The organism is Kribbella sp. NPDC051952 (assembly GCF_040680855.1).
Classification (GTDB): domain Bacteria; phylum Actinomycetota; class Actinomycetes; order Propionibacteriales; family Kribbellaceae; genus Kribbella.
The window spans coordinates 55,582-113,252 of the sequence record NZ_JBFAXQ010000011.1 but is presented as its reverse complement, the minus strand read 5'-3'; the positions used below and the strand labels follow the sequence as shown (position 1 = coordinate 113,252).

50 protein-coding genes and 1 tRNA gene (2 of these 51 only partly in view) are annotated in these 57,671 nt (G+C 68.0%); 11 read left to right on the top strand and 40 right to left on the bottom strand.

What is annotated here, in order from left to right; genetic code table 11:
- From uvrB to coaE, 6 genes are all read right to left on the bottom strand, one after another.
- On the bottom strand, window positions 1–943 hold the 5' portion of the coding sequence (gene uvrB, locus AB0L70_RS21395) for an excinuclease ABC subunit UvrB (RefSeq protein WP_363686638.1). Its footprint begins 1,163 nt before the window's first position; the window shows 943 of its 2,106 coding nt (coding positions 1–943); it begins with the start codon at window positions 941–943; its stop codon lies off the left edge, out of view.
- A 46-nt stretch (window positions 944–989) separates the two neighbouring features.
- Window positions 990–1,793, bottom strand: a complete 804-nt coding sequence (locus AB0L70_RS21390) for a hypothetical protein (RefSeq protein ID WP_363686636.1) — start codon at window positions 1,791–1,793, stop codon at window positions 990–992.
- 34 nt (window positions 1,794–1,827) lie between these two features.
- Entirely contained in the window at window positions 1,828–2,754 is a 927-nt protein-coding gene (locus AB0L70_RS21385) for a hypothetical protein (protein WP_363686634.1), read from the bottom strand.
- Window positions 2,751–3,842, bottom strand: a complete 1,092-nt coding sequence (locus AB0L70_RS21380) for a hypothetical protein (protein ID WP_363686632.1) — start codon at window positions 3,840–3,842, stop codon at window positions 2,751–2,753. Before AB0L70_RS21380 ends, AB0L70_RS21385 begins: the two co-directional genes overlap by 4 nt.
- Window positions 3,839–4,975, bottom strand: coding sequence for a PrsW family glutamic-type intramembrane protease (locus tag AB0L70_RS21375; RefSeq protein ID WP_363686630.1), 1,137 nt, complete (start codon window positions 4,973–4,975; stop codon window positions 3,839–3,841). Before AB0L70_RS21375 ends, AB0L70_RS21380 begins: the two co-directional genes overlap by 4 nt.
- A gap of 202 nt (window positions 4,976–5,177) precedes the next feature.
- Window positions 5,178–5,786 (bottom strand): dephospho-CoA kinase, encoded by a 609-nt coding sequence (gene coaE, locus AB0L70_RS21370; RefSeq protein WP_363686627.1) that lies wholly within the window; start codon window positions 5,784–5,786, stop codon window positions 5,178–5,180.
- A gap of 70 nt (window positions 5,787–5,856) precedes the next feature.
- Between coaE and AB0L70_RS21365 the strand changes: the two genes are divergently transcribed.
- Complete coding sequence (locus AB0L70_RS21365) at window positions 5,857–6,453, top strand: hypothetical protein (protein WP_363686625.1); 597 nt, start codon at window positions 5,857–5,859, stop codon at window positions 6,451–6,453.
- A 63-nt stretch (window positions 6,454–6,516) separates the two neighbouring features.
- On the opposite strand, the gene rpsA is transcribed toward AB0L70_RS21365, so the two are convergent.
- Complete coding sequence (rpsA, locus tag AB0L70_RS21360) at window positions 6,517–7,995, bottom strand: 30S ribosomal protein S1 (RefSeq protein WP_363686623.1); 1,479 nt, start codon at window positions 7,993–7,995, stop codon at window positions 6,517–6,519.
- A 250-nt stretch (window positions 7,996–8,245) separates the two neighbouring features.
- The gene (locus AB0L70_RS21355; RefSeq protein ID WP_363686621.1) at window positions 8,246–9,136 is read right to left on the bottom strand and encodes a phosphotransferase; all 891 of its coding nucleotides are present in this window, start codon (window positions 9,134–9,136) and stop codon (window positions 8,246–8,248) included.
- Between the two features lie 24 nt (window positions 9,137–9,160).
- Here AB0L70_RS21355 and AB0L70_RS21350 point away from each other — a divergent pair, with 24 nt between their 5' ends.
- Window positions 9,161–9,967 (top strand): class I SAM-dependent methyltransferase, encoded by an 807-nt coding sequence (locus AB0L70_RS21350; protein WP_363686619.1) that lies wholly within the window; start codon window positions 9,161–9,163, stop codon window positions 9,965–9,967.
- Window positions 9,964–11,007, top strand: a complete 1,044-nt coding sequence (locus AB0L70_RS21345) for an acyltransferase (RefSeq protein ID WP_363686617.1) — start codon at window positions 9,964–9,966, stop codon at window positions 11,005–11,007. The genes AB0L70_RS21350 and AB0L70_RS21345 overlap by 4 nt, the downstream gene beginning before the upstream one ends.
- Here the strand turns inward: AB0L70_RS21345 and AB0L70_RS21340 are convergent.
- A complete protein-coding gene (locus AB0L70_RS21340) occupies window positions 10,908–13,634 on the bottom strand; it encodes an alpha-(1->3)-arabinofuranosyltransferase family protein (protein ID WP_363686615.1) in 2,727 nt (908 codons plus the stop codon). The genes AB0L70_RS21345 and AB0L70_RS21340 overlap by 100 nt on opposite strands.
- A gap of 160 nt (window positions 13,635–13,794) precedes the next feature.
- Between AB0L70_RS21340 and AB0L70_RS21335 the strand changes: the two genes are divergently transcribed.
- The gene (locus AB0L70_RS21335) at window positions 13,795–15,027 is read left to right on the top strand and encodes a polysaccharide biosynthesis protein (RefSeq protein WP_363686613.1); all 1,233 of its coding nucleotides are present in this window, start codon (window positions 13,795–13,797) and stop codon (window positions 15,025–15,027) included.
- 19 nt (window positions 15,028–15,046) lie between these two features.
- Here the strand turns inward: AB0L70_RS21335 and AB0L70_RS21330 are convergent, their stop codons facing one another.
- The 3 genes from AB0L70_RS21330 to AB0L70_RS21320 are packed head-to-tail and all read right to left on the bottom strand — an operon-like array spanning window position 15,047 to window position 18,710.
- A complete protein-coding gene (locus tag AB0L70_RS21330) occupies window positions 15,047–16,021 on the bottom strand; it encodes an ABC transporter permease subunit (protein WP_363686611.1) in 975 nt (324 codons plus the stop codon).
- A gap of 5 nt (window positions 16,022–16,026) precedes the next feature.
- Window positions 16,027–16,950, bottom strand: coding sequence for a carbohydrate ABC transporter permease (locus AB0L70_RS21325; RefSeq protein ID WP_363686609.1), 924 nt, complete (start codon window positions 16,948–16,950; stop codon window positions 16,027–16,029).
- A gap of 5 nt (window positions 16,951–16,955) precedes the next feature.
- Window positions 16,956–18,710, bottom strand: a complete 1,755-nt coding sequence (locus AB0L70_RS21320; protein WP_363686607.1) for an extracellular solute-binding protein — start codon at window positions 18,708–18,710, stop codon at window positions 16,956–16,958.
- 155 nt (window positions 18,711–18,865) lie between these two features.
- On the opposite strand from AB0L70_RS21320, the gene AB0L70_RS21315 reads away from it, so the two are divergent.
- Entirely contained in the window at window positions 18,866–19,345 is a 480-nt protein-coding gene (locus AB0L70_RS21315) for an NUDIX domain-containing protein (RefSeq protein ID WP_363686605.1), read from the top strand.
- Window positions 19,346–19,354: 9 nt separating this feature from the next.
- Here the strand turns inward: AB0L70_RS21315 and polA are convergent, their stop codons facing one another.
- Window positions 19,355–22,057, bottom strand: a complete 2,703-nt coding sequence (gene polA, locus AB0L70_RS21310; RefSeq protein ID WP_363686908.1) for a DNA polymerase I — start codon at window positions 22,055–22,057, stop codon at window positions 19,355–19,357.
- Window positions 22,058–22,147: 90 nt separating this feature from the next.
- Between polA and AB0L70_RS21305 the strand changes: the two genes are divergently transcribed.
- The gene (locus tag AB0L70_RS21305) at window positions 22,148–22,570 is read left to right on the top strand and encodes a hotdog fold thioesterase (RefSeq protein WP_363686603.1); all 423 of its coding nucleotides are present in this window, start codon (window positions 22,148–22,150) and stop codon (window positions 22,568–22,570) included.
- Here the strand turns inward: AB0L70_RS21305 and AB0L70_RS21300 are convergent.
- Window positions 22,533–23,210: a GNAT family N-acetyltransferase gene (locus AB0L70_RS21300; RefSeq protein WP_363686601.1), complete on the bottom strand. Its 678-nt coding sequence runs from the start codon at window positions 23,208–23,210 to the stop codon at window positions 22,533–22,535. The two genes, AB0L70_RS21305 and AB0L70_RS21300, sit on opposite strands and share 38 nt — an antisense overlap.
- A 127-nt stretch (window positions 23,211–23,337) precedes the next feature.
- Between AB0L70_RS21300 and AB0L70_RS21295 the strand changes: the two genes are divergently transcribed.
- Entirely contained in the window at window positions 23,338–24,078 is a 741-nt protein-coding gene (locus tag AB0L70_RS21295) for a DUF554 domain-containing protein (protein ID WP_363686599.1), read from the top strand.
- A 15-nt stretch (window positions 24,079–24,093) separates the two neighbouring features.
- Here AB0L70_RS21295 and AB0L70_RS21290 read toward each other — a convergent pair whose 3' ends face one another.
- The 12 genes from AB0L70_RS21290 to gltB all read right to left on the bottom strand — a co-directional run bounded on the left by AB0L70_RS21290 (window position 24,094) and on the right by gltB (window position 41,413).
- Window positions 24,094–24,810, bottom strand: coding sequence for an ABC transporter ATP-binding protein (locus tag AB0L70_RS21290; protein ID WP_363686597.1), 717 nt, complete (start codon window positions 24,808–24,810; stop codon window positions 24,094–24,096).
- Window positions 24,807–25,823 carry an ABC transporter ATP-binding protein gene (locus tag AB0L70_RS21285; RefSeq protein WP_363686595.1) on the bottom strand — a complete coding sequence of 339 codons (1,017 nt, stop codon included), beginning with the start codon at window positions 25,821–25,823 and terminating at the stop codon, window positions 24,807–24,809. The genes AB0L70_RS21290 and AB0L70_RS21285 overlap by 4 nt, the downstream gene beginning before the upstream one ends.
- Window positions 25,820–27,532, bottom strand: a complete 1,713-nt coding sequence (locus AB0L70_RS21280) for a branched-chain amino acid ABC transporter permease (protein WP_363686593.1) — start codon at window positions 27,530–27,532, stop codon at window positions 25,820–25,822. Before AB0L70_RS21280 ends, AB0L70_RS21285 begins: the two co-directional genes overlap by 4 nt.
- Window positions 27,529–28,866, bottom strand: a complete 1,338-nt coding sequence (locus AB0L70_RS21275) for a branched-chain amino acid ABC transporter permease (protein ID WP_363686592.1) — start codon at window positions 28,864–28,866, stop codon at window positions 27,529–27,531. The genes AB0L70_RS21280 and AB0L70_RS21275 overlap by 4 nt, the downstream gene beginning before the upstream one ends.
- Window positions 28,867–28,950: 84 nt before the next feature.
- Window positions 28,951–30,192 (bottom strand): branched-chain amino acid ABC transporter substrate-binding protein, encoded by a 1,242-nt coding sequence (locus tag AB0L70_RS21270; protein ID WP_363686590.1) that lies wholly within the window; start codon window positions 30,190–30,192, stop codon window positions 28,951–28,953.
- 179 nt (window positions 30,193–30,371) lie between these two features.
- Window positions 30,372–30,953 (bottom strand): response regulator, encoded by a 582-nt coding sequence (locus AB0L70_RS21265; RefSeq protein ID WP_363686588.1) that lies wholly within the window; start codon window positions 30,951–30,953, stop codon window positions 30,372–30,374.
- Window positions 30,954–30,977: 24 nt separating this feature from the next.
- The gene (locus tag AB0L70_RS21260) at window positions 30,978–31,748 is read right to left on the bottom strand and encodes a helix-turn-helix domain-containing protein (protein ID WP_363686586.1); all 771 of its coding nucleotides are present in this window, start codon (window positions 31,746–31,748) and stop codon (window positions 30,978–30,980) included.
- Window positions 31,749–31,781: 33 nt separating this feature from the next.
- Window positions 31,782–31,864: transfer RNA gene (locus AB0L70_RS21255), tRNA-Leu, on the bottom strand.
- A 363-nt stretch (window positions 31,865–32,227) separates the two neighbouring features.
- Window positions 32,228–33,679: a pyruvate kinase gene (pyk, locus tag AB0L70_RS21250; RefSeq protein WP_363686584.1), complete on the bottom strand. Its 1,452-nt coding sequence runs from the start codon at window positions 33,677–33,679 to the stop codon at window positions 32,228–32,230.
- Between the two features lie 99 nt (window positions 33,680–33,778).
- The gene (locus AB0L70_RS21245; RefSeq protein WP_363686582.1) at window positions 33,779–35,329 is read right to left on the bottom strand and encodes a metallophosphoesterase family protein; all 1,551 of its coding nucleotides are present in this window, start codon (window positions 35,327–35,329) and stop codon (window positions 33,779–33,781) included.
- A 94-nt stretch (window positions 35,330–35,423) separates the two neighbouring features.
- The gene (locus AB0L70_RS21240) at window positions 35,424–36,890 is read right to left on the bottom strand and encodes a glutamate synthase subunit beta (protein ID WP_363686580.1); all 1,467 of its coding nucleotides are present in this window, start codon (window positions 36,888–36,890) and stop codon (window positions 35,424–35,426) included.
- Window positions 36,890–41,413, bottom strand: coding sequence for a glutamate synthase large subunit (gene gltB, locus AB0L70_RS21235; RefSeq protein WP_363686578.1), 4,524 nt, complete (start codon window positions 41,411–41,413; stop codon window positions 36,890–36,892). Before gltB ends, AB0L70_RS21240 begins: the two co-directional genes overlap by 1 nt.
- 238 nt (window positions 41,414–41,651) lie before the next feature.
- Here gltB and AB0L70_RS21230 point away from each other — a divergent pair, with 238 nt between their 5' ends.
- Entirely contained in the window at window positions 41,652–44,657 is a 3,006-nt protein-coding gene (locus tag AB0L70_RS21230) for a tetratricopeptide repeat protein (protein WP_363686576.1), read from the top strand.
- Between the two features lie 48 nt (window positions 44,658–44,705).
- On the top strand, window positions 44,706–45,557 hold the full coding sequence (locus AB0L70_RS21225) for an aminoglycoside phosphotransferase family protein (RefSeq protein ID WP_363686574.1): 852 nt from the start codon (window positions 44,706–44,708) through the stop codon (window positions 45,555–45,557).
- Here the strand turns inward: AB0L70_RS21225 and AB0L70_RS21220 are convergent.
- The 12 genes from AB0L70_RS21220 to hisI form a co-directional block, all read right to left on the bottom strand.
- On the bottom strand, window positions 45,554–46,276 hold the full coding sequence (locus tag AB0L70_RS21220) for a VIT1/CCC1 transporter family protein (protein ID WP_363686571.1): 723 nt from the start codon (window positions 46,274–46,276) through the stop codon (window positions 45,554–45,556). The genes AB0L70_RS21225 and AB0L70_RS21220 overlap by 4 nt on opposite strands.
- Complete coding sequence (gene lgt, locus AB0L70_RS21215; protein WP_363686569.1) at window positions 46,269–47,294, bottom strand: prolipoprotein diacylglyceryl transferase; 1,026 nt, start codon at window positions 47,292–47,294, stop codon at window positions 46,269–46,271. The genes AB0L70_RS21220 and lgt overlap by 8 nt, the downstream gene beginning before the upstream one ends.
- Window positions 47,295–47,378: 84 nt before the next feature.
- Window positions 47,379–48,083 (bottom strand): thioredoxin domain-containing protein, encoded by a 705-nt coding sequence (locus AB0L70_RS21210; protein ID WP_363686567.1) that lies wholly within the window; start codon window positions 48,081–48,083, stop codon window positions 47,379–47,381.
- Complete coding sequence (locus AB0L70_RS21205; RefSeq protein WP_363686565.1) at window positions 48,080–48,556, bottom strand: MauE/DoxX family redox-associated membrane protein; 477 nt, start codon at window positions 48,554–48,556, stop codon at window positions 48,080–48,082. The genes AB0L70_RS21210 and AB0L70_RS21205 overlap by 4 nt, the downstream gene beginning before the upstream one ends.
- Window positions 48,553–49,212, bottom strand: a complete 660-nt coding sequence (locus tag AB0L70_RS21200; protein WP_363686563.1) for an SCO family protein — start codon at window positions 49,210–49,212, stop codon at window positions 48,553–48,555. The genes AB0L70_RS21205 and AB0L70_RS21200 overlap by 4 nt, the downstream gene beginning before the upstream one ends.
- Window positions 49,213–49,219: 7 nt before the next feature.
- Window positions 49,220–50,044 (bottom strand): tryptophan synthase subunit alpha, encoded by an 825-nt coding sequence (gene trpA, locus AB0L70_RS21195; protein WP_363686561.1) that lies wholly within the window; start codon window positions 50,042–50,044, stop codon window positions 49,220–49,222.
- Window positions 50,037–51,248, bottom strand: a complete 1,212-nt coding sequence (trpB, locus tag AB0L70_RS21190; protein ID WP_363686559.1) for a tryptophan synthase subunit beta — start codon at window positions 51,246–51,248, stop codon at window positions 50,037–50,039. The genes trpA and trpB overlap by 8 nt, the downstream gene beginning before the upstream one ends.
- A gap of 75 nt (window positions 51,249–51,323) precedes the next feature.
- Window positions 51,324–52,130, bottom strand: a complete 807-nt coding sequence (gene trpC, locus AB0L70_RS21185; RefSeq protein WP_363686557.1) for an indole-3-glycerol phosphate synthase TrpC — start codon at window positions 52,128–52,130, stop codon at window positions 51,324–51,326.
- A gap of 13 nt (window positions 52,131–52,143) precedes the next feature.
- Complete coding sequence (locus AB0L70_RS21180) at window positions 52,144–52,404, bottom strand: HGxxPAAW family protein (protein WP_363686555.1); 261 nt, start codon at window positions 52,402–52,404, stop codon at window positions 52,144–52,146.
- Between the two features lie 56 nt (window positions 52,405–52,460).
- Window positions 52,461–52,991, bottom strand: a complete 531-nt coding sequence (locus AB0L70_RS21175; RefSeq protein ID WP_363686553.1) for a Trp biosynthesis-associated membrane protein — start codon at window positions 52,989–52,991, stop codon at window positions 52,461–52,463.
- Complete coding sequence (locus AB0L70_RS21170) at window positions 52,991–54,481, bottom strand: anthranilate synthase component I (RefSeq protein WP_363686551.1); 1,491 nt, start codon at window positions 54,479–54,481, stop codon at window positions 52,991–52,993. Before AB0L70_RS21170 ends, AB0L70_RS21175 begins: the two co-directional genes overlap by 1 nt.
- The gene (gene hisI / locus AB0L70_RS21165; RefSeq protein ID WP_363686549.1) at window positions 54,478–54,807 is read right to left on the bottom strand and encodes a phosphoribosyl-AMP cyclohydrolase; all 330 of its coding nucleotides are present in this window, start codon (window positions 54,805–54,807) and stop codon (window positions 54,478–54,480) included. Before hisI ends, AB0L70_RS21170 begins: the two co-directional genes overlap by 4 nt.
- A gap of 77 nt (window positions 54,808–54,884) precedes the next feature.
- Here hisI and AB0L70_RS21160 point away from each other — a divergent pair, with 77 nt between their 5' ends.
- Window positions 54,885–55,985 carry a dipeptidase gene (locus AB0L70_RS21160; protein WP_363686547.1) on the top strand — a complete coding sequence of 367 codons (1,101 nt, stop codon included), beginning with the start codon at window positions 54,885–54,887 and terminating at the stop codon, window positions 55,983–55,985.
- Here the strand turns inward: AB0L70_RS21160 and AB0L70_RS21155 are convergent.
- Window positions 55,982–56,836: a GNAT family N-acetyltransferase gene (locus AB0L70_RS21155; protein ID WP_363686545.1), complete on the bottom strand. Its 855-nt coding sequence runs from the start codon at window positions 56,834–56,836 to the stop codon at window positions 55,982–55,984. The genes AB0L70_RS21160 and AB0L70_RS21155 overlap by 4 nt on opposite strands.
- A 129-nt stretch (window positions 56,837–56,965) precedes the next feature.
- Here AB0L70_RS21155 and AB0L70_RS21150 point away from each other — a divergent pair, with 129 nt between their 5' ends.
- Window positions 56,966–57,274, top strand: coding sequence for a Fe-S cluster assembly protein HesB (locus AB0L70_RS21150; RefSeq protein WP_363686543.1), 309 nt, complete (start codon window positions 56,966–56,968; stop codon window positions 57,272–57,274).
- Between the two features lie 136 nt (window positions 57,275–57,410).
- On the opposite strand, the gene AB0L70_RS21145 is transcribed toward AB0L70_RS21150, so the two are convergent.
- A protein-coding gene (locus AB0L70_RS21145) for an ABC transporter ATP-binding protein (RefSeq protein ID WP_363686541.1) crosses the window boundary here: on the bottom strand, window positions 57,411–57,671 show its end. The gene runs 1,539 nt beyond the window's last position; the window shows 261 of its 1,800 coding nt (coding positions 1,540–1,800); the start codon falls outside the window, past its right edge; its stop codon occupies window positions 57,411–57,413.

Below are 57,671 nucleotides of genomic sequence, written 5' to 3'. Positions count from 1 at the left end.
CGATACCTGAGCAGGTCCCGATCTGCCGCATCATCTCGATGTCGTACGTCGTCCGCATCCGGAGCCGCTGTGCTTCCAGCAACTGGCCACCGCGCTCGAGCTCGGCCAGCCGCTCCTCCAGCTCGGCCTCGATCGAGGTGATCGCGCGCTCCATCCGCTCCGGCGCGGTCACGTAGTGCGTCGCGGCACCGATGTAGACCTCGTCCTCTTCGCTGATCACCTCACCGGTGAGCGGGTGCAGCGTCATCACCCGCTCGATCTCGTCACCGAAGAACTCCACCCGGACGGCGAGCTCCTGGTAGACCGGGAACACCTCGAGCGTGTCGCCGCGGACCCGGAAGGTGCCGCGGGTGCCGGCCAGGTCGTTCCGCGCGTACTGCACCCCGACGAGCTTGCGGAGCAGGCCGTCGCGGTCCATCTCGGTGCCGACCTTCACGTGGATCATGCGGTTCAGATACTCGTCCGCGGAGCCCAGGCCGTAGATGCAGGAGACGGTCGCGACCACGACGACGTCGCGGCGGGTCAGCAGCGACCAGGTCGCCGAGTGCCGCAGCCGCTCGACCTCCTCGTTGATCGAGGAGTCCTTCTCGATGTAGGTGTCCGTCTGCGGGACATACGCCTCGGGCTGGTAGTAGTCGTAGTACGAGACGAAGTACTCGACGGCGTTCTCCGGGAAGAAGTGCCGGAGCTCGGTCGCGAACTGGGCGGCCAGCGTCTTGTTCGGCTGGAGGATCAGCATCGGGCGCTGGATCTTCTCGGCCAGCCAGGCGATGGTCGCGGTCTTACCGGTACCCGTCGCACCGAGTAGCACGACGTCCTGCTCGCCGGCGTTGATCCGCCGCTCGAGATCCGCGATCGCGGCCGGCTGGTCACCCGCCGGATCGAAATCGGACACCACCTTCAGCGGCGCGACCATACGCTGGAGATCCGAGACCTGTCTCATGCCCTCCACCGTACGGCCCGCTGCCGACAGTTTCTAAAACCCCAGGTCAGAAGCTCTTGACGACCGAATTGTTCATGAACACGAGTTCGTTCACCCGGCGCTTGTAGACGCGGCGCTCGAGGGCCGCGTCGGTGGCGGTGACGCGGTCGAACTGGTCCTGGTAGGCGGTGACGAAGCCCTGCATGGCGACCTTCTTGCCGGTCGGTCCGACCCAGACGCCGGTGTAGGACAGCGCGTAGCAGGATTTGATCTTCGGGCTGGGCGACTTGCACGCGACGCCCTTGCCGATCTTCACGCCCTGCATGCCGTTCGACTCGATGTCGACCAGGTGCTCGGCGAAGCCCTTCGCGTCGTACAGCTCGGTCTGGCGGACCCAGTAGTACCCGTCGATCAGGCCGCGGGCGTTGAACTGCTGCAGGATCCAGTTCTGCCCACCCTTGGACTTGTCCGGGTCCCGCAGCCAGCCCTTCGCCGGGGTGAACCAGATACCCCATCCGACCTCCACGCCGGTGTCGTTCGGGCCCTTGGAGTCGTCCGGCTTCGGCGTGGGCGACGGCGTGTACATCGAACCGACCGGATCCGGAGTCTGCTGAGCGGCCGGCTTGTCCTCGTCGCCGCCACCCGTCACCAGCAGTACGACGCCGATCGCGACCAGCGCGACCGCGACGATCGCACCGGCCATGATGATCCACTGCGTCTTGTTCGACTTGCCCGGCCGCTGCTGCGGCCGGCCCGGACCGGGTCCCCAGCCACCAGGTCCCGAAGGACCGCCGGGACCCGACGCGGATCCCCAGCCGCCAGGAGCGGGGGCGGGAGGCGGTCCCGGGGGCGTCCCGTACTGCTGACTCATAGCTCTTCCTCGCGATAGTTCAGGGGGTTCGTCGTCACAAGCTGTCGAGCACGGACTTCTTCATCGTCGTGGCGTCCGCCTCGGCCTTCTGGGCGAAGTCGACGCGGGTCCGGAAATCCAGCGCGGTGACCACCTTGTCCTTGCGCCGGTACGCCTCGACGTAGCCCTGCACCTTCACATCGGCGCCGGTCTTGTCCTTGGCGGTGGAGGTGTAGCTGATCGCGACGCACTCCTCCAAGACGTCCTTCGGGCACGGCAGGTTCCGTACGCTGCCGAGCTGGGCGATCTCGTTCTCGGTCTCGCCCTCGACGATGCCCAGCACGTACGCGTTCGCGGTCACGTTCTCCTTCTGCCGGACCCAGAAGAACGACCGCGGCTCACCGTTCGGCGCGTACGTGACCAGCTCCTTGCCGGCCTTCTCCGTCGCCAGCACACTCCAGCCCTCCACCGGTACGACGGAGACGCCGAAGCCGACCGGAATCGCATTCACGGGTGGCTGGTACGACGTTGTCGGCGTACTCGCGGTCGGCGCCGGGGTCTGGCTCGTGGTGGGATCCGCCTTGTCGTCGTCGCCCCCGGACAGGAAGACCAGCGCGGCCGCGACCAGCGCGACCACGATCAGGCCGGCCCCGATCGGCAGCAGCAGCGGCGGGAACGGCAGGCCCTTCTTCTCCGGCGGCGGCCGCCGCAGCGACGGCGGCCCGACCTTCTCACCCCAGGCAGTGCTCGTCTCGGTGGCCGGACCAGGTCCGGACTGCGGACCAGGCCCGGCGCCCGGCCCGGGTCCCGGACCTGCGTCCGGCGAGGTCCCCCACGGCGACGGGGGCGGTGGCACTTCCAGGTTCCAGGGCGACGGCGGCAGGGCCGGCTCGTCCGGCACTGCCGCGTCGTCGGAGGCTGGGCCAGGTTCGTTGACCCAGGGATTGCCTCCTCCGGAACCCTTGTCGCGCTTCCCGCTCACTGGCTCTTGACCACCGACTGCAGCATCGCCGTGGTGTCCGGCTGGATCGTCGAGATCTTGTCCTTGCGCCCGTACACCCGAATGATCGTGATCACGCCGTCGTTGCGCTCGATCACGCCGACGAACCCGATCACCGGCAGGCTGCCGTTCTGGCTGGTCGAGATCGCGTCGAAGCTCTGGGTGGTCATGGTCTTGACGTTGCTCTTGTCACCCTCGCCCGGGTGACTCTCCTTCGGCTCGCCCTTCTTGACCGAGGTCAGGTCCTTGGTCTCGGCGTCCATGAGCTGCGGGAGCACCGTCGCGGTGTTCTCGTTCGTCTCGGCCTTCCAGGCGTTCACCATGAAGTACGCCTCGCCCTGCTTGAGCAGGTAGACGCCGGTGAACTTGTCCAGGCTCTTGCGGATGTAGCCCGGCTGCGGCTTCACGAAGACGCCCTCGGCGATCTCGATGCCCTCGTCGACGTTCTCGGCCGGCTCGTTGCTCTGGGTGGTCGTCGGCTGCGGGTCCGGGTCGGCCTTCTTGTCGTCGCCCTGGTTGAAGACCACGGCCAGGAGCACACCGATCACCGCGACGACGGCGAACGCGCCACCGGCGATGAACAGGATCTTGTTGCCGCCCTTGCCGCGCGGCGTCTGACCGCCGTACTGACCCCACTGCTGCTGGCCGCCGCCGTACTGCTGTTGCTGGCCGGGGTAGCCCTGCTGCTGCGGGTACTGCTGCTGACCGGGGTACTGCTGCTGCCCCGGGTACTGCGGCTGTCCCGGCTGCTGGCCCTGGTACGGCGGTTGCCCGGGCTGCTGGCCCTGGTACGGCGGCTGGCCCGGCTGCTGACCGTAGCCCGGGGGTGCCTGCTGCGGACGCCCGTATCCGGGCTGACCCTGCGGCTGCTGACCGTACCCAGGCTGCTGCCCATAACCCGGCTGCCCCTGGGGCTGGCCCTGCGGCGGCCGGCCCGGCTGCTGACCGTAACCCGGCTGGCCCTGCGGCTGACCGGGCTGCTGACCTGGCTGTTGACCTGGCTGCTGTCCCGGCTGACCGCCGTACGGCGGCTGGCCACCGGGGCCGTAGGGCGGTTGCTGGTTGCTCATGCCTGCGTCTCCCCAGTCGTCGCTTCGTATCCACTCGCACCCGCGGGTGCCGCCACGCCACGGGCCGACTTCGGCACGGACCGCACCGAGTTGCCGCAGGCGGAGCAGAAGTCGGACTGCGGGAGCAGCGGCATCTCACAGCGCGAGCAGAAGGCCAGATCGCCCGACGCGTGGTTGGAACCACCGCGCGCGGCCGACTCCAGCGCCGCCTCGAGCAGCCCCTTGTGCAGCACGGTCCGGACCCGGATGATCAGCGCGCCGAGCAGCAGCAGGCCCCAGACCACACCGAGGATCGCACCGACGGTCGAGCCGTGGCCGCCGACGAAGCCGAGCAGGTAGACCCCGCCCTGGAACAGCGCGTTGATCACGATCGCCTGGATCACACCGGCCACCCAGCGCGGGGTGAAGCCGTCGTACCCCTCGCCCAGGCCGGAGAACTCCGCACCCGCGAGGCCGGTCGCCGAACCGTAGATCAGCGGCTTGATGAAACCGTGCAGCAGCACGATGGAGATCCACGTCCCGGCACTGCTGCCCGGACCGGCGAAGCCGCCGCTGATCCAGCCCCAGTGCAGTACGAGCGTCTCGAAGCAGGCGTACCCGACACCGGCCACCACGCCGAACGTGAAGCCGTCCATCAGGTCGTCGTACCGCGGCCGGGAGGCCAGGTAGAGCGGGCCGATCTGGCGGATCAGCTCGGAGACCACGGGCACCAGCAGGAGCAGGATCAGCAGGTCCCGCCCGGCCGGGCCGGCGTCATTGCCGCCGATCGTGTCCAGCGAGAGCACGAGCTTGTCCGACCACAGCCAGGTGAACACCGCCGCCAGTACGCCGGTCAGCACGAACGCCGCCGCGACGACCGGGATCGGCTCGTCCTCCCAGAGGTTCACGTCGTACAGGTAGAGGATGTAGACGATCGGAATCGCGAACGCGGCGATCATGATCGCCACCGGCAGGGCGCCGAGCGCGGCCGTCACGACGGTCAGCAGCAGCCCGATCCCGAGCGCGACCTTGTACGTGTAGGGCTGCTTGCCGGAGCCCTGCGGCATGATCGTCGACACCAGCTTGAACGACGCCACCGGCTCATCGGGCCTGGCGGCGTACGCCTTCTTCCGCTCGGCGTCCCCGGATCGCACATCGTTGCCACAGTGGTGGCAGAAATGCGACACCTCGGGGACGTCTGAGTTGCAGCGCGGGCAGACCACGCCAACCTCCCAACCTCGGACGTCCGGACCGGCGCGGGGCGCGCCGTCGGTGGTCACAGCCCGGTCGAGCCGGGCCGAACCGGGACAGATTCTCGTACAGCCGGTCCCGCAGTCATCATTTCCCGCGCAAGGGTCACCTTTTCGTGTCCGGACCGTGCTGTTGGAGTGTGGTCCACACCTCGTCGATCCGCCGGTCCAGATCCGCGAGCGTCCCGGAGTTGTCGACGACGACGTCCGCGGCCGCGAGCCGCTGCTCCCGCGAGGCCTGGCTGGCGATCCGCCGCTTTGCTTCCTCGTCAGACATTCCCCGCTGCGAGGTCAGCCGCTCGACCTGGACCTCGACCGGTACGTCGACCACGAGCAGCAGGTCGAAGTGGTCCGCCTGACCGGTCTCCACCAGCAGCGGGATGTCGTGGACCACGATCGCGTCCGCGGCGGCTTGCGACTCGATCTCGGCTGCCCGGGCCCGAACCCGTGGATGGACGATCGCCTCCAGCCTCCGACGGGCCGGCTCGTCCCCGAACACGATCCGCCCGAGCGCCGGCCGGTCCAGCTCACCCGCGGCCGTCAGTACGCCGTCGCCGAACTCCGCGACCACCTCGGCCAGCCCGTCGGTGCCCTTCGCGACCACCTCGCGCGCGAGCACATCGGAGTCGATCAGCACGGCACCACGGGCCGCCAGCCGCGACGACACCGCACTCTTCCCGGACCCGATCCCGCCCGTCAGTCCCACTCTCAGCACGCCAGCACCCTACTCACGCACCGAACCGCGCCTAACATGACCTATGGGGTGGTTCCGAAGACGGCGGACCGTGGACGATCTCCGCGAGGTCCGGGTGTTGGCCGAGGAAGACGTGATCCAGTTCGGTGAGGAGCTGGCACGGTTCAGCGCGGGTCCTGATCCGGACACCGCGTTGCGGCGCGACTACGAAACGGCGCTGGACGCCTACGAGTACGCCCGGCGGATCGTCGACCGGCGGGTGGTGGTGCGTGAGCTGGTCGACACCCTCAACGAGGGCAGGTATGCGCTCGCCTGCGCCAGGGCTCGCACCACGGGCAGTCCGCTGCCCAGACGTCGTACGCCGTGCTTCTTCAACCCGCAGCACGGGCCGTCGAGCACGGACGTGATCTGGACACCGGCCAGCGGGCCGACCCGCAAGGTGTCCGCCTGCGCGCAGGACGCGGCCCGGGTCCAGGCCGGCGAGGATCCACCGGTCCGGTACGGCGAGGTCCAGGTGCCGACGTGGGAAGCCGGAGCGCCGAACGAGCCGTACAAGATCGGCTTCTTCTCCGCCAGCCCGGCTCGCGCCCAGGTGATCGAGCTCAAGAGCCAACTGAAAGGCGAGGGCCGCGGCCGCTGGGGTATCGACTTCGGCCGCCGGAAGAAGCCCCGCCTCCCCTACGACTGAACGCACGAGACCCCCGCATCCGGTGTGGATGCGGGGGTCTCGTGAACTGCTACCGAGTCAGGATCAGCCCTGGCCGGTCAGCTTCTCGCGAAGCGCCTGCAGTGCCTCGTCGGAAGCGAGCGCACCCTCGACGGGAGCGTCTTCCTTCGGGGCGGCCGCGGAGGAGTACGTCGACGCCTCGCCGGCCTCGACGTCCGCCGTCTTGGCGTCCTCGATCTGCTTCTTGTGGGCCTCCCAGCGCGTGTGGGCCTCGGCGTACTGCCGCTCCCACTCCTCGCGCTGAGCGTCGAAGCCCTCGAGCCATTCGCCCGTCTCCGGGTCGAAGCCGTCGGGGTAGACGTAGTTGCCCTGGTCGTCGTACGTCGCCGCCATGCCGTACAGCGTGGGGTCGAAGTCGTCGGAGACCGGGTCGACACCCTCGTTGGCCTGCTTCAGCGACAGCGAGATCCGGCGACGCTCGAGGTCGATGTCGATGATCTTGACCATCACATCGTCGTTCACCTGAACGACCTGCTCCGGGATCTCGACGTGACGCTCGGCCAGCTCGGAGATGTGCACCAGACCCTCGATGCCCTCCTCCACGCGGACGAACGCACCGAACGGAACCAGCTTGGTGACCTTGCCGGGCACGATCTGGCCCATCTGGTGGGTCCGGGCGAACTGCTGCCACGGGTCTTCCTGGGTCGCCTTCAGCGACAGCGAGACGCGCTCGCGGTCCATGTCGACGTCCAGCACCTCGACGGTGACCTCCTGGCCGACCTCGACCACCTCGGTCGGGTGGTCGATGTGCTTCCAGGACAGCTCCGAGACGTGCACCAGACCGTCGACGCCGCCGAGGTCCACGAACGCACCGAAGTTGACGATCGAGGAGACGACACCCTTGCGGATCTGGCCCTTCTGCAGCTGGGTGAGGAAGTTCATCCGCACCTCGGACTGCGTCTGCTCCAGCCACGCCCGGCGGGACAGGACCACGTTGTTGCGGTTCTTGTCCAGCTCGATGATCTTGGCCTCGATCTCCTGGCCGACGTACGGCTGGAGGTCGCGGACCCGGCGCATCTCGACCAGCGAGGCCGGCAGGAAGCCACGAAGGCCGATGTCCAGGATGAGTCCACCCTTGACGACCTCGATGACGGTGCCGGTGACGACGCCGTCCTCTTCCTTGATCTTCTCGATCGTGCCCCAGGCCTTCTCGTACTGGGCGCGCTTCTTCGAGAGGATCAGGCGGCCTTCTTTGTCCTCCTTCTGGAGAACCAGGGCCTCGACGTGGTCGCCGACGTTGACGACCTCGTTCGGGTCGACGTCGTGCTTGATCGACAGCTCACGGGAGGGGATGACGCCTTCGGTCTTGTAACCGATGTCGAGGAGAACCTCGTCCCGGTCGACCTTGACGATGGTCCCTTCAACGATGTCGCCGTCGTTGAAGTACTTGATGGTCTGATCGATCGCCGCGAGGAAGTCTTCCTCCGACCCGATGTCATTGACCGCTACCTGCGGGGTGGTGCGTACTGCGGGGTCGAGAGGTGCCTCGATGCTGGCCGTCATGTGGTGGGTTGCTCCGTGGACTGGTGGTGTTGTGCGGTCGCGTCATGAACCGTTGGATCGCATCAAACCGCTGGATTGCCTGAAGAGCACAGATTCACCACCGACTGCTGCGAGCACGAGCCTGCTCCGTCCGAGGTCGCGCGGGCCCATAGCGCATCTCACAGAATACCGGTCTTGACGAAGGCAGCACAACCTGGGGCACCCGGTGCCTACCGGCCGCCCGCCGAGGTTTCCCGACGTGCCACTCAACTCAATGTACGACGTCCAGGGCGGGTCGTCCTCCGGAGAGGGTGCGCGTGTCCGCCATTCGGCCTACCAGGTCGTGGGCGGCGGCTGCGACTTCGTGCTCGGTGGAGCGTGCGGCCAGGTCCAGGAGCGCCCAGAGGTCTGCGGCCCGACCCAGGTCCACCAGCGGCTCGCCCAGGTCGAGGCCGCTCCCCCGGATCACGCTCAGGACCGCGCCGGCGAGCACCGGATCGGTGCAGAACCGGAAAAGGTTTCCCAGATCCGTGTACGGCGACCCGGCATGAGCGAACTCCCAGTCGATCAGCCCGGTGATCCGCGCGGTCTCCGGATCCACCAGCAGGTTCTTCGGGTTGAAGTCGCTGTGCACCAGGCACACCCGGTCGACCCCGTCAGCCAGGACGTCCTCAGCCTCAGCGAGTACGTCGGCAAACCGCTCGGACTGCTCCGCGCTCAAGCCGAGATCCAGGCCGGCGACGTACTGCTCCAGATCGCCCATCCCGAACGGCTCGATCACCAGCTCACCGTCACGGAACATCCCGAAGGTGAGGAACGGCATCCCGCTCAGCCGGACGAGGAGCTCACCCAACTGCTCTCCGACGGTCCGCCGCTCGTCCTCCCCCGCCGTATCCAGATAGACCTGCAGGTTCACCCCAGGCAGCCGCTCGGTCAGCAGGTACGGCGGATCCTCCGGCGACCCCTCGCGCTTCGCGTCCAGTATCCGCGGCACCGGCAGCAGCCCGTGGACGAGCCGCAGCAGCGCGGCGTCCACCGTCGCCCGCCCGGGGTCCTTCACATACAACTTCAGTACGGCGTCCTCGCCGCCGGCGCTGACCGCATACGTCTGACCGCCGTACCCACCCGCCAGCGGAACGGCGCTCGCCGCGAAATCACTCATACCTCTGACACTAGAGTTCGCTCCGTGAGTGAGCCGGTGCGGGTGGAGTTGACGGAGGCGGAGACTTCGCGGGCCAGTCGCGCGTACTGGAATTCGGCGGCCGGTGAGTACCTGGCCGAGCACGGCGACTTCCTCGGCGACGACCGCTTCATCTGGTGTCCCGAGGGTGTCGACGAAGAGCAGGCCCAACTGCTCGGTCCGGTCCGTGGCAAGCGGATCCTGGAGGTCGGGTGTGGTGCCGCACAGTGCTCGCGCTGGCTGGCGGCACAGGGTGCGAATGTCGTTGCCTTCGACATCTCCGTCGAACAGCTCCGGCTGGCCCGCCAACTCGACGTACGCACTGGCACGGCAGTCCGCACGGTGGCCGCGGATGCGGTGGCTCTGCCTTACCGGAGCAGCACGTTCGACATCGTCTGCTCGGCCTTCGGTGCGCTCCCGTTCGTCGCGGACGCCGAGACCGCCCTTCGCGAGATCGCCCGTGTGCTGAAGCCGGGCAGCCTGCTCGTGTTCTCGGTGACGCACCCGTTCCGCTGGGCGATGCCGGACGATCCCAGCCCGGCCGGTCTGCGGATCAACCACTCCTACTTCGACCGCACGCCGTACGTCGAGGTCGATCAAGCCGGTACGCCGATCTACGCCGAGCACCACCGCACGACCGGCGACTGGATCCGTGCGCTCACCGGCGCCGGCTTCGTCGTCGACGATCTGCTCGAGCCGGAATGGCCGGCCGGTCATGACCTCATCTGGGGTGGTTGGGGCCCGGAGCGCGGCCGACTCGTCCCCGGTACTGCCATCTGGTCGGCCCACCGTGCGGTAGAACTGCCCAGATGAGATCCAGGTTCCCGGCACTGGACGGACTGCGGGCCCTCGCCGCCCTCGCGATTCTGGCGTCCAACGTCGGGTTGTCGCTGAACAGTCCGCTGCTGGCCCGACTGGACGCCGGTGTAGCGGTCTTCTTCGCGATCTCCGGGTTCCTGCTCTACCGTCCGCACGCGGTCGCGTGGTTCGAGGGCACGCTGCCCCCTCTCACCCTGCCGTACCTGAGGAACCGCGCTCTGCGGATCCTGCCCGTCCTGTGCGTCGCCGTACTGCTGACCCTCGTGCTGGTCCCGGACTGGCGCTCACCCGTCTGGTCGAGGCAGTTGTGGATCGCCGCGACCGCAGGCACGTTCTACATCCTGCTACCGGCGTTGGCGAAGCTGCTGACCGCGTACGAGCGTCCCACTCGACGCAGTGTGCGCTGGCGCCTCGCCGTACTCGGTGTGTTCACTCTGCTCGGGCCGGCGTGGATGGCCGTCACCGCGACGAACCACCCGCAGGCGGGACTCTGGCTGCCCGGGTACGTCGGATGGTTCGCAGTCGGCATGGGATTCGCACTGTGGCAGGTGGCTCGGGCCAGCGGCCGGCTCGCGCCGTCTGCCCTCGACACCCTCGCCAAGATTCCCGGGACCTTGTGGGGAATCGCTGCGGCGTTGCTGTTGATCGCAGCGACTCCGTTGGCCGGGCCATACGACCTGTCCGCCTCCACACCGGGCCAGGCGTTCGTGAAGAGCCTCCTGTACACCGGAATCGCCGCCTGTGTGCTGTTCCCGGCTGTGCAGACAGGTGGCGTCCTAGGCGGCACGGTCGCTCGTGTCGGCGGGAAGCTCGCGTACGGCGTCTTCGCGTATCACCTGATCGTGTTGAGCGTGATCGAGCGGCTGACCGGTCAGTTCGCCGTACGCCTCGTCGGCACGCTGGTGGTCTCGGTGGCGCTCGCCGGGGCCAGCTACTACTGGATGGAGCGGCCCATCCTGCGGCGCGGAGCGAAGACGGCCAGCCCGAGCACTGCCAGCAAGGCGAGTAGCCCGAGTAGCAACCCGGCTCGGTAGAGCCGGTCCGGCATGAAGCTGGCGGTGACGACCTGCTCCGGTCCTGCCGGTAGCACCCAGCCCTGCTGCCAGCCGGCCACGCGGATCGGCGTGAGCTTGTGGCCGCTGCCGTCGTACGCCTCCCAGCCCGCGTTGTAGTTCTGCGCGACGGTCAGCACGGACTGCTCGTCCGCCTCCGGAACCTCGGCGGTCAGCTCGGCCGGGTTGGGACGCCAGATGTCGACGCTCTGCTGCGACGTCACCGACACGTTGCCGAAGCCTGCCCTGGTCAGCGTCGTCTCGACCGGTACGAAGCCACCGCCGGCCGACACGTCCACGTTGTGGCGTCCTGCCTGCAGCGGGACCATCGCACACGCGCTGAAACTGACCGGCCGCCGCTGCACCAGATCCCGCGTGGTCGCCTTGACCTGCGTGGGCGTGGGTACGCCGTTCACTCGCACCGCCGGCCCCTTCCCGCAGGGCACACCGACCTTGGCGTTCGGCGCAAGCGCCTTGCGCAACTCATCCGCGCCCAGCACCTGCACCTCGGCGACTGCGACCGGCGCCGACCCGATCTTGGTGAAGTTCACCTGGACCGTCCGCGCCATCCGCTGGGTGAACCGGACGTATCCGGCTGCATCGACCGTGCCCCGAACCGCTGGTCCACCGTCGAACCGCAGCATCACCTCAGCCGGCAGCTCCCCCTCGGTCCGGAACTGCAGCCCGGTCAAACCCCTTGCCTCCGGCAACTTCAGCGTCAGGCTCGGGTCCGGGTCACTCGGGTTCGCGACCCAGCTGGTCGCGAGATCGCGGTCGACGGCCGCACCCGGCCGACCCTCCGGAGCCGTGACCGCCCGGGACGAGGCCGAGGCGGTGATAGCCCCCGGCACCACCAGCATTGCTTCCAGCGCGGCACCGTCCTTGGGCAGCGCGGTCCCCTGCACCTGGTACGACGCTCCTTGCGGCAGTTCCACACTCCGGAACAGCCCGTCCGGCTCCTCCGAACCCTTGGCCTGGCCCTGCTGACAGATCGGCCGGGTACCGAAGTGCAGACAGGCGGACCGCCCGATCTGCTGGTTCCTGAATACGAGTGCGCTCGGCTGCCGCTCATTCGGCGGCACCTTGAGCCGACTGACCGACTGCGCTCCGACGTCGACCAGACCGCCGCTCCGCGGCCGCGCCGTACTGGCGGCCGTGGCGTCCGTCTGGATCAGCGGGGGCTCGTCGAGCCGGCCGACCGCGTCGGAACTGGTGATCGCGCCGCGATCGCCACCGATTGCCGTCAACGCGGCCGGTACGTCCTGCGCGTCACCACGGACCTCTACGAGCCGCGACTGCGGGATCAGCCGACCCGTATTGGTGTCGCCGGTGTCGAAGATCTCCACACTCGGGTACCGCAGGCTCGCAGCGGGACCGAAGTATGCCACCCGCCTGATCCCTGCTTCCGCGAGGCTCTCGTGGACCACAAGGGCGTCCGAGGTGTCGTTGCGCAGTACGACGTACTTGATGCCGGCACGTGTGAGCGACTGGCGCAGAGTCTGGTCGCCAACCCCGGAAGCGAGCCGTCGATCCACCTCCTCCAGCCAGGGCGTCGTACCGCCAATCGCAAGGGGTCGCTTGACCAACGCCTCCAACGGCGCGGACTGCGTGAGCAACACACTCCCCGGCGCAGGCTGGTTGTCGAGCCACGACGCGGCTTGACGCCACTGCGCCGGGATCGCGTCGTACCCGTCGTCCCGGGGCAACTGACCCAACGCGGCAGACACAGCGAGCCCCGCGACCAGCGCCGGTACGACGCGGCGATGGATGCCTCGCGCAGTCGACCACTCCAACAGCCGACTCAGGAAATGCGCGGCGGCGAGAGCCAGTGGCACGAGTACGACGACAGCGAAGTCCTGCGGCTCCGTGGGCAGCGAGAACGGCGGACTGTAGTGGTTGACCAGCAGCAGCGGCGCGAGCCACCAGATCGATACGGCGACCACACAGCCGAGCCAGCCGATCGCCAGCTTCAGCGTGGTCCGGTCGAGCCGCCGCGTGGCCAGCCAGAGCACCGGCAGTACGAGCGTTACCGCTGTGCCGACCGCGTCGACTCCCCCGACCAGTGCGAACGCCACAGCCGACCATCCGACTCGCGACCACCCGGACCGGAAGCGCGGGCTGACCAGCGGCAGCAGGATCCACGGAGCCATCGCGATCGGCCACGCCTCGACCGAGAGCTCACCGATCAGGCGCGGGCTCAACGCGTAGAGCAGAGCGACCGCGAACCGGGTCCAAGGCACGCCGTACCGCAGGCTGCCGCACAACTTCCAGACCCCGAGGAACGCAACGCAGAGGACCACAGACCACCACAGGCGTTGAGTGATCCAGTCCGACACCGACAGCGCATCCAACAACCAATAGAACGGGCCTAGTGGCAGCAGATAGCCGTAGACCTGGTCCTGCACCGAACCAAGCGCGACCTGCGGATCCCACAGGTGCAGCGCGCGGGCCAGGAACGCACCGGGGCCCGCGGTGAGACCGAGCCGACTGTCCGGGACGATCTTGCCGGGTGCCTGCTGAAAGCACAGCGCGATCAGGACCAGGCAGCCCAGCACGAGCCGCGCCCGCCAGACCACCTGCTCCGAACTGCCTGCCTTCAGTCTCCGCATCAGGCGGGAACAGTAGCGGATCGGCGGGACCGCTTTGTCGCCCCGGCGAACCGGCTCCTATTCTTTAACCCGTCTCGTACGTCGTACGAGACTCCGAACGAGCAGCCGGGACAGTGATCAGCAGAGGATGAGTTCGGACACCACGCCGGAACAGGAGCCCATGGCACCGCGACTGGCGTTCCTGCGCAGTGCCACGATCGTTGCCGTCGGCATGGCGATCATGAACGTGGCCGCCTACGGCTTCACGCTGATCGGCACTCACCGGCTCGCGCGCGAGCAGTTCGGCGCGATCACCGCACTGCTCGGCCTGCTGCTGATCGGCAACGTCGCCTCACTCGGTCTGCAGGCGACCGGAGCTCGGCGGCTCGCCACGCATTCCGGCGACGGCGACAGTGCCGCGGATCTCGCGGACGCGATGCTCAAGGCCGGGCGACGTGCGGCACTCGGGCTCACGGTTGTCTGCCTGATCGCCACGCCGCTGCTCATGTGGCTGCTGCACATCGACTCGGTAGTGTCGATCCTGCTGCTCGCCCCCACGCTCGGTTTCCTCACGCTGATGGGCTCCCAGCTCGGTGTCCTGCAAGGCAGCCAGCGCTGGACCGAACTCGCCGCGGTGTACACCGCGGTCGGGGTCGGTCGCCTGGTGTTCGGTGGTGGCGCGCTCTTCCTGCACCCGTCGCTCGACTGGGCGATGATCGGTCTCGCGCTCGGCGCCGCCGTACCCGCTCTGCTGGGTGGGTTCCTGCTGCGTGGGTCTGCCGGCGCATCCGCGGCGCAGGTCAAAGAGGTACTGCGGGAGACGGTGCACGGCACGCACACCCTGCTCGCGTTCTTCGCGATCGCCAATGCGGACGTGCTGTTCGCGCGTGCACTGCTCGACGGCACGGACAGCGGGTACTACGCGGCCGGTGTGATCGTGGCGAAGGCGTGCTTGTTCCTGCCGCAGTTCGTCATCGTGATCGTGTTCCCGTCCCTGGCCAGCTCCCCCGGCGACACCGTTCGGCTGCGCCGGGCGATCCAGGCCGTCGCGGGGCTCGGCGTGTGCGCGGTGATCGGCACGCTCATCCTGCCGGACCTCGTGGTCACGATCATCGGCGGCAAGGAGAAGTACGCACCGCTCGGCCCGTACACCTGGTTGTTCGCGATCGCCGGGTCGGCGTACGCCGTACTGCAGCTGGTCGTGTATGCGGCGATCGCGCAGCAGGAGAAGCGTGCGGCGCTGCTGATCTGGGTCGGCCTGGTCGTTCTCGCGATCGCCGCAGGAGTCGTCCTCGGCACTGACATCGCCACCGGCCTCACCGGCGTCAAGGTCCTGGTCGCCATGACCAGTGCCTGCGCCCTCCTGCTGTCGGCCGGCCTGGCGGCAGGACTCCACCGCCAGGCGACCGACTAACTCACCACAGACTTGCCCGTTACCAAAGACTGGACCGTGCGAACCGGCGGGCGATCGTGTTCGCGAGCACCAGCAGGACCAGACCGATGACGGACCGGAACAGCCCGATCGCCGCCGCATAACTGAACTGCGGCACCTGCGACGCGAAGCCGAGTTTGTAGACGTAGGTGTCGATCACTTCGGACGCCTGCAGGTTCAGCGTGTTCTGCAGCAGCAGCACCTTCTCGAAACCGGACGTCATGATCGAGCCGATGTTCAGGATCAGCAGGATCACCGCGACCGGCCGGATCGCGGGCAGGTCGATGTGCCAGACCCGGCGGAGCCTGGACGCTCCGTCGACGATCGCGGCCTCGTGCAGCTCCGGCGAGACGCTGGTCAGCGCCGCGAGGTAGATGATCGCCGAGAACCCCATCGTCTGCCACGAGCTCGACCAGACGAACAGATGCCGGAAGTAGTCCGGATTGTTCAGTACGTCGATCGGACCCGCCCCGAACAGTCCCAGGAACTGGTTCAGTACGCCGGTGTTCGGATCGACGATGACCACGATCAGGCCGACGACGACCACGGTCGAGATGAAGTGCGGTGCGTAGGTGATCAGCTGGACCGATCGGCGGTACCAGCGGCGCCGGGCCATGTTCAGGCCGAGCGCCAGCAGGATCGGCGGCCAGAACGTCGCGAACAGCTCGTACGCCTGCAGGATCAGCGTGTTCTTGATCAGCCGCCAGAACTGGTACGACTCGGCGAACCGTTCGAAGTACTTGAGCCCGACCCACCGGCTGCCGAGGATGCCGTCGACCACGTTGTAGTCCTTGAACGCGATGATCGCGCCGTACATCGGCCAGTAGGCGAAGAGCGCCAGCCAGATCAGCGGCAGGGCGAGCATCGCGTAGAGCTGCCAGTTGCGTCGCATCCGGGTGCGCAGACCGATGGCTTGCTTGGCCGGCCGGGCGCCGCTGCGCGCAGGATTGCGTCGTACCAAGGTCTCGGTAGCCATGGTTGTCAGCCCTTCAACGAGCCGACCATGGCCCCCTTGACGAAGTGCTTCTGCACGAAGGGGTAGATCAGCAGTGGCGGAATGATGGCGATCACGATCAGCGAGTACTTCAGCTGCTCCTGCAGTTCCTTCATCTTGATCAGCTCGGCGGTGTCGCGGACCTGGGACGGATCGAACTGGTTCTGGATCAGGATCTGCCGCAGCACCATCTGCAACGGGAACAGGTGCTCGTTGGTCAGGTAGATCAGCGCGCTGAACCAGGAGTTCCATTGGGCCACGGCGTAGAAGAGCAGGTTGACCGCGATGATCGGCTTGCTCAGCGGCAGCACGACCCGCCAGAAGAACCCGAAGTCGGTGCAGCCGTCGACCTTCCCGGCCTCGACCAGTTCCTCGGGGATCGTGGACTGGAAGAACGTCCGGGTGATGATCATGTTCCAGACCGCGAGAGCGGCCGGCAGGATGATCGCCCAGCGGGTGTTCAGCAGCCCGAGCCGGTCCACCACCAGGTACGTCGGGATCATGCCGCCGCTGAACATCATCGTGAACACGAACAACGCCATGATGATGCCCTTGCCCGGCAGCCCGCGCCGCGACAGCGGGTACGCCGCCAGCAGGGTCAGCGCGGTCGCGATCAGCGCACCACCGATCGCGTAGATCACCGAGTTGCTGAACCCGCTGACGATCGAGTCGTAGTCGAAGATCGCCTTGAACGCCTCGGTGCTGAAACCGACCGGCCAGAGCCAGACCTTGCCGGAGACAACGTTCTTCGGATCGCTCAGCGACGCGCTGAAGACGTAGATCAACGGGTACAGGACCGCGAGCGTGAACAGGCCGAGCGCGGTGTAGTTGCAGATCATCACGATCCGGTCGGACCGGGTCTCCTTGACCGGTGCGGGTGCGCCGGCCGGTGCCGCCGTTGCCGTAGCCATCGCGATCACCCCTGGTAGGTCTCGTAGGCGGCCTGCTGGATCTCCAGGTAGGGCTTCAGCCCGATCTTGGTGATGCGCTCGGTGTAGTCGCGCCAGTGCCCGTCGTCGTTCGGATCGAGCTTGCCGGTGACGAACTTCGCCATCGACGTGGTGATCTCGCCCTTGAGGTTCAGGCCGATCTCGGCGTCCTGCGCGGCCTGGTCGGACTCGAACGTGACCGGCGGGAACTGCTGCTCCATCGGTTGCTTGTACTGGAACAGGTGATCCCGGGTCTGTTCGTACAGCGGTGACTCGAACGTCGGCCGCTTCGGGTCGACCCGCTCGGCCAGCCGGAAGTCGCCGGAGCGGTACATCACGCCGTACTGGTCCCAGGTCTTGCCCTTGGTGGCATCGGTGTTCCAGGAGTCGTAGCCGTAGATCGACTGCTTGCCGTTGATGCCCTTGTCGCCCTTGGCCGACCAGCGGAAGCCCGGACCGGCGTACGAGCGCAGTACGACCTCGAGATCCAGCTGGTAGTCGGCCCAGCGAGTCAGCAGGTCGGGCCGGCGGCACTTGCGGGTGACCACGAGCGTGCCGACCTCGAGCCCGACCTTGAGGTAGTCCCACGGCGCGATCTGGACGCCGTTCGGGCCCTTCAGCGGCGACATCGTCTCGTACTGCCGCCAGCGGGCCTTCGGGTCCTCCAGGTCCAGGGTCATCAACGTGCCCCAGTAGTAGACCCGGGCGCCGCCGAGGATCGGGCCGCCCGGGTTGTCGCCGTACCGTTTGATCTGGTCCTCGTTCGCGGTGAAGATGTCCTTGGCCAGCAGGCCGTCGGCGTACAGGCTGCGTAGGTACCTGAGTCCTTCGCGCCACTCGTCCTTGATGTAGTTGGCCTCGACCTTGCCGTCGTTGACGACCAGCCAGGGATCACCGGGGTTGTAGAGGAACGCGTTCATGAAGTACGTGTCGAGCGGCGCGTCCTTGTAACCACCGAACGGGACCGTCTTCCCACCGCCGGCCGGGTCGGACTTCTTGAACGCCGTCAGCACCTCACGGAACTCGTCGGTCGTGGTCGGCATCGCCAGGCCGACCTTGCGCAGCCACTCGGTGTTGAGCAGGGCCCGGCCGTTCGAGGCCCGGCAGTGATAGCAGTCGTTGACGTCGGGGAAGCTGTAGATGTGCTTGTCCGGTGACACCATCAGCTTGCGCGCCTCGGCGTTGTCCTTCATCACCTGCTGGAGATTCGGCGCGTACTTGTCCAGGTACGGCGCCAGGTCCACGAACAGGTTCTGCGCGCCGTACAGATAGAGCTGTGAGCGGGTGAACGAGATGCCGAGGAACGCGTCCGGGATGTCGCCGGCCGCCATCATCGCGTTGACCTTCGTCATCGTCTCGGCGTTCTTGCCGTCGCCGGCCACCTGACGCCACTCGATCCTGATCCCGGTCTGCTGCTCCATCCAGCGGGTGAACTCGTTCTTGGACCAGTCGCCGACCACCAGGCTCTGCGGGACCACGACCGAGAACGTCGCCGGCTCCTTGACGATCGCCGTCCGCTGGCGGGCCACCGGGCCGACATACCCGGGCGGATAGTTGACCCCGGTCTTCTTCGGCCCGAGCGGGACCGGCGGGGCACTCAGACTCTCGGGAGCAGCGCCTGCCGCGGCCGACCCGGAACTGCAGCCACTCAGCACACCACTACCGCCGACCGCGGCAATACCGAGCGCACCGGCCAGCACCACGCGCCGCCGTACTCCGTCCGTTCCCACGTCTTGTCGCATCTCGCCTCCCGATGGACATATGAGATATCCGATAGGATCTCGGATCCGTGATCGCAAAGAATGGCAGATCCGGTAGCAGCACGGAAGGGGTTGATCACGGGAAGCTATTACTTTTCTACAGAAAGTAATAGGTCCTACCCGGTAGGGTTCTGGGCATGCCGACCCCGAAGTTCATCCTCGAGCTGCGCGAGAAGATCGGGCACGACCTGCTCTGGCTGACCGGTATCACCGGTGTGGTCCTGAACGAGCAGGACGAGATTCTGCTGGTCCGGCGGGCCGACAACGGGCAGTGGAGCCTGGTCGCCGGGATCCTCGAGCCGGGTGAGCAACCGGCTGCCGGCCTGATGCGCGAGATCCAGGAAGAGACCGCGGTCGAGGCAGCGATCGACCGCCTGGTGAGCATCGAGTCACTGCCGCCGGGAAGCTACCCGAACGGTGACCAGGTCCAGTTCCTCGACCTGTGCTTCCGGTGCCGGCCGCTACGGGGCGAGCCGCGGGTCAACGACGACGAGTCGCTCGAGGTGCGGTGGTGGCCGCTGAACGACCTGCCACCGTTGACGGATCGGGAGAAAGTGGCGATCGAGAACGCCCTCTCCCCCGACCCGATGCCGATCTACGTGCAGTCGGCCGACTGACGCCGGCTGCTAGTGCGCGGCCTCGTGCCAGGTGCGGCCGACACCGACCGAGACGTCGAGCGGGACAGTCATCTCGACCGCGTGGCCCATGTCGCGGCGGACCAGCTCCTCGAGCGGCTCGCGCTCGCCCGGGGCGATCTCGAAGACCAGCTCGTCGTGGACCTGGAGCAGCATCCGCGACTTCAGGCCGGACGCGCGCAGTGACGCCTCGACCTTGAGCATCGCCATCTTGATCACGTCCGCGGCCGAGCCCTGGATCGGTGCGTTCAGCGCCATCCGCTCGGCCATCTCGCGCCGCTGCCGGTTGTCGCTGGTCAGGTCCGGCAGATACCGCCGGCGGCCCAGGATCGTCTCGGTGTACCCGGTCTTGCCGGCGTCGATCACGATCGAGCGCAGGTAGTCGCGGACGCCGCCGAAGCGCTCGAAGTACTCGTCCATCAACCCCTTCGCCTCGTCCACGCCGATCTTCAGCTGCTGGCTCAGCCCGTATGCCGACAACCCGTACGCGAGCCCGTAGTTCATCGCCTTGATCTTGGCGCGCTGCTCCTGCGTCACCTCGGACGGCTCGACCGAGAACACCCGCGACGCCGTCACCGAGTGGAAGTCCATCCCCGAGTTGAACGCGGAGATCAGCCCCTCGTCCGCGGACACGTGCGCCATGATCCGCATCTCGATCTGGCTGTAGTCCGCCGACATCAGCGACTCGTAGCCCTCGCCGACGATGAAGGCCTGCCGGATCCGGCGGCCCTCCTCGGTCCGGATCGGGATGTTCTGCAGGTTCGGGTCGGTCGAGCTGAGCCGGCCGGTCGCCGCGATGGTCTGGTTGAACGTGGTGTGGATCCGCGCGTCCTTCGGGCTGATCGTCTTCAGCAGCCCCTCGACCGTCTGCCGCAGCCGGGTCGCGTCGCGGTGCGCCAGCAGGTACGCCAGGAACGGGTGCTCGGTCTTCTCGAACAGCGCCTGCAGCGAATCCGCGTCGGTGGTGTACCCGGTCTTGGTCCGCTTGGTCTTCGGCATCTGCAGCTCGTCGAACAGCACGACCTGCAACTGCTTCGGCGAACCGAGGTTGATCTCCTTGCCGATCACCTCGTACGCCGCCGTCGCGGCCTCCCGCACTCCGGTGGCGAACCGCTCTTCGAGCTGCTCCAGGTACGGCCGGTCGACGGCGATCCCGAACCGCTCCATCCCGGCGATCACATCGATCAGCGGCAGCTCGACGTCCGCGAGCAACGCCGTACCCGCTTGCTTCTCGAGCTCGGCGTCGAGGGTGTCGGCCAGGTCCGCGATCGCGCGCGCCCGCAGCATGGTGTGATCCGCGGCCGGGCCACCCTCGACATCGTCGAAGCTGAGCTGGCCGTTGTCGGCTTCCTCGTTGCGCAGCTCGCGCTTGAGATACCGCACGGTCAGGTCGGCCAGATCGTACGAGCGCTGGTCCGGACGGGCGAGGTAGGCACTCAGCTGGGTGTCCGAGCTCAGCCCGGCCAGCGTCCAGCCACGCTCCAGGAAGCCGAGCAGCGGCCCCTTCGCGTCGTGCAGTGCCTTCGGCTGCTTCGGGTCGGCGAGCCAGGCCTGCCAGGCCGCGTCGTCGTCCGGCGTCAGCATGCTCGGGTCGAACCACGCGGCCGCGCCGGAGGTGTTCGCCAGCGCCAGACCGGTGATCTCGCCGGTGCCGCGGCCCCAGCTGCCCTGCACCGCGACGCCGACGCGCTCACCGCCGCTCACGTGCTCCTTGAGCCAGGCCGCCACCTCGCCGGGCTTCAGCTGCACACCCTCCAGCTCGAACCCGTGGTCGACGGTCGCGTCGACCTCCTCGTGCTCGGCGACCAGTCGCTCGCGCAGCACCCGGAACTCCAGGCTGTCGAACAGCGTGTGCACCTTGTCCCGGTCCCACGGCGTCCGGACCAGGTCGTCCACCACGACGTCCAGCGTCAGGTCGCGGACCAGCTCGTTGATCTGCCGGTTCCGGATCACGTCGGCCAGGTGCTCGCGCAGCGATTCGCCGGCCTTGCCCTTGATCTCGTTGACCCGGTCGACCACATCGTTCAGCGAGCCGAACTGGTTCAGCCACTTGGCCGCCGTCTTCGGCCCGACGCCGGGCACACCCGGCAGGTTGTCGCTCTGCTCCCCCACCAGCGCGGCCAGATCCGGATACAGCCGCGGCGGCACGCCGTACTTCTCCTCGACCGCGGCCGGGTCCATCCGGGCGATCTCGGACACACCGCGCTTCGGGTAGAGCACCGTGACGTCGTCGCTGACCAGCTGGAACGCGTCCCGGTCACCGCTGGAGATCAGCACCTCGAAGCCCTGCTCGGCGGCCTGCGTCGCGAGCGTGGCGAGGATGTCGTCGGCCTCCCAGCCGTCGATCTCGGTGGTCGGGATCCGGAGCGCCTCCAGCACCTCCTTGACCAGCGAGACCTGACCCTTGAACTCGTCCGGCGACTTCGACCGGCCCGCCTTGTACTCCGCGTACTGCTCGGAGCGGAAGGTCTTGCGGGACACGTCGAACGCGACGCAGATGTGCGTCGGCTGCTCGTCGCGGAGCATGTTGATCAGCATCGAGGTGAACCCGTACACCGCGTTGGTGTGCTGCCCGGTGGTGGTGGAGAAGTTCTCCACCGGCAGCGCGTAGAACGCCCGGTAGGCCAGCGAGTGCCCGTCGAGCAGCAGGATCCGCGGTCGTCCCGAGCCGGGGGCCGCAGCGTCCTTGGTCATCGTCGAGGTGTTGGTATCTGGAGCCACACACCGACTCTAGTGGTTCCCATGGACAGTTCTGACCCGCCCGCGCGCAGGTAGTCTGCCCCTGTGACTGATCAGAGCATCGACCTCGGACCCGGCATGGGCATGGAGGGCACCCTCCTGCAGTTGATGGGCATCGTTGTCAGCGAGGCGACACCGGACCGGGTCGTCGCGACCATGCCGGTCAAGGGCAACACCCAGCCGTACGGGCTGCTGCACGGCGGCGCGTCCTGCGTCCTGGCCGAGAGCCTCGGCTCGATCGGTTCGGCGCTGCACGCCGCGAGCTACGACAAGGTCGCCGTCGGCGTCGACATCAACGCCACCCATCACCGTGCGGTGCGCGAGGGGACGGTGACCGGTGTGGCCACGCCGATCTACCTCGGCCGGACGACCACGTCGTACGAGGTCGTCATCACCGACGAGCGGGACAAGCGGGTCTGCACCGCCAGGATCACGTGCCAGCTGATTCAGGCTCCGCAGGGTAAGTGACGTCAGCACCCAGCGGCGGGACGGTGCCGAGCGGTGGGACGGCACCCAACGGCGGGACCGCGGCCGGGAACGAGCGGCCGAGCTGAGCCCGCCGGGCCGCTACTGACCGTCGCGACGAGAGCAGCGCGAGCAGGTTCGGTGCGTGTTCGGCGGCGAGCCGGCGACGCACGGTGTGCGTGTTCGCGAACCGCAGTACGCCGGCCTGTCCGAGGCCCAAGCGCGCAAGGAACCTGTTCGCTTCGCGCGCGACGGCCGGAGCGACCACGGCCAGATGTGCGCAGCTCTCGTGCTCGGCCCAGCCGACCGCCTCCGCGATCAGCGCCTTGCCCAGGCCGTGCCGACGGGCCTCGTCACTGACATGCAGGTACTCGATCGTGACGGTCAGGTCCTCGTGCAGCGGGCTGATCGCGGTCCGGCGCAGGTAGGCCATGCCGTGCACCACGCCGTCGAGCTCGCCGACCAGCAGCCGGCCGAACGGGTCGTCGAGGTGTTTGCTGACGGCAACCTCCACGGCCGCCTCGGACGGCGTCGCGGGCAGCCGGGACGGATGGCCACCGGCGGTGCTCAGCTCGCGCCACAACGCGACCAAGGCTGCGGCATCACCCCGCCGGGCGTCCCTCACCTCGATGGCTGATGCCACAGCGACCTCCTGGTCTGGTCCACCCCCGAGGTGAACGAGGACGGCGGATACGCTCGTCCTCGCGCAACAGTAGGCCCTTGGGGGTCAGTTGCAAAAGCAGCGCGACCCGGGCTGATCGGAGACAGGTTTGTTCATCGGAATCGGCACCGTCGTGAACGTCGCGACAGTGCTCGTCGGGTCGGTACTCGGCGTACTCATCGGCCATCGGCTGAGTCACCGGACCCGCGAGCTGGTCACCGACGCGATCGGTCTGGTCACGCTGCTGATCGCGATCTCGGCCGCGCTCACCGTGGGCGACGACGTACTCAGCGATGCCGTCGGCGACAGTGCTCCGGTCCTGATCGTGCTCGGTGCCATGCTGATCGGCGGGATCACCGGGTCGTTGTTGCGCATCGAGCAACGGCTGGAGGGTTTCGGTGCGTGGATCCAGCGGCGTTTCGACCGGGGTGAAGGCGAAGGCAAGTTCGTCGAGGGCTTCGTGTCCGCGTCGATGGTGTTCTGCGTCGGCCCGCTGACGTTCCTGGGCGCCCTGTCGGACGGCCTGGGCCGCGGCGCGGATCAGCTCTTCCTCAAGGCGGTCCTGGACGGCTTCACGTCGATCGCGTTCGCCGCGTCCTTCGGCTGGGGCGTAGCCGCGTCCGCTCTCGTCGTACTCGTCGTACAGGGCCTGATGACTGCGGTCGGTGCGGTGCTGGGCGACGTACTGCCGGACGCGCATGTGACCGCGCTCGGCGCGACCGGAGGCGTGATGCTCATCGGTGTCGCGCTCAGACTGCTGAAACTGAAGCAGGTCGCGGTCGCGGATCTGCTGCCCGCGCTGATCGTCGCGCCGCTGCTGGTTCAGTTGCTCGTTGTCATCCGCAACTGAACCAGCAGCAAGACGTCAGTCCTCGCCGAGGTACGCCTTGCGGACCTCGTCGTTGACCAGCAGGTCGCGACCGGTGCCGGACAGGACGATCTGGCCGACCTCCAGCACGTAGCCGAAGTCGGCCCGCTTCAACGCCGCCTGCGCGTTCTGCTCCACCAGCAGGATCGTCGTCCCCTGCTTCTGCAGTTCGGTGACCGTCGTCATGATCCGCTTCATCATGATCGGCGACAGACCCATCGACGGCTCGTCCAGCATCAGCAGCTTCGGCCGGCTCATCATCGCCCGGCCCATCGCCAGCATCTGCTGCTCACCACCGGAGAACGTCCCGGCCGGCTGCTTGCGCCGCTCCCCCAGGATCGGGAACAGGTCGTACGCCGCGTTCAGATCCGAGCGCACTCCGGCCGGATCCCGGCGCGCGAACGCGCCGAGCAGCAGGTTCTCCTCGACCGACAGCTTCGGGAAGATCCGCCGCCCTTCCGGCGAGTGCGCCAGCCCGCGTACGACGATGTCGTGCGCGGCCACGTGGTCGATCCGCTCACCCTGGAACAGGATCTCGCCCGACGACGGCCGGAGCAGGCCGGAGATCGTCCGCAGCGTGGTGGTCTTGCCGGCACCGTTCGTACCGATCAGCGACACCACCTGACCCTGCTCCACGCTGAAGCTGATCTTCTTCACCGCAACGATCTTGCCGTAGGCAACTTCCAGGTCTTTGACCTCGAGCATCGCGGTCACGAGTGGTTCCCCTCTTCGACGATCGTGGTGTCCTGGACGTGGGCGTCGGTGACGTCCACCTCCTCGTCGTCGTCCTCGCCGGTGCCGATATAGGCCTCGATCACGCGCGGGTCGGACTGCACCTCGTCCGGCGTGCCCTCGACCAGACCCTCGCCGCGGACCAGGCAGAGCACCCGGTCGCACAGGTTGAAGATGAACCGCATGTCGTGCTCGATCACCACGACGGCCAGGCCCGAGTCCCGGATCTTGAAGATCAGGTCACTGGCCTGCCGGGTCTCCTGCGGGTTCATACCGGCCGTCGGCTCGTCCAGCAGGATGAGCTTCGGGTCGGTGGCCAGGGCCCGGGCGATCTCCAGCCGGCGCTGGTCGCCGTACGGCATGTTCCGGGCCAGGTGCTCGGTCGACTTACCGAGGCCGACGAACTCGAGCAGCTCCTGGGCACGTTGCCGGGTGGCCGCTTCCTCGTACCGGAACTTCGGCCCGTGCAGGATCGAGGTGAGCGCGCCCGAGCTGGTCCGGCAGTACCGGCCGACCATGACGTTCTCCAGCGCGGTCATGTTCGCGAACAACCGGATGTTCTGGAACGTCCGGGCCATCCCGGCCCGGACCACGGCGCGCGGCTTCGGCGGCAGCGGTGCCAGCTCGCTGTCCACCGGCGCCGTCAGGGTCGGTCGTTCCGCCTTCTCGATCAGCGGCACCTCGCGGCGCCTCCTGAACACCGAGGAGTTCCCGGTCAGGACCTCGATGAAGGCGGCCCGCTTCTTCTTCTGCCGTGGCGAGGCGGCGAACCGGACCTGGCCGCTGGTCGGCCGGTACAGGCCGGTGAGGCAGTTGAAGAACGTGGTCTTGCCGGCCCCGTTCGGGCCGATCAGCCCGACGATCTCGCCCTGCCGAACGGTCAGGTTCACGTCGTTCACGGCCAGCAGACCACCGAACCGCATCGTCACACCGGTGGCCTCGAGAACCGTCGCGCCGGTCACCTGGGGCCGGGCCCTGTCCTGGACGGTGGTCATTTCGCCTCCTCGATGACGAGGCGCTCTTCTTCGACCGCGACGGCCAGCTCCTCGTCCTCCTCGTGGAACTCCAGCTGTCTGCGTCTGCTCGCGACCAGACCCTCAGGCCGGAACCGCATCATCAGCACCAGCAGCAGGCCGAACATCAGCAGCCGGTACTCGGAGAAGAACCGCAGCTTCTCCGGCAGCAGCTTCAGGATCGTTGCTCCCAGCAACACACCGGCGATGGTGCCCATACCGCCGAGCACGATCGCGGCGAGCAGGAACGCCGACTCCAGGAACTGGTACTGGTCCGGGCTGACCGCGGCGTCCTGATGGGCCTTGATGGTGCCGGCCAGACCGGCCAGGAACGCACCGATCGCGAACGCGAGCAGCTTCAGGCCGAAGACGTTCACGCCCATCGCCTCGGCGGCCTTCTCGTCCTCCCGGATCGCCACCCAGCCACGGCCGATCCGGCTGTTGTTCAGCCGGGAGAAGACCAGGATGACGAAGCCGATCAGGATCAGCAGCAGGAAGTAGTAGTTCGAGAACCGGCCGAGGTCGATACCCGCGACCACATGTTCCTTGCCGAAGTTGAACCCGCCGACCTCCAGGTCCGGGATACCCGGCACACCGTTCGGGCCGTTGGTCAGGTTCGGGCCGTTGTTGCCGTCCAGGTTGCCCATCGAGAACCGGAAGATCTCACCGAAGCCCAGCGTCACGATCGCCAGGTAGTCGCCCGACACGCGCAGTGTCGGCGTACCGATGATCAAACCGAGGATCGCGGACACACACGCACCGACGAGCACGACGACCAGGAACGGCGGCTTCCACCCGACGGTGGCGAACGCCGACGTCGAGAGCACCGCGGCCGTGTAGGCACCGGCGCCGAGGAAGGCGATGTACCCGAGGTCGAGCAGGCCGGCCAGGCCGACCACGATGTTCAGGCCCATCGCGGTGGCGCCGAAGATCAGCACCTGGTTCGCGATCGACATGTTCGCGTCCGAACCGTTCTGGGTGAACGGGAACACGAACGCGACCACGAACGCGGCCAGCGTGAGCACCTTCTTGTTCCGCTGCCCGACATGGCCGATCCACGTCATCGTCCCGGTCCGGAACAGCGCCGTCGCCACCACGGCGACGAACACCAGACAGAGGATGAATGACCAGGCGTCCTGCAGCCCGAGCGCGTACGCGGCGATGAACAGCACCGCGGCCATCAACACCGCGATCGCGAGGATCTCGACCCAGCTCGGCAGCCTCGCCTCGCTCATGTCCCGCAGTTGCCGCAACGGAAGCATCCAGGCCGAGACCGCGAGCAGCAGAGCACCGACGAGCGAGACGTAACCGCCCGGGTTCACGTTGATCAGGCCGTCGGACTCGACCGAGATCGCGACGATGACCAGCGCCATGTACAGCGCCATTCCGGTACCCAGCATGCGCAGGCCGACGGTCACGTCCAGCCAGGCGCCCAGCTTGGTCAGCGGGCCCTTCTCGGCCAGCAGCAGGACCAGCGACAGCAGCGCGGCGATGATCGCCAGGATCTGCAGACCACCGGGATAGAAGTTGATCGACAGGTCGTTCAGGATGTTGCCGTCGTAGCTCCACGACAGGAACGAGCCCACGATGAGCAGCGCCACACCGGCCAGGCCGAGCGGCCAGGCGATGGGCTTGGCCGGCTTGTCCGCCGGAGCCTCCGGTGCGACCGGAGGTGTCTTCACATCCGTCATGCCCTGTCCACCACCCTCGCGCCGAGCAGACCCTGCGGCCTGAAGACCAGGACCAGGATCAGGATCACGAACGCCCACACGTCCTTCCAGGTGCTACCACCGAACTGACCCGGGATGTACTGCGTGGCCATCGCCTCGACGACACCGAGGACCAGACCACCGACGACGGCGCCGTAGATGTTGCCGATACCACCGAGGACAGCGGCGGTGAACGCCTTCAGACCGGCCAGGAAGCCCATCCGGAACTCGATGTTGTTGTTCTGCAGGCCCTGCGAGACACCCGCGATGGCCGCGAGTACGGCGCCGAGCGCGAACGCGACCACGATGATGCGGTCGACGTTGATACCCATCAACCGGGCGGTGTCCGGGTCCTGCGAGACGGCCTGCATACCGCGGCCGAGCCGGGTCCGGTTCACGAAGAACCAGAGCAGGATCGCGCAGACCACGAGCGCCGCGACGGTGAAGATCGCGGACCGCTGGATGATCACGCCGCCGACGTCGATCGCCTGTCCGGTGACCACGTCGATCTGCGGGAACGGGATGCGCTGCTTGGCGCTCGGCCACTCGTACGGCTGACCCTTCAGGGTCAGGTCGGAGATGATCTTCTCGAAGATCACCCAGCCGAGCTCGGCCGCCGCGGCGGACGCGGCCGCGGCCAGCGCGATCGTCTGCAGCGAGGTCTCCGCGCGCGCCTTCGAGCGGGCCAGCTTGCCGGCCACCCAGCCGATCGCCGTACCGACGAGCGCGCCGAGGATGATCACACCGGGGATCAGCAGGACGGTCAGATCAGGGTTGACCAGCCGGACCACGGCCCACAGCAGCACGCCGCCGAAAGTTGCACCGAGCAACGGAGCACGGTCGTACCACTTGCTGACCGGGTGGTTCAGGTTCGTCTTCTCCCGGCGGGCGCCGAGAACGTAGCCGATGGCAACGGCCAGGCCGGCGAACACCGCGACCGTCCAGCCCGGACGCTCGTAGAACAGGCGGATGAACTCCTGCAGGAAGACGGAGATGCCGATGGCGGTGATCAGCGGTGCGAGTCGTGGCGCGTTCCGCAGGGGACGGTACGCGACACGTTCCATCAGCACCGCGGTGCCGACCGACGCGATCATCGCGCCGATGATCATGATCGGAAGGATCCAGACACCGGTCTTGCCGTTGAAGAACAACAGGTACGTGGTCAGTGCGCCGAACGCACCGATCATGAACACCTCGCCGTGGGCGAAGTTGATGAGCTGCACGATGCCGTAGACGACGGTGTACCCGACCGCGATCAGGGCGTACAGCGACCCTAGCGTCAGCCCGTTCACGAGCTGCTGGAGGAACTGGTCCACGTCGACCTCCCATCTGCCTCAGTTATGACACGCCACAGGGGTGGGAGGATCACTCCCACCCCCGGGGCATGAGGTCGACTTTCTTTACTTGGTTTCGAACGCCTTGGTCTGGACCGTGGCCCACTGGCCGGCGTCGACCTTGTAGACGGTCAGCACCTTGGTGGTGCTGTCGCCGTACTGGTCGAAGGCGACCTTGCCGGTCACGCCGTCGAACGCAACCTTGCCCAGGGCATCAACCGTGGCCTGGCGCGCGGACTCGACGTCCTTGGCATCCTTCAGCGACGTCTTGAGCGCGTTGATGATCGAATTCGCCGCGTCGTAGGAGTAACCGCCGTACGCCGCCGAGTCCTCCTTGTACCCCTCCGTCTTGTAGTCGGCGAGGAACTTCTTGCCGGCCTCGGTGGAGTCGGTCGGAGCACCGACGGAGGTGGACAGGTCGTTCGTCGCCGTCTTACCCGCCAGGGTGATGTACTTCGGGTCCTTGATGCCGTCGCCGCCCATCAGCGGGACGTTCAGGCCGGCGGCCTTCATCTGCTGCGAGAGCGGACCGGCCTGCGGGTACTCACCACCGTAGTAGACCGCCTGCGGGGCGCTCGGCTTGATCGCGGAGATCACGGCCTGGAAGTTCGCGTCGTCCGGGTTGATGGTCTGGGCCGACGTGATCGTCCCACCCAGCTTCTTGAACTCCTCGGTGAAGGTGCCGACCAGACCCTGGCCGTACGCCTTCTTGTCGTGAATCGTCGCGACCTTGGTGATCTTCGCGGTCTCGTAGAGGTACCGAGCGGCGAAGGGACCCTGGATGGCGTCGGTGGTGCAGGTGCGGAAGTACGTGGGGTACGGCCGCTTCGGGTCGGTCTGCCACTGTGCACCCTGGGTCAGGCCCGGGCCGGTGTTGGCCGGCGAGACCTGGACGATGTTCTTCGGGGCGAGCACCGGCTGGACCTGCTGGCTGACGCTGGTGTTCAGCGTGCCGACCACACCGATCACGTCGGCGTCACCGGCGAGCGCGGTGGCCGCGTTCTTACCGGGGTCCGGCTTGCCCTCGTCGTCCTTCGGGACGACCTCGAGCTTCCAGCCCGGAATCGCGCCGGAGTCGTTCGCCTGCTTCACGGCCAGTTCGACCGAGTGCTGGATGCCCAGACCAAGTGCCGACAAGTCTCCCGACAGAGGCGCGATCACGCCGATCTTGGCGGTCTTGGTCGACCCTCCGGAGTCCCCCCCGGAGTCGTCGCCGCTGCGTGAGCCGCAGGCAGTCAGGGCCAACGACGCAACGATCAGCGACGCGCCGACCCTTACTACGGAACGCTGGTGCACTGTTCCTCCCATGTCTGGAAAGTCCGGCGATCCCCGGACTCCCGCGTTTGCCGCGAGCACCCGCAGGTTAGACCTCCCTGAGCTCTTCCGGCGATGTGACGGAGCGTGTGTTGTGAGGTCGTTACAGCGGTAAGCAGCATGGGGTTAGGTCATTGCTGTACGCGCGCTCAGGGCGGCGAACAGAGAGTGATTCAGTCGCTACCGCCAGCCTCGTCAACAACCAACTCCGCGACCTGGCGCATGGAAACTCTTTTATCCATTGCGGTTTTCTGGATCCACCGGAACGAGTCCGGCTCGGACAGCCCGAACTTGGTCTGCAGGATCGACTTGGCCCGGTCGACCAGCTTGCGGGTCTCCAGCCGCTCGGCCAGGTCGGCGACCTCACGCTCCAGCTCGGCGAGCTCGACGTACCGGGAGGCGGCGATCTCGATCGCGGGCAGCAGGTCGGCCTTGGAGAACGGTTTCACCAGGTACGCCATCGCGCCGGCGTCGCGGGCCCGCTCGACCAGCTCACGCTGCGAGAAGGCGGTCAGCATCAGCACCGGTGCGATCCGGTCACCGGCGATCTTCTCCGCCGCGCTCAGCCCGTCCAGCTTCGGCATCTTGACGTCGAGGATGACCAGATCGGGCCGATGCTCGGTCGCCAGCCGGATGGCCTCTTCCCCGTCCCCCGCCTGCCCGACAACGTCGTACCCCTCCTCCGCCAGCATCTCGGCCAGATCCATCCGAATCAAAGCCTCATCCTCAGCGATCACCACACGCTTAGCAGTCACCCCCACACCTTATCGACCCCGCACTCAGCTCTTCGGACCGACGAACCCATCCAGCGCGCCGACCGCCTCTTTCCGGCTCACCGCGATCACACTCCGCCGCGACCGTCGCCAGGCGATCCCGAGCAGATCCAGCGCATCCGTGAGGATCTGCCGGATGTCGTCGGACTCGTTCGAGAACATGTAGCGCGGGTAGTAGTAGCGCCTGCCGTCGGCCTTACCGGCCCAGTTGAGGAAGCGGCTGCCGTCGGAGTGAAACAGTCCGCGCAGGAGCTGTTCGGGGTACTTGGCAACAATCTCCCGCTGCCAGTCCATCAACTCGATCCGCCGCAGGTGCTTCCGTCCGGCACCATGCTGCGGAAACAAACAAGGCCAGTGCTTCCACCGCGCCTCGATCCGGACTGCGCCACCGCCTTCACGCCGACACGGGCTGGCATTCGGCTTGACCCGCTTGATGGTGTCCGCGATCTCTTGATTGAGGCGCACGTACCTCAGATCGTTGATGATCTGCAGCGTGAACACGCCCCGCCGTGCCCGTGCGATACACCCGTCCCCCAAATACCACCCCAGCAGCAACGCGTACGCCGCCTCATCCAGCTCAGCGTCATCACACCGTGGGCACGGCGTCCCCTGAAACCCGGTCCCCCGCGGCAGTCCACGCCGCTGGTACAAGCGCCGCCAGCGCCGGATCGTCTTGATCGCGACGCCGTGGATCTCTGCGTTCTCCCGATCGCTGACACCCTCGTCCGACATCCGCAACGCGGAGTCCACCGTCTCCTGCGACCTGAAGTGAGGCATGTCTCATGCTCAGACCGAGCACCGACAGTTCTGTGCCGGGTGTGGGATTCGAACCCACACGCCCTTGCGAGCAACGGATTTTGAGTCCGTCGTGTCTGCCATTCCACCAACCCGGCCAGGTCGCAGGAGAACTGTATCTGTTCCGACGACCCTTTCGCTCACCGCCCCGCCCGACACCCCCGGTAGCCATCCGCCCGCCTACCGGACCCTGAGACGCGCAGAAGGCAAGCGCTCAGGCGCGGTCCACATCAGCCGCCAGCTCTCAACCCCGGTTGGTCCCAATAGAGGTGGTTCAGAGGTCCGCTCATCAGCCTGAGCGGGACCGCACTCGGCTACCAGCTCAGCCACAGCTCTGAATCTCTGTCTTGTCTTGTTCTTTCATGCCTGAGGCGGGCAGCCAGTCGACCGCCCGCCTCAACCACTGCTCTATGTGTCTAGTTCTTTGTCTTCTCTTGCTTTGTTCTTGGTTCCCGTGGTTGTTACGGGGTGGGGTTTCGGTAGGCCGGGGCTATGCCTTCTATGGCGTCGCCCATTCGGTGGACTCGGAGGGCGTTGGTGGAGCCGGGGAGGCTGGGTGGGGAGCCGGCGACGATTACTACCAGGTCGCCCTTCTTCAGCTTGCCCAGTTCCAGCAGGCGCTGGTCTACCTGGCGGACCATCTCGTCGGTGTGGTCGACGGTGGGGACGATGTGCGTCTCGATGCCCCAGACCACGCTCAGCCAGGCGCTGACCGACGGGACCGGGGTGAACGCGAGCACGGGGATCTCGGTGCGGTAGCGGGCCAGCCGCAGCGCGGTGTCGCCGGACTGGGTGAACGCGACCAGGTACTTCGCGTCCAGCCGCTCGGCCACGTCCGCGGCCGCCCGGGCGATCACGCCGCCCTTGGTCCGCGGCTCCCACTGGATCTCGGCGACCCGGCCGAGGCCATGGTCCTCGGTCGACTCCACGATCCGGGCCATCGTCTTGACGGTCTCGATCGGGAACCGCCCGACGCTGGTCTCACCGGAGAGCATGACCGCGTCGGCACCGTCGAGTACGGCGTTCGCGACGTCGGACGCCTCGGCCCGGGTCGGCCGCGGCGCGGAGATCATCGACTCGAGCATCTGGGTGGCGACGATGACCGGCTTCGCGTTCAGCCGGGCCTGGTCGATGATCAGCTTCTGGACCAGCGGGACCTCCTCGAGCGGAAGCTCCACGCCGAGGTCACCACGGGCCACCATGAACCCGTCGAACGCCTCGATGATCTCGTCCAGGTTGGCGACCGCCTGCGGCTTCTCGATCTTGGCGACGACCGGGAGCCGCAGCCCCTCCTCGTCCATGATCTTGTGCACCAGCTGGATGTCGGCCGCGTCCCGGACGAACGACAGCGCGATCATGTCGGCCGGCAGGTGCAGCGCCCAGCGCAGGTCCTCGACGTCCTTCTCGGACATCGCCGGCACGCTCACCGCGACACCGGGCAGGTTGATGCCCTTGTGGTTCGACACCGGCCCGCCGACGGTGACCCGGCAGACCACGTCGGTCGCGGTCACCTCCTCGGCGACGAGCGCGATCCGGCCGTCGTCGATGAGCAGCTGGTCACCCGGCTTCACATCACCCGGCAGACCGTCGTACGTCGTACCGCAGATGGTCACGTCACCAGGGACCTCACGGGTGGTGATGGTGAACCGCTCGCCGTAGGTCAGCGTGGCTTTGCCCTCGGCGAACTCTGCCAGCCGGATCTTCGGGCCCTGCAGGTCGACCAGGATGCCGACGTTCTTGCCTGTCTCGGCGGCAGCGGTTCGGATCCGCTGATAGATGCGCTCATGCTCGGCATGGGCGCCGTGGCTCAGGTTCAGCCTTGCGACGTCCATACCTGCTTGGACGAGTTCCAGGATGCGCTCGGGGGCGGCCGTAGCCGGGCCGAGCGTACAAACGATCTTTGCGCGACGCACGTCACAAAACCCTACTCCTACAAACCACTGCCCCCGCTGGTCCACCCCCGTTACTGGGCAGTTAACAGGTGATGACAACCAGTGGCGATGCCTGAATCGTCAAGAAGGCAAGGTGTTGTAGCCCCCGACGGTGACGTCGCCACTGGGTTCCGCGGTGACCGTCTGGAGCCCCACCGGCTTCCCCTTCTGGTACGTGATCAGGGTGACCTCACCTGGTTTCCGCAGCGTGTACCCCAGCGCGAACGCGTAGGCCGCTCCCCCGGTCGTCCCGTTCGTGTACGTCGTCACCGAGCGGCCCTCGACCACCGTGTGCACGGGACCGACCTGGCGGTGCAAATGACCGGACAGGAGCAGCGTCGCGCACCCGCGCTCGGCCGTGGCGGCGAACGAGGACGGGTCGTGCACGACCATCGTCGAGATCCGCTTGTCGTCGGGCTGGTCACAGGCGACGTCGGCGAGCCGCTCCGACTGGTGCTCGATGGTCTCGTCACCGGGGCTGTCCGCGCTGCCGAGCCCGGTCTTCGTCGGGTCGCTGTCTCCCAGGAACCGGATCCCCTCGACCTCGACCGGCTTGCTGTCCAGCACCGTGAAGCCGCTCTTGCGCATGGTGTCCTCGACGTGGCCGCCGGCGTCGTGGTTGCCGGCCACCGCGACCACCTTCATGTCCTTGAAGTGCTGCTTCAGCGAGTTGATGCTGAACGCTTCCCAGCTCTGCCCGGACGAGGTGTCGTCACCGGCGTCGATCAGCAGCTTCACGCCACCGGCTTTCGCCACCTCGGCCGCGAACCCGTCGATACCGATGTTGTCGTGCCGGTCCGAGACCAGCAGCGCGACCGTGTCTCCCTCGTTCGGCCGGTGGATCTCCGGCGCGACCTCCTTGACCCGGTCCTTCAACCGGCCGTACAGCTCGGTGGACTTCCGGTACGTCTCCACCAGCGTCCGGATCACGCCGACGCCGCCCGTCGTCGAGAACCCGGCCGCGACCTCGACCGACTTCAGCCGGTCGTCGAACGACATCTCCGGCAGCAGCTTGAACAACGGCTTCCACTCGGTCGGCGGTACGTCGGCCGTCCGCATCCGGGCCGGCCCGAAGATCGACGCGATCGTGATCAGCATCGCGACCAGTACGACGATCGCCCGGTGCTCGAACCGGCGTTCGTGCCGATGCACCTTGTGCCACAGCTCCTGCCGGCGCTGCCGGCCGAGTGCGGTCCAGATCGTCGCGACGACCACGACCACGAGCAGCCCGGAACCGGCGCCGGCCACCGCGTTGTCGACCGCCATCTGCTGGATCACCTGCCGGATCCGGCCGATCTCACCGTCGGGCTGGGAGGCGATCAAGGTGTCGCGGGTGAGCAGCTCGGTGAGGTTGCCGGCATCAGTCTCCTGGACGTCGACGGTGACGCCGATACCGCCCGGTGCGTCGGTCGGGATCCGCAGCCGGGGCAGCACCGCGCCGAGATCGATGGTGGCGTGGCCGTCGAAGGTCGGCGAGACGGTGGCCGCGTGCGCGCCGATCGTGACGCGTTCGGAGTCGTTCGCGAACCCGAGCACCCCGACCAGCACCGAGGTGAGCAGCCAGAGCACGGTGAGGGCGGCCCACGGTGCGATCGCACGGAGCCGAGATCTGGTCACCAGGCGCCTAGCCATGTGATCAAACCTATTGCGAAGGTCAAGCCGATGCATCTTCTGGCCCGGATTTGCGGGCCGCGAGCAACATTATGTTGCCTGCGGCCCGCAGCGGTCAGACCGCGAGTGGGCGGGCCGTCGGTGGGATCGGCGTCGGCAGCGTCGACGAACCGGTCAGGTGGGTGTCCACCCCGTTGGCGCAGGAGCGGCCTTCGGCGATCGCCCAGACGATCAGGGACTGGCCGCGACCCGCGTCGCCGCAGGCGAAGACTCCCTCGACCGACGTGTGGTAGTTCTTGTCCCGCTTGACGTTGCCCCGCTCGTCGAGCTCGACCCCGAGCTGCTCGAGGAACCCCTCGCGCTCCGGGCCGAGGAAGCCCATCGCGAGCAGCACGAGCTGGGCCGGGATGGTCCGCTCGGTGCCCTCGACCGGCACGAACTTCCCGTCCTTGAACTCCACCTCGACCAGGTTCAGCCCGGACACGTTGCCGTCGGCATCCGCCTCGAAGTTGACGGTGGAGACCGAGTAGACCCGCTCGCCGCCCTCCTCGTGCGCGGAGGCGACCCGGTAGATCATCGGGTACGTCGGCCACGGCTGGCCGGACGGCCGGTCGTCACCGGGTCGCGGCATGATCTCCAGCTGGGTGACCGAGCGAGCCCCTTGGCGGTGCGCCGTACCGAGGCAGTCGGCGCCGGTGTCACCGCCGCCGATGATGACCACGTCCTTGCCGGTAGCAACGATCTGGTCCTCGACGGTCTGCCCGAGCGAGGCCCGGTTGGACTGCGGCAGGTACTCCATCGCCTGGTGGATGCCGCCGTGCTCGCGGCCCGGCACCGGCAGGTCGCGGGCCGCGGTGGCCCCGGTCGCGATCACGACCGCGTCGTACCGCTGCTTGAGCTGGGTGCCGGTCACGTCCACGCCGACGTTGACGCCGGAGCGGAAGACCGTGCCCTCCTCCTTCATCTGCTGGATCCGACGGTCGACCTGGAGCTTCTCCATCTTGAACTCGGGGATGCCGTACCGCAGCAGGCCGCCGGGCGTGTCGGCCCGCTCGTACACCGCGACGGTGTGACCCGCGCGGGTCAGCTGCTGGGCGGCGGCCAGACCGGACGGCCCCGAACCGACGACCGCGATCGTCTTGCCGGTGAGCCACTCCGGCGGCTGGGGCCGGACATCGCCGGTCTCCCAGGCCTTGTCGATGATCGCGACCTCGACGTTCTTGATCGTGACCGGGTCCTGGTTGATCCCGAGTACGCACGAGGTCTCGCACGGCGCCGGGCAGAGCCGGCCGGTGAACTCCGGGAAGTTGTTGGTCGCGTGCAGCCGCTCGATCGCACTCGACCAGTCGTCCCGCCAGACCAGGTCGTTCCACTCCGGGATCAGGTTGCCCAGCGGGCAGCCGCTGTGGCAGAACGGGATCCCGCAGTCCATACAGCGGCCGGCCTGCTTGGTGATGATCGGCAGCAGTGCCTTGCCGGGCCCACCGGGATAGACCTCTTTCCAGTCCTGCACCCGCTCGCCGACCGGCCGCCGGTCGGCGACCTCACGCTGGGTGGTCAGGAACCCCTTCGGGTCAGCCATCAGATGGCCTCCATCATCGCTCGCGTGGTGGCGTCCTCGTCCAGCCCGTCCCGCTCCGCGGCCGCCTTGGCCGCGAGCACCCGGGCGTAGTCGCGGGGCATCACTGTGGTGAAGCGCGAACCGGCCGCGTCCCAGTCGGCGAGCAGCTTGGCCGCCCGTTCCGAACCGGTCTCCTCGTGGTGCCGGCGCACCAGATCCTCCAACAGGTCGGACTCGTCCTCGGTGAGTGGGAGCAGATCGACCAGCTCCGGGTTCACCAGGGCGCGGTCCAGATCGAGTACGTGGGCCACGCCGCCCGACATACCCGCCGCGAAGTTCCGGCCGACGGCGCCGAGTACGACGACGCGCCCACCGGTCATGTACTCACACGCGTGGTCACCGACCGCCTCGACGACCGCGGTGGCACCGGAGTTCCGGACGCAGAACCGTTGCCCCGCGCCACCACTGATGAACAGTTCGCCGGAGGTCGCGCCGTACGCGATGACGTTGCCGGCGATGATCTGGTCGGCGGCATCGAACCGGGCCCGGCGATCCGGCCGGATCACGACCCGGCCACCGGACAGGCCCTTGCCGACGTAGTCGTTGGCGTCACCCTCGAGTCGCAGCGTCACACCGCGCGGGACGAAGGCGGCGAACGAGTTGCCGGCCGATCCGGTGAAGGTCAGGTCGATCGTGCCGTCGGCCAGGCCGGCCGCGCGGTACCGCTTGGTGATCTCGTGACCGAGCATGGTGCCGACGGTGCGGTTGACGTTCCGGATCGCCAGCTGCGCCCGGACCGGCTCGCCGCTCTCGAGAGCAGGCTCGCAGATCCGGATCAGCTCGTTGTCGAGCGCCTTGTCCAGGCCGTGGTCCTGACCGACGGTCTGGTGCCGGGACGCCCCCTCGGGCAGCGTGGGCACGTGCAGGATCGGCGACAGGTCGAGCCCGTCGGCCTTCCAGTGGTCGACCGCGCGCTCGATGTTCAGCACCTCGGCGTGCCCGATCGCCTCGTCCAGCGAGCGGAAGCCGAGCTCGGCCAGGTACTCGCGGACCTCCTCGGCGATGAACTCGAAGAAGTTCACGACGAACTCGGGCTTGCCGGAGAACCGGCCGCGCAGCACCGGGTTCTGCGTGGCGACGCCGACCGGACAGGTGTCCAGGTGGCAGACCCGCATCATGATGCAGCCCGACACGACCAGCGGTGCGGTGGCGAAGCCGAACTCTTCCGCACCGAGCAGCGCCGCGATGACGACGTCCCGCCCGGTCTTCAGCTGACCGTCGGTCTGGACGACGATCCGGTCCCGCAAACCGTTCAGCAGCAGGGTTTGCTGGGTCTCGGCCAGACCGAGCTCCCAGGGACCGCCCGCGTGCTTGAGCGAGGTCAGCGGCGCCGCACCGGTGCCGCCGTCGTGCCCGGAGATCAGTACGACGTCGGCGTGCGCCTTGGAAACGCCCGCGGCGATCGTGCCGACGCCGACCTCGGACACCAGCTTCACGTGGATCCGCGCCGACGGGTTGGCGTTCTTCAGGTCGTGGATCAGCTGGGCCAGATCCTCGATCGAGTAGATGTCGTGGTGCGGCGGCGGCGAGATCAGGCCGACACCCGGGGTCGAGTGCCGGGTGTTCGCCACCCACGGGTACACCTTGTTGCCGGGCAGCTGACCGCCCTCACCCGGCTTCGCGCCCTGCGCCATCTTGATCTGGATGTCGTCGGAGTTCGTCAGGTACTCAGCGGTGACGCCGAACCGGCCGGACGCGACCTGCTTGATCGAGCTGCGCCGGGCCGGGTCGTGCAGACGGTCGGAGTCCTCGCCGCCCTCACCGGTGTTCGACTTGCCGCCGAGCTGGTTCATCGCGATCGCCAGCGTCGTGTGCGCCTCGGCGCTGATCGACCCGTAGCTCATCGCGCCGGTGGAGAACCGCTTGACGATCGAGCTGACCGACTCGACCTCGTCGATCGAGATCGGCTCCCGGTCGCTCTCGAACCCGAACAGGCCGCGCAGCGTCATCAGCCGCTCGGACTGCTCGTTCACCCGCGCCGTGTACTGCTTGAAGATGTCGTAGCGCCCGGTCCGGGTGCTGTGCTGCAGCCGGAAGACCGTGTCGGGGTCGAACAGGTGCGGCTCACCCTCACGCCGCCACTGGTACTCGCCACCGATCTCCAGCTTGCGGTGCGCGGGCAGGATCCCGTCGGCCGGGTACGCGCGCAGGTGCCGCCGCCGTACCTCCTCGGCGATCACGTCGAGCCCGACCCCGCCGAGCTTCGACGACGTCCCGGTGAAGTAGGTGTCGACCAGCTCCGGGGACAGCCCGTTCGCCTCGAAGATCTGGGCACCCGTGTACGACGCGACCGTCGACACACCCATCTTCGACATGACCTTGAGGACGCCCTTGCCGAGCGACTTCACCACGTTGCGGACGGCCTGCTCGGGCTCGATGCCCGGCAGGTACGTGCCGTGGCGGCAGAGGTCCTCGACCGACTCCAGCGCGAGGTACGGGTTGATCGCGGCCGCGCCGTACCCCATCAGCAGGGCGACGTGGTGGACCTCGCGGACGTCGCCGGCTTCGACGACCAGACCGACCTGGGTGCGGGTCTTCTCCCTCACCAGGTGGTGATGAACCGCGGCGGTCAGCAGCAGCGACGGGATCGGTGCGCTGTCGGCGTTGGAATGGCGGTCGGACAGCACCAGGATGCGTGCACCGTCCTTGATCGCCGCGTCGGCCTCGGCGCAGATCTCACCGAGCCGGGCCTCGAGGGCCTCTCCCCCGCCTTCGACGTCGAACACTCCGCGCAGCACCGTGGTGGCCAGGCCCGGCATGTCGCCGTCCAGGTTGATGTGGCGCAGCTTGGCGAGCTCGTCGTTGGTGATCACCGGGAACGGGATGACGACCTGGCGGCACGACGCCGGGCTCGGGTTGAGCAGGTTCGACTCCGGGCCGAGAGACGACGACAGCGAGGTGACGAGCTCCTCGCGGATCGCGTCCAGCGGCGGGTTGGTGACCTGGGCGAACAGCTGCGCGAAGTAGTCGAACAGCATCCGCGGCCGGTCACTCAGTACAGCGATCGGCGTGTCGGTCCCCATCGAGCCGATCGGCTCGGCACCCGCCCGGGCCATCGGGGTGAGGATGACGCGCAGCTCCTCCTCGGTGTACCCGAACACCTGCTGGCGACGCGTCACCGAAGCGTGGCTGTGGACGACGTGCTCACGCTCGTGCAGGTCCTCGAACCTGATCAGGCCGGCGTGCAGCCATTCGTCGTACGGGTGCTCGGCGGCGACCGCGTTCTTGACCTCGGTGTCGGTGATGATCCGGTGCGCGTCGACGTCGACCAGGAAGATCTTGCCCGGCTCGAGCCGGCCCTTCTCGGTCACGGTCGCCGGGTCGATGTCCAGGACACCGGCCTCGGACGCGAGTACGACGAGACCGTCCTCGGTAACCCAGTAGCGGGACGGGCGCAGGCCGTTGCGGTCGAGGACGGCGCCGACCTTCGTGCCGTCGGAGAAGACGACCGAGGCCGGACCGTCCCACGGCTCCATCAGGGTCGAGTGGAATTCGTAGAACGCGCGCCGCTTCGGGTCCATCGTGGCGGCGTTCTCCCACGCCTCCGGGATCATCATCAGCATCGCGTGCGGCAACGACCGGCCGCCCAGGTGCACGAGCTCGAGGACCTCGTCGAAGGACGCCGAGTCGGAAGCTCCCGGCGTACAGATCGGGTAGAGCTGCTCGAGGTCGCCGGGGATCAGGTCGCTGGCCAGCAGCGCTTCCCGGGCTCGCATCCAGTTCCGGTTGCCCTGGACGGTGTTGATCTCGCCATTGTGGGCGATGTACCGGTACGGGTGGGCCAGCGGCCAGGACGGGAACGTGTTGGTGGAGAACCGCGAGTGCACGACGCCGATCGCGGAGGCGAAGTCGGGGTCGGTCAGCTCGGGGAAGAACTTGTCCAGCTGGTCGGTGGTCAGCATCCCCTTGTAGGTGATGGTCCGGCCGGACAGCGACGGGAAGTAGGTCTCGGTCTCCTTCTCGGCCCGCTTCCGCAGCCGGAACGCCATCCGCTCCAGGGCCAGGCCGAGCACGCGGCCGGCCTTCGCGGCGACGAAGAGCTGCTTGAACGTCGGCATCACCGAACGCGCGGTCGCACCGAGCAGGTCCGGGGTGGTCGGCACGTCGCGCCAGCCCAGGACGGTCAGGTTCTCCTCGGCGGCGAGTTCCTCGATCCGGTCGATCGCCTTGGCCGCGTCGTCGGCGTCCGCGGGCAGGAACGCGATGCCGGCGGCGTACGCGCGCTGCACCGGCAGCTCGAACTCACACACCTTGCGGTAGAAGGCGTCCGGGATCTGGATCAGGATGCCGGCACCGTCGCCGGAGTCCGGTTCGGCGCCGGACGCGCCGCGGTGCTCGAGGTTGCGCAGGGCGGTCAAAGCCTTGGCCACGATGTCGTGGCTCGGTTCACCGGTGAGGGTCGCGACGAAGGCGACACCACAAGCATCGTGCTCGTGCTGCCCGTCGTAGAGTCCCTCGCTCGGGAATGGGGGGCGACCAAACATTCAGGGGCTCCCGTCGTCCTACGGTCAACAACTGGCCGCGGGACAACATTGGCCCAAGCCGGGAGTCCCGAGACTACCTCATGACGACCAACAGATGGACTCCCGTTCCACCGTCAGCCGCCGTATCTCACCGTCAGTAAGCAAGCGCTCACTCCTGTGTCCTATCTTCCCAGCCAACGGCTCTGCCAGCTACCCACAGCACCCGAAATTCACCCCGCGCGGTGAGATGATGCGACAGATGTCGACTACCGGGGACTGCGCCGAGGTCCGGGTCCAGCTGTTCGGGCCTGTGCAGGTGACCGTCGACGGCGTGCCGGTCGCGTTCAACGGCGTCCGGCTGCGCACGCTGGTCGCGGTGCTGGCGGTCTCGGCCGGCGAGGCTGTCTCGGTCGATGCGCTCGCCCAGCGGCTGTGGGGCGATGACCTGCCGGACCAGGTGCGACCGAGCATGCAGGCGATGATTTCCCGGCTGCGGCGAGCTGTCGGAGCGGACGTCGTACAGACCTCTGGCACCAGCTACCGCATGACGGTCCCGGCCGATCAGGTCGACGTACTGCGTTTCGAGCGCCAGGTGCGGGAGGCGAGTGATGCGAACGCGATCGCCACGGCGCTGACGGCCTGGACCGCACAACCGTTCCTGGACACGGAGTCGGACTGGTTGAGCACGACCGTGCTGCCGGGTCTCGAGGAGCTGCGGCTCGATGCGATCGAACGCCGGGCCGACCTCATCAGCGAGCCGTCCGCCGAGTTGCTCGCCGAACTGCGTCAGCTGACCGGCGATCACCCACTCCGCGAGTCGCTGTGGGTGCGCCTGCTCCGAGCACACGTGCGGGCCGGTCGCCCGGCAGAAGCGCTCGGCTTGTACGACGTCATTCGCAGCCGGCTCGCGGATGAGCTCGGAGTCGGACCGGGCGCGGAGCTGCAGGCTCTCCACACCGAGCTCCTGGCGAGCGACACCGTCCTGCATGCAGCCGCCGCGACCGCAGAACCGATACCACCGGACGAGCCAACCGTGCCGAGGTCGCTACCCGCGGAGGTCGCCGACTTCGTTGGGCGCGAGCACGAGCTCGCGGACCTGAGCAGCGTCGATGGTCCGCTGGTGGCGGCGATCGACGGCATGGCGGGGATCGGCAAGACCGCGCTGGCGTTGCGAGCCGCGCACCGGCTGGCCTCGCAGTACCCCGACGGACAGGTCTTCATCGACCTGCACGGGCACTCCGAGGGCGGCCGCCCGGTCACACCTGACGCCGCACTCGGCCGGCTCTTGCGGGCGTTCGGCGTACCTCAGCCGCAGCTCCCCCGGGACCTCGAAGAGCGCGCCGGTTTGCTGCGCAGTCTGTTGGCATCCCGCCGAGTGCTGATCGTCCTCGACAATGCGGCCGACGAGACCCAGGTGCTGCCGTTGCTCCCCGGTACGCCGGGCAGTGGGGTCATCCTCACCAGTCGGCGCCGACTGACCGGTCTCGATCCGACCGTCGCGGTGTCGCTCGACACCCTCACCCAGCAGACCGCGATCGAACTCTTCACCCGGATTGCGGCCGGCAGTCGCGGCACGCAGCCAACCGTCCTGGCAGAGATCACCGAGCTGTGCGGGCGTCTTCCCCTCGCAATCCGGATCTCGGCCGCCCGGCTTCGCACACACCCGTCCTGGCGACCCGAGGATCTGCTGCAGCGCCTGCAACAGAACGGGAATCGGATGACCGAGCTCTCCTCCGGCCCACGCAGCGTCGCGGCAGCCCTCGACCTGTCGTACCGCGAGCTGGACGACGACGTACGGCGTTGTTATCGGCTGCTCGGCCTGCACCCGGCCGCCGAATTCGGTCCCGCCTCAGCCGCTGCGCTCCTGGGCCGCGAAGACGGCGCCCGCGTACTCGAGCAACTTCTCGAGGTCCACCTGCTCGAGGAGCCCGAACCTGGCCGTTACCAGTTCCACGACCTGGTCCGGGACCACGCGTCCCGGACCGCTCACGACCACGAATCACCGGCCGAGCGATCTTCCGCCCTAGCCCGGCTCGTCGAACACTACTGCCAGGCCGCGTCCGAAGCCGCGGGCCAGGTCGCTCCGGAACATGCCTTCTGCTCGCACGATCTACCCGCGATCATCGGTACGGCGGAAGCCGCACGCGACTGGTTCGGCGCAGAGCTCTCCACCCTGCTGCTGATCCCCTCGCTGGCGACCGAGGCCGGTCGTCCCGAGTGCCTAACGCACCTGTCCGCCTCGCTCTACTGGGGTTTGCGGACGCTCGGCCAGTATGCGGCGATGGAAGCGCTGCATGAGCGTGCGCTGGCTGTCGCACGGGCAGCCGGCGATGCCACCACCGAGACCGAGGTCCTGCTGCGGCTCGGCGACACGCTCCGCCTGGACGGGGACTACGCGCAGGCCACGGAGGTCTTCGATCAGGCCCTCGCCGTGGCGCAGGCGGCCGGCTATCGCATCGGCGAGCTTCGCGCGGTCGAGGGCGCCGCCAGCATCCACGGATTCCAGGACCGCCTCGACACGGCCCTCGCGGAGTACACGACGGCCTTGCGGATCGCAGAGGAGATCGGCGACGAGCACGCCGAGCTCGACCTGCTCAGCGAGAGCGGCTGGATCCACAGCCGTCGCGGTGACGAGGTGCAGTCGCTGGAGTACCGGACCCGCGCGCTGACCATTGCCCGGCGGATCAGGCCGCGCAGCGTGGGGAAGATCCTGACTGCGCTCGCCAGAGCTCACCTGCGACTCGGCGCTCCCGACCGCGCCCTGACCTGCTACGAGCAGGCGCTGGATCACGCGCTGGCCAACGGCAACCGGCACAACGAGCTGCGCACGCTGGACGGATTGGCCGAGCTGCACCGGCAGCTCGGCGACCTCGACCAGGCACTGCGCTGTCGCGAAAGGACGCTGACGCTGGCCCGTGAGCTGGGGTCCCGCAACTGGGAGTACGAGGCTCACCAAGGGTTCGGCCGGCTTCAGCTCGCTGGTGGCGAGCCGGACCATGCCCTGGCGGCGCACCAACGGGCACTGGAGCTGGCCACCGCACTGCATCAGCCGGCCGACCAGGCGCGGGCCCACGACGGTCTCGGCGACGCCCTGGCTGCCCTTGACCGACCCGCCGACGCCCGGCGGCGCTGGCAACACGCGCTCACCATCCTCGAAACGGTCGGCGCCTCCGTCACCGACGACGTGGAGACCTCGACGGTCAAACTGCGCGCCAAACTCATGGCTGCCGATAAGCCTCGGGAAGCCGCGAACCAGGCGTCGTAGTCCGAAATGCACCTGCGGTTGGTCCAGGCGAGTGATAGATCTCGCCGAATGGACTGGCAACCGGACAGCGACTGGACTCCGCTCCTCACCGGCACAGGAGTCTCGAACGGCGGCGTCTGGCAGACGCCGGACGGATTGGTCGTGAAGCGGCTGCTGCCGGGGGTCGAGCGGCCCGATCACTACGCCTACTGGCGGAGGCAGGCCGAGGTCGCCGGGAGCGGGCTGGTCGAGACCACAGCCGGTCTGCGCGCTCCCCGCTGCGTGAAGGTCGACCACGATCCCGACGGGATCACGGTATGGACGGTCGCGGTGGAGGCCAGCGAGGTCGAGCCGGCTGAGCTGGCCACGGCGTTGGGGCGGTTCGAGCTGAACGAGATCCGGCCGGCCGACTGGTTCGCGCGCGGGATCCTGCGCGACCGGCTGGCCAACGACGAACAGCGTGGCGGGTGGACACCGCTGGCCTCGGCTCAGGACTTGCCGGACGAGCTGCGGCAGAGCTGTCAGGAGCTCTGGGTACGGCGTACGGACGTCATGGCGGAGCTGGATGCGCTGCCACAGCAGGTGATCCACGGAGATGCGCATCCGCTCAACCTGCTGCGCCAGGACGGTGACGACGTGATCGCGACGGACTGGGAGCAGTTCGGCTTCGGCCCGCTCGGATTCGACCTCGCGTACCTGCTGCTCTCCACCGACTGTGCGATCGACGAACTGCTGACCGCGTACCAGCGCGGGAGTGCGTTCGCCTGGCCCACAACCGTCGTACGTCGTGGGACTGTCCTGACCGCGGCCGTCACGGTGGTCGCTCGTGCTGCCTGGTCGCTTGGGCAGCCGGATCCTGGTGATCACCTGGACCGCTTGGTCAGACTGGCCGAGGTGGTGGACGAGGCAGTAGGGCGCTAGAGACCCGGGCCGACGAGGGTGCCGACGAAGTAGGTGAGGGCTGCGGCCAAGCCGCCCAGGAGGAGTTGGCGGAGGCCGGAGTACCACCAGGAGCGGCTGGTTACGTGGGAGACGATCGCGCCACAGGCGAAGAGCGCGGTCAGGGACATGATCAGAGCGGGTACGACGCTGCCCGCGCCCAGGAGGTACGGGAGCAGGGGGATGAAGGCGCCCACCGCGAAGCAGACGAACGACGACGCGGCGGCGATCACCGGGTTCGGGAGGTCATGGGGGTCGATGCCGAGTTCCTCGCGGACGTGCTCCTCGAGGGCCTGCTCCGGGTCGGTGTGGAACTGCTTGGCGACCTTGCTGGCCAGATCCGGGTCGAGGCCCTTGGCGCGATAGGTCTCGGCGAGTTCGATCTCCTCGTCGACCGGGTGGCGCTGGATCTCCTTGCGTTCGATCTCGATCTCGGCACGGGCGAGCTCGCGCTGCGAGGCGACAGACGTGTACTCCCCCGCCGCCATCGAGAACGCGCCCGCGGCCAGGCCGGCCAGCCCGGCGAGCACGATCACCTGCGAGCCGGACGCCGTACCGCCGTCCATGCCTGCGATCAGGGCGAAGTTCGAGACCAGGCCGTCCATGGCGCCGAACACCGCCGGGCGCAGCCAGCCGCCGTTCACATCACGGTGGGTGTGATCCCCGTGGTGCTCGGCCGAAACCTCAGGACCCTCAGTCACGGGACCCGTCTGGTTCAGCCCCGTTGGTGGTTTGTGCCTCCACCTTTGGTTTGTCAGCGTCTGGTTTGTCAGCGTCCGGGTCGTCCTCGATGTCCTTCAGTTCGGCCTCAGCCGGTTCGTCCTTCACAGCCTCGTCCTTCGCAGCCTCGTCCTTGCTGGGCTGGCCGGCGGACGGTCCGGTGGAGATGTCCTCGAGGCCGGGGCGCTTGCGGGCGCTGAGGATGAAGTACGCGACCGCCAGGACGAACAGGATCATCGCCGTCCACACATTCAGGCGCAGGCCGAGGAAGTGGTTGACGTCGTCGATGCGCATGTTCTCGATCCAGGCACGACCAGCGGTGTAGCCGGCGACGTACAAGGCGAAGGCGCGGCCGTGGCCGAGTTTGTAGCGGCGGCCGACGATGATCACCAGCGCCATCACACCGAGGTTCCAGATCGCTTCGTACAGGAAGGTCGGGTGGAACGTGCCGAAGTCGGCGTACCCGTCGGGGCGGTGCTCGGGCGCGATCTCCAGGCCCCACGGCCGGGTCGTCGGCTTACCGAACAGCTCCTGGTTGAAGTAGTTGCCGAACCGGCCGAACACCTGCGCCAGCGCGATTCCCGGCGCCATCGAGTCCGCGACCGCGAGGAACGGCACCTTGGCCCGCCGGCAGGCGATCCACGCCCCGAGCGCACCGAAGCCGACCGCGCCCCAAATACCGAGCCCGCCGTGCCAGATCTTCAGCGCGTCGATCGGGTGCTTGCCCTCGCCGAAGTACAACTCCGCGTCGGTGATGACGTGGTAGATCCGCGCACCGATCAGTCCGAACGGGATCGCCCAGAACATGATGTCGGCCAGCACTGTCGGCGAACCACCGCGGGCAACCCACCGGCGACGGCCGACCCAGTAGCCGACGAAGATACCGGCCAGGATGCACAACGCGTACGCGCGGATCGGCAAACCTGCGAGGTGCCAGACACCCTGGCTCGGGCTGGGGATGTACGCCGGCACCATCACGGCGGGAATCAGACTAGACATGGCGATAGGAGACGCTACTCGACCCACCCGACCACGACCAGAAACGCATGGTCACGATGGGGACTCGGTGCGTCAGCTCCCCTTTCAGCTTGCGGTGGCGCCGACGGCCTCTTGCAGGCCCTGCGGGGTGAGTTTCTCGGTCTCGAGCTGCTTGTCGTTGACGTAGACGGTCGGGGTGCCGGTGACGCCCCGGTCGTCGGCGGCGTTCGAGACGCTCTCCAGCCAGCCGCCGTACGTGTTGTCCTGTACGGCGGCCTGGAACTTGGCGTCGCCGATACCCAACTGCTTGCCGAGGTCGAGCAGCTGGTCGGTGGTCCAGGACTTGGAGAAGTCGCCGTACATCTCGTCGGCGTAGCTGAGCGCCTTGCCGTTCGCGGCCGCGGCGGCGAACGCGTTGGCGAGCCGCGGCGAGGCGTCCGGGTTCACGAAGGTCAGCGGCCAGTACGTCAGCGTGGCCGTGCCGTCCTGGACCAGCTTGTCGATCGTCGCGCCGGTCGCCTCCTCGAACTCCGCACAGTGCGGGCAGCGGAAGTCCAGGTACAGGTCGATATGCGCCTTCGCGCCGGCCTTGCCGACGGTCACGCCCTTGCCGGTCGTGCCCGGGCCGGTGATCACGGCCGGTTCGGTCTGACCGTTCGAGCTCACCTCGACCTTGGAGTGCCCGCGCCAGTACTGCACCCCGACACCGGCCGCGAGGGCCAGCACCAGGACGATCACCACGATGATCCCGGGCGAGATCCGGCGCTTGGGCTGCAGCAGCGGGTTCACCGGGGCTTTGGACGTGCTCACGACGCGGTTACTCCTTGCGGTTCGGACTCAACAGCGAACTTGCTGGTGGGGTTCAACCACAGCCACGCCGCGAGCAGCAGCAGGCCGAGGTCGCGCAGGATCTCCTGCAGGTACTTCGTCTGTTCGGGAGCGACCTGACCACCACCGCCGAAGCAGCCGCAGTCGATCGCCAGGCCGCGAGCCCAGGCGGAAGCCACCGCGGCGATGAACACCACCATGAAAACACCCGCGGCCAGCGCGGCCGCGCGGACACCGAAGCCGACGATCAACAGCAACCCGATCGCGATCTCCAGGAACGGAAGACCCCAGCCGACCGGCTCCACCAGTGCCGACGGCAGCAGGTCGTACGCACGGACCGCCTGCGCCGCCGTCTCCGGGTCGGTCACCTTCAGCGCGCCGGCGACCAGCATCACGCCGCCCAGTACCAGCCGTGCGCCCAGCGAGACCCATCCGAACCAGGGCCGCTTCTTCACTGGTTGTCCTCCACCAGCTTCCCGAAGTCGTGCGCCAGGTCGCCGATGGCGGCGTTCGACAACCAAAGCACGTTGGCCTTGTCGTTCTTCCCGAACCCGATCACCTGCGCGCCGTGGCCGACCTCGTACCCACCGGACGGGAGCTTCTGCATCCCTTCCACCGGTACGCCGACAGCCTTGGCGATGTCCTTGATCGAACCCAGCGAGCCGTTCAGCCCGATGAATGACGGGTCGAACCGGTCCAGGTACTTACGAATCACCGGTCCGGTGTCCCGCGAAGGGTCGGTGGTGATGAACAGCAACTGCACCTGGTCGCGCACCGACTGGTCCAGCTTGGTCAGCGCCGACGCCACGTCGGCCATCACTGTCGGGCACACGTCCGGACAGTTCGTGTAGCCGAAGAACACCAGCGTCACCGGCTTCTTCGTCGACGTGACCAGGTTGAACGGGTTCCCACTGGTGTCGGTCAGCGTTGCCGCGGGCATCGAGTACGGCCGGTCCAGCGTCGCCCCGCGCAGACCGTTGGGGTCCTGCGTGGTGCGGATCACCGCACCACCGGGGTTGTCCGCCTTCTCTTTGCTGCCGCCGCCGCAGCCCGCGAGGGCGAGCAGAGCCACCGCGGCGAACAGGATGGCCGCGTTCCGGGTTCGACTCACGGCGGTACTAACGATCAACGGTCGCGCGACGTTCCCGGCGTACGCCTGCGGCCAGGTCTTCGGTGAGCGTGCGGACACCGGCCGGGCCACCGTCCTCGAGCGCCTTGACCAGGGCCGCGCCGACGATCGCCGCGTCCGCGAACGCGACCACCCCGGCTGCCTGGTCCCCGTTCGAGATCCCGAGGCCGACGCCGACCGGAATGCCGGTGACCGCCTTCGTCCGCGCGACCAGCGGCGCGGCCAGGTCCGACGGCTTGTCCCGGGCACCGGTGACGCCCATCACGGCGGTCGCGTAGATGAAGCCGCGGCACGAGGCCGTGGTCATCGCGATCCGTTCGTCGGTCGACGACGGCGAGACCAGGAACACCTTGTCCAGGTCGTGTTTGTCCGCGGCCGCGATCCACTCCGCGCCCTCGTCCGGGATCAGGTCGGGCGTTATCAGCCCTGCTCCCCCGACGCCGGCGAAGTCGGTGGCGAACCGGTCCACGCCGTACCGCTCGATCGGGTTCCAGTACGTCATCACGAGCACCGGCACCTCGGAGTACGCCGCGACCTTCTCGACCGTGCTCAGCACGTCGCGCGTCCGCAGGCCACCGGCCCGCGCGATCTCGGTGGCCCGCTGGATCGTGACGCCGTCCATCACCGGATCGCTGTACGGCAGGCCGAGCTCGATCACGTCGGCACCGCCGTCGATCATCGCCTTGACCCCGTCGACGGCACCGTCGTACGTCGGGAATCCGGCCGGCAGGTAGCCGATCAGGGCACCGCGGCCCTCGTCGTTCGCCTTCCGGATCGCCGCCCCAGCGTTGCCCAGAGCAACCAGTTCACTCATCGGTCGCTCCGGCTTCGATCAGGCCGAACCACTTGCTGGCCGTGTCCATGTCCTTGTCCCCACGACCGGACAGGTTCACCAAGATGGTTGCCTCCGGCCCCAGTTCCTTCGCGATGTCGACCGCGCCGGCGACCGCGTGCGCGGACTCGATCGCGGGGATGATGCCCTCGGCCCGGGACAGCAGCTTGAAGGCCTCCATCGCCTCGGCATCCGTGATCGGCCGGTACGTCGCCCGCCCGGTCTCGGCCAGCCACGCGTGCTCGGGCCCGACGCCCGGGTAGTCCAGTCCGGCCGAGATCGAGTGCGACTCGATCGTCTGCCCGTCCTCGTCCTGCAGCAGGAACGACCGCGCACCATGCAGTACGCCGACCTGCCCGGCCGTGATCGTGGCTGCGTGCCGGCCGGTCTCGAACCCGTCGCCGCCCGGCTCGATGCCGTACAGCTTCACGTCCGCGTCCGGGATGAAGGCGGTGAACAGGCCGATCGCGTTGGATCCGCCACCGACCGACGCGACCGCGGCGTCCGGGAGCTTCCCGAGCAGTGCGAGCGACTGTTCGCGCGCCTCGTCGCCGATGCCGCGGACGAAGTCGCGCACCATCGCCGGGAACGGGTGCGAACCGGCCGCCGTACCGAGGATGTAGTGGGTCTTGTCGACGCTGGCGACCCAGTCGCGCAGCGCGTCGTTGATCGCGTCCTTCAGCGTCCGGCTGCCGGTCTTGACCGAGATCACCTCGGCGCCGAGCAGCTTCATCCGGGCCACGTTCAGCGCCTGCCGCTCGGTGTCGACCTCGCCCATGTAGACCACGCACTCGAGGTCGAGGTAGGCGCACGCGGTCGCGGTCGCGACGCCGTGCTGGCCGGCGCCGGTCTCGGCGATCACGCGGGTCTTGCCCATCCGCTTGGTCAGCAGGGCCTGGCCGATGGCGTTGCGGATCTTGTGCGCACCGGTGTGGTTGAGGTCCTCGCGCTTCAGCAGGATCCGGGCACCGGCCAGCTCGGAGAGCCGGGTCGCGTCGTACAGCAGGCTCGGGGCGCCGATGTACTCGCGCAGCATCCGCTCGAACTCGCCGGTGAACTCCGGGTCGGCCATGGCCTCGCGCCAGGCCTGGGTGAGCTCGTCGAGCGGCGCGATCAGCGCCTCCGGCATGAACCTGCCGCCGAAACGTCCGAAGTGCCCGAGCTGGTCGGGCAGCACACTAGTCATCCGACAAAACCTTCCAACCCGGCACAACGGCGCGGGAGAGTTTCGACCCCGCGCCGTTTGGACCGGGCGGGCGTTCTAGTGCCGCTGCTGGATGGCGGGGTGCGATCCGGCGGCGACGAGATCGGCGACCGAGGCGCGAGGATCGCGGCCGGTCACCAGAGATTCACCGACGAGGACGACATCGGCCCCGGCGCGCGCGAACTCGATTACATCATGCGGCCCGCGAACCCCGGACTCCGCCACCCGGACCAGGTTCGACGGGATGGTCGGCGCGACCCGGGCGAAGGTGTCCCGATCGACCTCGAGAGTCTTCAGGTTGCGGTTGTTCACGCCGATCAGCTGAGCGCCGGCGTCCACCGCACGCCGGGTCTCCTCCTCGTCGTGCACCTCGACCAGCGGGCAGAGCCCGATCGAGTGCGCCCGCTCGATCAGCGAGACCAGCGCCTCCTGCTCCAGCGCCGCCGCGATCAGCAGCACCATGTCGGCACCGGCCGCGCGGGCCTCCCAGAGCTGGTACGACGAGACGATGAAGTCCTTGCGCAGCACGGGTACGTCGACCCGGCCGCGGACCGCCCGCAGGTCGTCCAGGCTGCCGTTGAAGCGGCGCTTCTCGGTCAGGACCGAAATCGCCGCCGCACCGCCGCCCTCGTACTCGCCGGCCAGTGCGGCCGGGTCGGTGATCTCGGCCAGCTCGCCCTTGGACGGGCTGGACCGCTTCACCTCCGCGATCACCGCGATACCGTCCCCGCGGAACACCGGCATCGGGTCCTTGGCGTCGGGCTTGCGCTGGGCTTCGAGCTTCAGATCGTCCAGGCTGACCCGCGCCTGGCGCTCCGCGAGGTCCTCCCGGACCCCCGCGAGAATGTCGTCAAGCACAGTCATGTCCGTCCGCCCCTCAGTGGTTGCCGTCGGCCGGGACCCCGAAGCCCAGCAGCTGCATGACCTTGCCGGTCAGCGCACCCAGTACGGCGATCGCGACCGAGATCCAGAACAGCACCCAGTTCGGGCCGAGCACCATCGCGATGGCGCCGACCGTGAACGCGATCAGCACGATGGTGACGGCGGTCCAGGCCGCCGGGCTGTTGCCATGCAGGTCGTGGGGAGCTTCCTCCTCGCTCACCCGCGTCGCTACTTGATCAGCCGTCGTATTGTCCATGATCTGGGCCACTCCTCATCGTCGTCCTGTCCTATTGTGGCGGTAGGCCGCCGCGATCAGAGAGTCGGGTCCTCTCCCGCGTCGATCGCCTTCCATTGATCAGCTGGTGCAGCGGCCGGATCACGCTCGTACCGCGCGGTTGCGCGTCGCCACTGGTGTGCGGTCAGAACCGTGATCAGACCCGCCGCTGCGAGCGCCACGCCACCGGCCAGCGCGAACCACGGCGCCGGGCCACCGGTGAGGCTGACGTGGTCGGTGACCGCCTGGCTCAGCTCGGGCCGGATCCGGCCCAACTCGTTCGCATCCGGTCGCACGTTGAGAGCGACGCCGATCGCGGCGACACCCATCAGGAGCACCACCACACCGAGAACGCGGCGCAATGCAGTACCTGCGAGTTTCGTAACCACGATCGCGACCACCGCCGCGAGTGCCAGCGTCAGTGGCGCCTTCGTGACCGTGTATCCGTTGAAGTCCACCTTCGGCCGCGCACTGCCCGGATCGGCCGAGGACCAGGTCAGGTACGCCGACAACGCCAGCAGAGCCAATGCCAGCAAGGCACAGAGGTCAACGAGTCGTTGTGGCTTCATCAGACATCACTGAAGGTTCCCGCGACCGCGATCGCGTTCAGTACGGCGGCAGCCTTCGTCCGGCACTCCGCATCCTCGGAGGCCGGGTCGGAATCGGCGACGATGCCCGCACCGGCCTGGACGTACGCCGTGGAGCCGCGCAGCACCGCGGTCCGGATCGCGATCGCGGTGTCCGCGTCACCGGCGAAGTCCAGGTAGCCGACAACACCGCCGTACACGCCGCGACGGGTCACCTCGAGCTTGTCGATGATCTCCATCGCCCGCGGTTTCGGTGCCCCGGACAACGTTCCGGCCGGGAACGCCGCGGTCAATGCGTCGAACGCGGTCTTGCCGGCCGCCAGCTGGCCCGTGACGGTCGACTCGAGGTGCATCACGTGGCTGTAGCGGCGCACGGTCATGAAGTCGATCACCTCGACCGTGCCGGGCGCACAGACCCGGCCGACGTCGTTGCGGCCGAGGTCGACCAGCATCAGGTGCTCGGCGCGCTCCTTGGCGTCGTTGCGCAGCTCCTCTTCGAGCGCGTGGTCCTCCTCCGGGGTCGCACCACGGCGGCGGGTGCCGGCGATCGGGTGCAGGATCACCTTGTTCTCGGTGACCTTGACCAGTGCCTCGGGGCTGGAACCGACGATGTCGAAACCGTCCAGGCGGACCAGGTACATGTACGGGCTCGGGTTGGAGCGGCGCAGCACCCGGTAGATATCGAGCGCGGAGGCCGTGGTCTCGAGCTCGAACCGCTGGGACACGACAATCTGGAACGCCTCGCCGGCCCGGATCTCCTCCTTGGCGTGCTCGACCGCCTCCCGGTACTCCGCGCTGGACCGCTGCCGGTGTGGATCCGGCTGGGCGGTCCGATCCGCACGGACGACGTACGACGGGGTCGGCTGGGCCAGGTCCTTCTCCATCGCGTCCAGCCGGCGGACGGCGTCCGCGTACGCGTCGTCGACCCGCTCGTCGGAGTCGTCCCAGTTGACCGCGTTCGCGATCAGCCAGATCTCGCCGGTCTCGTGGTCGAGCGCGGCCAGGTCGGTGGCGAACAGGAACGTGAGCTCGGGCAGGCCGAGGTCGTCGGTCGTTGTATCCGGCAACCGTTCGAGCCGGCGGACCGCGTCGTACCCGAGGAAGCCGACCATGCCGCCGGTGAGCGGGGGCAGGTCCGGCAGCCGGGGCGTGTGCAGGATCTCGAGCGTCTCGCGGAGCGCCTTGAGGGGGTCACCGGTCTTGGGCAGGCCGACCGGCGGGTTCCCGGTCCAGATCGCCTCGCCGTCGCGCTCGGTCAGCGTCGCTGCCGAGCGGACGCCGATGAACGAGTAACGCGACCAGACGCCGCCGTTCTCGGCCGACTCGAGCAGGAACGTGCCTTCGCGCTCGGCCGCAAGCTTGCCGTAGACACCGATCGGCGTCTCGGCGTCGGCAAGCAGCCGCCGGGTCACCGGAATGACCCGGCGGTCCTTGGCATAGTCGCGAAAGGTCTCGAGATCCGGTGAGTTCATGCCTTGACCTCGATCTGGCCGTGCTCGAAGCAGGTGTGGGTGCCGGTGTGGCAGGCCGGGCCGTCCTGGTCGACGAGGACGAGCAGGGTGTCGGCGTCGCAGTCGACGAGGATCTGCTTGACGTGCTGACGATGACCGCTGGTCTCGCCCTTGACCCAGTACTGCTGCCGGCTGCGGGACCAGAACGTGCTCAGCCCGGACTCCGCGGTCCGGCGGACCGCCTCGGCGTTCATCCAGCCCACCATCAGGACCTCACGCGTGTCGTACTGCTGCACTACCGCGGGGATCAACCCCGCCGCGTCGAAGGTCAGCTCGTCGATACTCACCCACCCATTGTCCCCGATCGACGGTTTCCTTCTGACCACCGCCTATCCACTGGTCCGGGAACTGCGAGGATGGCCCGATGACCCGGATCGAGGACCTCCTGCGCGAACACCCCGTAATCGACGGCCACAACGACCTGCCGATCGCGTTCTACGAGCTGTGCAACTACGACCTGGACGCTCATGATCTGAGCGGCGCGGTGCCGGAGTTGAACACGGACCTGCCACGCCTGCGGGCCGGACATGTCGGCGCGCAGTTCTGGTCGTTGTGGGTGCCGCAGGACGAGCACTCGGTACTGCGTACCTTCGAGCAGCTCGACTTCGTCCGGCGGCTGGTGCAGCGGTTCCCGGCGGACCTTCAACTCACGTCCACGGCCGACGAGGTGGACGCGGCGATCAAGGCAGGCCGGGTCGCCTCGTTGATGGGCATGGAGGGCGGGCACTCGATCGGTGAGTCGCTCGGCGTGCTGCGGGTGATGCGCGAGCTGGGTGTGCGGTACATGACGCTGACGCACAACCACAACGTGTCCTGGGCGGACTCGGCGACCGACGAGCCGGTGCTCGGCGGGTTGAACGAGTTCGGCGAGGAGGTCGTCCGGGAGATGAACCGGATCGGCATGCTGGTCGACCTGTCCCACGTCTCCGCCGACACCATGCGGCACGCGTTGCGCGTCACGAGCGCACCGGTCATCTTCAGCCACTCGTCGTCGCGCGCGGTCTGCGACGTACCGCGGAACGCACCGGACGACGTGCTCGAGACCCTGGCCGGGAACGACGGCGTCTGCATGGTCACATTCGTGCCCTACTTCACCTCCCAGGCGTACGTCGACTGGGTCGCGGGTGCTCGTAAAGCCGCGGAGGACCAGGGCCTGAACCCGTTGGATCCGGACAACCAGAGCAAGTTGGCCGAGCTGTACGGCGTACCGAAACCGGCCACCACCCTGGCGGACGTGGTCAAGCACGTGGAACACGTCCGCGAGGTGGCCGGGATCGATCACATCGGACTCGGCGGCGACTACGACGGCTGTCCGGAGTTCCCGGACGAGTTGCCGGACGTTGCGTCGTACCCGGTGCTGTTCGAGGCGCTGGCCGAGCGCGGCTGGAGCGACGCGGAGCTGGCGAAACTTGCCGGGGGCAACATTCTCCGGGTGCTCCGGGCCGCTGACGACACCGCCGTCTAGGCGTTGCGGATCAGATCCCGGGTCTCCGGCAAGCGGGTGAGTCCGGCTGCCTCGTAGGTGGCGATCGCCCCGACGTTGAAGCCCGGCGTACACACGTAGACGCTCGACGCGCCCAGCTCCTGCAGGGTGCGGGCCGCGGCGAGGACCATCGACGTACCGTAGCCGCGTCCGCGGTGCATCCGGTGCACCCCCATCGGCTCGATGAGGCCCGGCTTGCCCGCTCCCGCCGACCACACGGTCGCGGCCGCGACCGACTCCCCCAGCTTGTTGCGGACGACGAGACAGCGGGCGTCGGCGTACGGCAGCCCGTCGGCCATCGCGTGCCACCGGGCATTGGTGAACGTCGACCCGTCGAACGACTCGCGCTGGACGGTGACCCGCTCGTGCGCCTCCTCCGCCCCGATCACATCGACGCGTACGCCGGGATCCGGCACGGGCTCGCTCAGGTCACGCTTGAGCGGCACCCACGGCTGGTCGACCTCCCAGCCGGCCGTGAACAACAACTCCTGGACGAGCGAGCCCATCGGCGCCTCGACGTACACCTTGCCCTCGATGAGAACGCCGCCCACGTCGTCGGCCAGGCGCTGCGCGAGCTCCTGGTCGCGCTGGGCCGCCGGCGCGATCGCGACCCGCAGCAGATCCGGCTCATCCAGCAGACCCACCGCCACGATCTCGCCGTCCCGGCTCCACGTCCTGGTCGCCGCCGCGGTCTTCTCAGCGCCGAACCGCCAGAACCACCCCAGATCACCCGGATGCAGCTGCACCGGCCCCGCATCGTCCTGCCACTCCCGCAACGCCCCCACCACAGCGCCCAGGTCGTCGATCTCCGGTGTGCTCAAACCAATCGCCATACCCCTGATCCCACACCACACCACCGACAGTCCGCACCGACATTCCCGGTGTGTTGGCCGGTGGGTTGTTTGGTCTCCCGGGGATCGGGCACGGGGCGGGCTCGATGACGCCGAACGTTTGGAGTGGTTGTGCTTACCCTGACTGAGAACGCGACGCTGGTGATCAAGAGCATTACCGGGGTCGAGGGCGCGCCGGACGGAGCCGGGGTGCGGATCTCGCAGGAGAACCCGGCGGATCCGGCGCTTGCGGTGACGACGACGGAGGCACCGAAGCCCGGTGACCAGGTGGTCGAGGAATCCGGTGCGCGCGTATTCCTCGAGCAGAACGCCGCGAACGCACTCGACGACAAGGTCCTCGACGCAGCTGTCGACGACAAGGGCAGTGTTGAGTTCCTCCTGGTCCCGCAGGCAGGAGCCAACGGAACCGCCCCGGTCTGAGCAACACGAGCCGAGCAGCACACGACCTAAGCAACTGGGGTCTGAGCAGGATCGTCTGACCGGCTAACGGTCGGATCGATGAACGGGCGCGCGGCCGGGGCTTCCCCCTCCCTTGGTCCCGGCCGCTGTGCCTGATCTACACCGCGCTGCGCTGGGCGATCCAGCTGTCGTGGAGCCGCGTGTACACGCCGCCCGCTCCGACCAGCTCCGCGTGGGAGCCGCGCTCGACGATCTCCCCGTTGTCGAAGACCAGCACCTCGTCCGCCGCTTCCGCTGTGGACAGACGGTGCGCGATCGTGACCGACGTACGCCCGGACATCAACCGCTCCAGGGCTGCGTTCACGCGAACCTCTGTGCCCGGGTCGACGGCCGAGGTCGCCTCGTCCAGCACCAGCAG

Coding starts and splice junctions, on each gene's coding strand:
- AB0L70_RS21390 (WP_363686636.1), bottom strand. CDS start 1,793: ATGAGTCAGCAGTACGGGACGCCCCCGGGACCGCCTCCCGCCCCCGCT.
- AB0L70_RS21380 (WP_363686632.1), bottom strand. CDS start 3,842: ATGAGCAACCAGCAACCGCCCTACGGCCCCGGTGGCCAGCCGCCGTAC.
- rpsA (WP_363686623.1), bottom strand. CDS start 7,995: ATGACGGCCAGCATCGAGGCACCTCTCGACCCCGCAGTACGCACCACC.
- AB0L70_RS21355 (WP_363686621.1), bottom strand. CDS start 9,136: ATGAGTGATTTCGCGGCGAGCGCCGTTCCGCTGGCGGGTGGGTACGGC.
- AB0L70_RS21345 (WP_363686617.1), top strand. CDS start 9,964: ATGAGATCCAGGTTCCCGGCACTGGACGGACTGCGGGCCCTCGCCGCC.
- AB0L70_RS21340 (WP_363686615.1), bottom strand. CDS start 13,634: ATGCGGAGACTGAAGGCAGGCAGTTCGGAGCAGGTGGTCTGGCGGGCG.
- AB0L70_RS21335 (WP_363686613.1), top strand. CDS start 13,795: ATGGCACCGCGACTGGCGTTCCTGCGCAGTGCCACGATCGTTGCCGTC.
- AB0L70_RS21330 (WP_363686611.1), bottom strand. CDS start 16,021: ATGGCTACCGAGACCTTGGTACGACGCAATCCTGCGCGCAGCGGCGCC.
- AB0L70_RS21325 (WP_363686609.1), bottom strand. CDS start 16,950: ATGGCTACGGCAACGGCGGCACCGGCCGGCGCACCCGCACCGGTCAAG.
- AB0L70_RS21320 (WP_363686607.1), bottom strand. CDS start 18,710: ATGCGACAAGACGTGGGAACGGACGGAGTACGGCGGCGCGTGGTGCTG.
- AB0L70_RS21315 (WP_363686605.1), top strand. CDS start 18,866: ATGCCGACCCCGAAGTTCATCCTCGAGCTGCGCGAGAAGATCGGGCAC.
- polA (WP_363686908.1), bottom strand. CDS start 22,057: ATGACCAAGGACGCTGCGGCCCCCGGCTCGGGACGACCGCGGATCCTG.
- AB0L70_RS21285 (WP_363686595.1), bottom strand. CDS start 25,823: ATGACCACCGTCCAGGACAGGGCCCGGCCCCAGGTGACCGGCGCGACG.
- AB0L70_RS21280 (WP_363686593.1), bottom strand. CDS start 27,532: ATGACGGATGTGAAGACACCTCCGGTCGCACCGGAGGCTCCGGCGGAC.
- AB0L70_RS21270 (WP_363686590.1), bottom strand. CDS start 30,192: ATGGGAGGAACAGTGCACCAGCGTTCCGTAGTAAGGGTCGGCGCGTCG.
- AB0L70_RS21260 (WP_363686586.1), bottom strand. CDS start 31,748: ATGCCTCACTTCAGGTCGCAGGAGACGGTGGACTCCGCGTTGCGGATG.
- AB0L70_RS21245 (WP_363686582.1), bottom strand. CDS start 35,329: ATGGCTAGGCGCCTGGTGACCAGATCTCGGCTCCGTGCGATCGCACCG.
- AB0L70_RS21240 (WP_363686580.1), bottom strand. CDS start 36,890: ATGGCTGACCCGAAGGGGTTCCTGACCACCCAGCGTGAGGTCGCCGAC.
- gltB (WP_363686578.1), bottom strand. CDS start 41,413: ATGTTTGGTCGCCCCCCATTCCCGAGCGAGGGACTCTACGACGGGCAG.
- AB0L70_RS21230 (WP_363686576.1), top strand. CDS start 41,652: ATGTCGACTACCGGGGACTGCGCCGAGGTCCGGGTCCAGCTGTTCGGG.
- AB0L70_RS21225 (WP_363686574.1), top strand. CDS start 44,706: ATGGACTGGCAACCGGACAGCGACTGGACTCCGCTCCTCACCGGCACA.
- lgt (WP_363686569.1), bottom strand. CDS start 47,294: ATGTCTAGTCTGATTCCCGCCGTGATGGTGCCGGCGTACATCCCCAGC.
- trpA (WP_363686561.1), bottom strand. CDS start 50,044: ATGAGTGAACTGGTTGCTCTGGGCAACGCTGGGGCGGCGATCCGGAAG.
- trpB (WP_363686559.1), bottom strand. CDS start 51,248: ATGACTAGTGTGCTGCCCGACCAGCTCGGGCACTTCGGACGTTTCGGC.
- trpC (WP_363686557.1), bottom strand. CDS start 52,130: ATGACTGTGCTTGACGACATTCTCGCGGGGGTCCGGGAGGACCTCGCG.
- AB0L70_RS21180 (WP_363686555.1), bottom strand. CDS start 52,404: ATGGACAATACGACGGCTGATCAAGTAGCGACGCGGGTGAGCGAGGAG.
- AB0L70_RS21175 (WP_363686553.1), bottom strand. CDS start 52,991: ATGAAGCCACAACGACTCGTTGACCTCTGTGCCTTGCTGGCATTGGCT.
- AB0L70_RS21170 (WP_363686551.1), bottom strand. CDS start 54,481: ATGAACTCACCGGATCTCGAGACCTTTCGCGACTATGCCAAGGACCGC.
- AB0L70_RS21160 (WP_363686547.1), top strand. CDS start 54,885: ATGACCCGGATCGAGGACCTCCTGCGCGAACACCCCGTAATCGACGGC.
- AB0L70_RS21155 (WP_363686545.1), bottom strand. CDS start 56,836: ATGGCGATTGGTTTGAGCACACCGGAGATCGACGACCTGGGCGCTGTG.